25 protein-coding genes and 1 pseudogene are annotated in these 41,746 nt (G+C 40.5%); 9 read left to right on the top strand and 17 right to left on the bottom strand.

Annotation, left to right across the window (positions count from 1 at the left end):
• From SANK73390_RS21010 to SANK73390_RS21025, 4 genes and pseudogenes are all read right to left on the bottom strand, one after another.
• On the bottom strand, positions 1–2,760 hold a 2,760-nt coding region (locus SANK73390_RS21010), incomplete at its 3' end, for an RHS repeat domain-containing protein (RefSeq protein WP_462768270.1).
• Positions 2,744–9,994, bottom strand: a complete 7,251-nt coding sequence (locus SANK73390_RS21015; protein ID WP_462768271.1) for a SpvB/TcaC N-terminal domain-containing protein — start codon at positions 9,992–9,994, stop codon at positions 2,744–2,746. The genes SANK73390_RS21015 and SANK73390_RS21010, both read right to left, overlap by 17 nt.
• A gap of 700 nt (positions 9,995–10,694) precedes the next feature.
• A pseudogene (locus tag SANK73390_RS21020) lies at positions 10,695–11,115 on the bottom strand (transposase); the annotation flags it as partial.
• Positions 11,102–11,224, bottom strand: a complete 123-nt coding sequence (locus tag SANK73390_RS21025; protein WP_462768272.1) for a hypothetical protein — start codon at positions 11,222–11,224, stop codon at positions 11,102–11,104. The gene SANK73390_RS21025 and the pseudogene SANK73390_RS21020, both read right to left, overlap by 14 nt.
• 218 nt (positions 11,225–11,442) lie before the next feature.
• On the opposite strand from SANK73390_RS21025, the gene SANK73390_RS21030 reads away from it, so the two are divergent.
• A complete protein-coding gene (locus SANK73390_RS21030) occupies positions 11,443–11,907 on the top strand; it encodes a hypothetical protein (protein ID WP_261594994.1) in 465 nt (154 codons plus the stop codon).
• A 436-nt stretch (positions 11,908–12,343) separates the two neighbouring features.
• Here the strand turns inward: SANK73390_RS21030 and rluF are convergent, their stop codons facing one another.
• The 11 genes from rluF to SANK73390_RS21085 all read right to left on the bottom strand — a co-directional run bounded on the left by rluF (position 12,344) and on the right by SANK73390_RS21085 (position 29,120).
• Positions 12,344–13,228 carry a 23S rRNA pseudouridine(2604) synthase RluF gene (rluF, locus tag SANK73390_RS21035; protein ID WP_462768273.1) on the bottom strand — a complete coding sequence of 295 codons (885 nt, stop codon included), beginning with the start codon at positions 13,226–13,228 and terminating at the stop codon, positions 12,344–12,346.
• Between the two features lie 91 nt (positions 13,229–13,319).
• Complete coding sequence (locus tag SANK73390_RS21040; protein ID WP_462768274.1) at positions 13,320–14,423, bottom strand: DUF418 domain-containing protein; 1,104 nt, start codon at positions 14,421–14,423, stop codon at positions 13,320–13,322.
• Positions 14,423–15,640 carry an EAL and HDOD domain-containing protein gene (locus SANK73390_RS21045; protein ID WP_462768275.1) on the bottom strand — a complete coding sequence of 406 codons (1,218 nt, stop codon included), beginning with the start codon at positions 15,638–15,640 and terminating at the stop codon, positions 14,423–14,425. Before SANK73390_RS21045 ends, SANK73390_RS21040 begins: the two co-directional genes overlap by 1 nt.
• Positions 15,641–15,864: 224 nt before the next feature.
• Positions 15,865–17,397: a glycogen synthase gene (locus SANK73390_RS21050; protein ID WP_462768276.1), complete on the bottom strand. Its 1,533-nt coding sequence runs from the start codon at positions 17,395–17,397 to the stop codon at positions 15,865–15,867.
• Between the two features lie 12 nt (positions 17,398–17,409).
• Complete coding sequence (glgC, locus tag SANK73390_RS21055; protein WP_462768277.1) at positions 17,410–18,708, bottom strand: glucose-1-phosphate adenylyltransferase; 1,299 nt, start codon at positions 18,706–18,708, stop codon at positions 17,410–17,412.
• Positions 18,709–18,738: 30 nt separating this feature from the next.
• Positions 18,739–21,222 (bottom strand): glycogen/starch/alpha-glucan phosphorylase, encoded by a 2,484-nt coding sequence (locus tag SANK73390_RS21060; RefSeq protein WP_462768278.1) that lies wholly within the window; start codon positions 21,220–21,222, stop codon positions 18,739–18,741.
• A complete protein-coding gene (gene glgX / locus SANK73390_RS21065; protein WP_462768279.1) occupies positions 21,215–23,260 on the bottom strand; it encodes a glycogen debranching protein GlgX in 2,046 nt (681 codons plus the stop codon). Before glgX ends, SANK73390_RS21060 begins: the two co-directional genes overlap by 8 nt.
• 3 nt (positions 23,261–23,263) lie before the next feature.
• A complete protein-coding gene (glgB, locus tag SANK73390_RS21070) occupies positions 23,264–25,492 on the bottom strand; it encodes a 1,4-alpha-glucan branching protein GlgB (RefSeq protein ID WP_462768280.1) in 2,229 nt (742 codons plus the stop codon).
• On the bottom strand, positions 25,489–27,474 hold the full coding sequence (malQ, locus tag SANK73390_RS21075) for a 4-alpha-glucanotransferase (protein ID WP_462768281.1): 1,986 nt from the start codon (positions 27,472–27,474) through the stop codon (positions 25,489–25,491). Before malQ ends, glgB begins: the two co-directional genes overlap by 4 nt.
• Positions 27,475–27,482: 8 nt before the next feature.
• On the bottom strand, positions 27,483–27,785 hold the full coding sequence (locus SANK73390_RS21080; protein ID WP_462768282.1) for an isoamylase early set domain-containing protein: 303 nt from the start codon (positions 27,783–27,785) through the stop codon (positions 27,483–27,485).
• 906 nt (positions 27,786–28,691) lie between these two features.
• Entirely contained in the window at positions 28,692–29,120 is a 429-nt protein-coding gene (locus tag SANK73390_RS21085; RefSeq protein WP_462768283.1) for an Lrp/AsnC family transcriptional regulator, read from the bottom strand.
• A gap of 162 nt (positions 29,121–29,282) precedes the next feature.
• Between SANK73390_RS21085 and SANK73390_RS21090 the strand changes: the two genes are divergently transcribed.
• From SANK73390_RS21090 to SANK73390_RS21100, 3 genes are all read left to right on the top strand, one after another.
• Positions 29,283–30,488 carry an aspartate aminotransferase family protein gene (locus tag SANK73390_RS21090; RefSeq protein WP_462768284.1) on the top strand — a complete coding sequence of 402 codons (1,206 nt, stop codon included), beginning with the start codon at positions 29,283–29,285 and terminating at the stop codon, positions 30,486–30,488.
• Between the two features lie 40 nt (positions 30,489–30,528).
• A complete protein-coding gene (gene astA, locus SANK73390_RS21095) occupies positions 30,529–31,548 on the top strand; it encodes an arginine N-succinyltransferase (protein ID WP_462768285.1) in 1,020 nt (339 codons plus the stop codon).
• A 67-nt stretch (positions 31,549–31,615) separates the two neighbouring features.
• On the top strand, positions 31,616–32,419 hold the full coding sequence (locus tag SANK73390_RS21100; protein ID WP_462768286.1) for a 2-oxoadipate dioxygenase/decarboxylase family protein: 804 nt from the start codon (positions 31,616–31,618) through the stop codon (positions 32,417–32,419).
• A gap of 64 nt (positions 32,420–32,483) precedes the next feature.
• Here the strand turns inward: SANK73390_RS21100 and SANK73390_RS21105 are convergent, their stop codons facing one another.
• Positions 32,484–35,447: a TonB-dependent receptor domain-containing protein gene (locus SANK73390_RS21105; protein WP_462768287.1), complete on the bottom strand. Its 2,964-nt coding sequence runs from the start codon at positions 35,445–35,447 to the stop codon at positions 32,484–32,486.
• A gap of 600 nt (positions 35,448–36,047) precedes the next feature.
• Here SANK73390_RS21105 and SANK73390_RS21110 point away from each other — a divergent pair.
• Positions 36,048–37,373 (top strand): DUF2252 family protein, encoded by a 1,326-nt coding sequence (locus SANK73390_RS21110; protein WP_462768288.1) that lies wholly within the window; start codon positions 36,048–36,050, stop codon positions 37,371–37,373.
• A 286-nt stretch (positions 37,374–37,659) separates the two neighbouring features.
• Here SANK73390_RS21110 and SANK73390_RS21115 read toward each other — a convergent pair whose 3' ends face one another.
• Positions 37,660–37,869 (bottom strand): hypothetical protein, encoded by a 210-nt coding sequence (locus tag SANK73390_RS21115; protein WP_462768289.1) that lies wholly within the window; start codon positions 37,867–37,869, stop codon positions 37,660–37,662.
• 82 nt (positions 37,870–37,951) lie between these two features.
• Here SANK73390_RS21115 and SANK73390_RS21120 point away from each other — a divergent pair, with 82 nt between their 5' ends.
• The 4 genes from SANK73390_RS21120 to SANK73390_RS21135 all read left to right on the top strand — a co-directional run bounded on the left by SANK73390_RS21120 (position 37,952) and on the right by SANK73390_RS21135 (position 41,738).
• Positions 37,952–38,221, top strand: a complete 270-nt coding sequence (locus tag SANK73390_RS21120; protein WP_462768290.1) for a DUF3081 family protein — start codon at positions 37,952–37,954, stop codon at positions 38,219–38,221.
• 4 nt (positions 38,222–38,225) lie between these two features.
• Entirely contained in the window at positions 38,226–38,534 is a 309-nt protein-coding gene (locus SANK73390_RS21125; protein ID WP_462768291.1) for a hypothetical protein, read from the top strand.
• Positions 38,527–39,987, top strand: coding sequence for a cryptochrome/deoxyribodipyrimidine photo-lyase family protein (locus SANK73390_RS21130; RefSeq protein ID WP_462768292.1), 1,461 nt, complete (start codon positions 38,527–38,529; stop codon positions 39,985–39,987). The genes SANK73390_RS21125 and SANK73390_RS21130 overlap by 8 nt, the downstream gene beginning before the upstream one ends.
• A 158-nt stretch (positions 39,988–40,145) precedes the next feature.
• The gene (locus SANK73390_RS21135; protein ID WP_462768293.1) at positions 40,146–41,738 is read left to right on the top strand and encodes an AbgT family transporter; all 1,593 of its coding nucleotides are present in this window, start codon (positions 40,146–40,148) and stop codon (positions 41,736–41,738) included.
• Positions 41,739–41,746 lie beyond the last annotated feature (8 nt).

Consider the following 41,746-nt stretch of genomic DNA (forward strand, 5'->3'; position numbering starts at 1 on the left):
ATCATATTGGGTGTAGTTTAACGCCATTAGTTGTTGGCTGTTGTCTGTTTCGGTATAACTGCCCGTCATTTGCCCAGAGGTTAATGAGTAATATTGCTTTTGTATTAAGCCATTACCTAGTGCGCTTTGGGTAATATTGCCTAATATATCTTGGCTTTCAACCGTTTGATATACATAGTCATTGGCTGCATTTTTAACGCTGGTTTGATAGCCTTTATCGTTATAGGTGTATTCCAGCGTAAGGTTATTAGGGTAACGCACGCCTTTAACACGGCCATAGTTACCATCGTACAGTGTACTGGTGGTGTAGCTTTTACCACTGCCCGAGACGGTATGCGTGGTTGGGCGACCCAGTGTATCAAAGCCATAACTATGGGTTACGCCATTGCCACTGGCGACAGTCATTTGCCCGTAGCCATTATTGGCGTCGTAACTGTAGCTTAAATCATTTTCGCCTGTGGCTGTGCGAGTCACTACTCGACCTAATACATCGACATACAACTTAACGGTGGTGCTACCACGTGTTTCTTGTTGTAGCTCACCAAAGCCATTGTAGGTAAAGCCAGTGACCCCTTGGTTAGGGTCGTCTACTTTGGTTTTACGACCGAGCGCATTGTAAGTGGCTTTAATTTGGTTGCCCGCTGCATCTTCAATCACTGCGGGTAAACCAAGACTGTTATAGCCATAATAAGTAAAGTTACCAGCTGCGTCTTTGGTGCGCACCAGTTGCTTTAAGCTATTATAGGTACGCGACATTTGCCCAAGCGCTATGCCATGGCAGGTTTCACTCACATCTATGGTGGTGGTTAAACCACTATAACCGTAGTTCACTGTCATGGCCCCCGTGCCAGATAAACCACATTCTTGTGCAACGGTTTTGGTGGCTGGGCGGTTTAACGCATCAAAGTCAGAGTAGCTTGTACCTAGGCGATTGCCGTTCGCCTTATAAGGCATTGATTCAAATGTGGTGCGACCAAGGCTGTCAAAGCTCACATCTTGATACACCCAACTGCCGTCAAACGCTTGGCTGGCAGTGCGAATGGTTCTACCTAACTTATCTTTGTACACCCGTACTTCTGGGGTGCCTGCACTGACTTTTTTAACCATCATCACTGCATGACTGGGTTTATGGTCATCGTATAAAGTCGATTGCACGGCCGAGTATTGTATTGGCATACCCGCGGTTTTTTGACTAAATGGGCGATAGAAATCATCGTAACCATAGGTGGTTGTCACCCATTTATCGGCCGATACTTGGCGCTTTTGCTGCTTAGGTTGCCCCGTAGCTCGGTCGGTAATGGTTTTAACTTGATGGCCTTTGGCGTTAGTAATAACGAGTGGAAAATAGCCATCCGCTGCTTCATTTGTACCATCTTTGGAATAGGTCATCTTAGTGGTACGAGTGCTATCAACCCAATTGCCTGCATTATTAAATACTTTTGCCGTTTCACTCACCAATGTAGGTAGGCCATAGTCATTAAATACCGTTTTGGTGGTTTTACCTTTACCTGATGCACCTTCGACTATCTTGCCAGACACCTTGACCGTTTTGGGTTTACGGCTTATATGGTAGTCACTAAAAAGGGTGGTAATTGCATACGTGCTATCCAAATCGGCATTGTCTGCATTTAATGGGTCATCAGTATGACGTGTCTTAATCTTCGACTTAGTCACTGTTTTACTTTTGAGTTTATGTGGCCACCATATTTCACTGGTATCATTACTACAACTGGCAGTGTCATCTAAGCCTGTTTGTGTGGTGGTCGTGTAGTCACCCCATGTATCACTGCGTGTTTGTGTTGATTTGGTTACATTACCACACGCGTCAATCGTATCGACGGTGAGTGCATTGGTAAACATCTCGGTATGGCTATCATCAACGTCTCTTTGTATGGTGTTTTGGGCTGATAAATACACATAACTCCCTTGTTTAGCCCATGTATTATCGGTATGACTAATCGCGGTTGTTTCTGTTGTTGCACGTGCCAGTAACTCATTACTGCGCGCCGTGTAGTCAGTTGCTTTAAATTGTGCCTGACGTTTGAGCTTACCTTGATATGGGAATATCTGGTTAAAGTCAGAGCGGGTAACAACCCCTAGCGTGACATTTTTTTCAATCACCGACTTAAAGCCCATAAAGCCTCGGCCTTGAGCGTTGTACATGGCACCAAAGTAGCCATACTCTTTGGTGTTTGTGCCGCCAATACCATTGCTTTGAGTAAATTTATTGACCACATACATGCTTGACGCAAAGTTAAAATAACCTTGTTCGTTATCGGTATTAGTGGCCCCTGTTTTATAATCAGTGAGTGAACTTGATAGCGGACGCTGCGTCCATTCAGAGACCACCCCAACGCCATTTTCTACCTTTTGCAACATATCAATTGGTGCGTAGTCAGCGCCGGTTGCACCCGCACCAGCACCGTAGTTACGGTTGATGTAAACGCCTAGGGTGTCAGCGTACGTACTGAAATCTGTTTCAACCTGTTCATTACCTAGTGAATGGGTGCCCCCTAAATAGTGGTTAAACACAAAACTGCGCAGGCCTGTTCCATACACATCAATAAAGGCTGAGTCGTAGGCGCTACCGATTAAATCGGTTGCTACTTTTGTTATGGCAAACGTACCATCTGAATTTTTACTAAATTTAAGCGCGTCAAATTGATAAATGCTTTTGTCATTGCTCTGTGCATTTATCGGAGTCTGTGCTGCACCTTCCCCTCCTTTTCCAGGAAAGTAATTACTATATATTTTTTGCACCACAGCGCCTTTCTGCTCTACCCGCATTGGTTACTTTATGGCATGACTCGTAAACTCGGGTTCCCGGCATCAGTAACTCAGGTATACCATCGTAGTCAATATCTTCTATTTTAAAGGCTCCGTAGTATCGAGGCGCTTTTCGTGAATCATTCTCTATGTGTCGAAAAGGGAACTCGCGCGTCCTTATTAAATTGCTAACCGCATCGAACTCTACCTCAGACGCAAACGATACCCCACCACCTTGATTAAGTCGGTACTTTAATGTTGTGCTCTTGTTCCACCCCAACCAATCAGGTAAACCATCGCCATTAATGTCGATAAAATAACTTAAATTTGGCGTAAAAGGCGAGCTATCTGTTTGCACAAATGGCGATTCCACTTTTTTAGCATAGTTATCATCACCTAACCAAAATTCACGTGGCAAAGGCTGAATATAAGGCGCGTCCTTTGAAATCCCTGTGCTTGTTAGCATCACATCTAAAGTCCCATCCCCTGAAATATCACCCACTACGCTAAGTTCAGTCAACAGGCCAGTAGGGGCACTCTCTGGATAAGTTTTTAACTGCCAAGAGTGAGAAGCTGCACTCTTGTAGGGTGAATCAATATTTTTAGTGTGATAATGCAGGTCTACATTCGGTTGGTCATCAGAAATAAACACTAAAATATCTGGGAAACCATCTCCATTAAAATCACCAATTTGACGAATATGACTATATTGCTTTAACGCCGATATTTTCTTTTCTGGCATGTTAATGCCGGTATTGAATTGTTTGCCGCTGCTGCTCAGTTGAAGTACTAGCTCATTTGCTTCAATACGCCACTGGTCACTCTTACCATCTTGGTCAAAGTCGCCATCATGGCATTCGTGTTGCCTTGTAAAAATATTCTGTCTACAGGCGTTAAAGGCTATGCTATTTTCAGTTGCATTGCCTTCAGCATCCACGTAGTACCCTTGCCAATCACGTACCCCATCTGCGTTATGGTCACCTCGCGGTAACACCGACGACAACGTTTCAACGCCTTGATAAAGCATTGTACCGTTAGCATCACTCATTGGCTCAAATTCAAGTTTTTGTGTGTTGCTGTTTTGCCATGCAAATGTGGTGGCTGGTAAACACTTAGAACCCACGCACATTCTCACGGTTTTTAATAAATCGCGACCAGAGATATGACTGGTTTGATACCCTAATTTGTAAGTACGTACCTTGGTGCTGGTATTGGTGTAGGCGTTAATGGTTTTTAGTTTTTGGGTCGACTCATAATAGCCACCTGCAATATACCCTGAGCGCGGTTGGTTATTAGCCTCATAAGTGAATGATACCCTTTGCTGGCCCTGTGTTGTCACCCCAGAGCCCGTGTAATAGATATCACTGAGTAACCTTTCACCCGCGCCATACGCTTTATAGTCGTAATGAATATAGTTTTTACTAGTGGCATCGTGTTGATGGCTTATCAACCAAGAATAAGCGGCTGATTGACCACTATGTATCACTCTAGAGTCTACATCTCGACCAAAGTAGGCTGTGGTGCCATTAGCATATTCAACTGTGAATGATGTGCTGTTTGAATTAATTGCGCCTGATTGCGTCACCCGTACAAAGCTTTCTATCTCTGTTCGATATATCGCGCTGTCTTCACCATAATTACCTGAAACCGCAATTAACCTCTGCCCGTCTAAACATAAGCGGTCATTGCTGTTGTATTGTGGATTTTGGGTAAAACCATCTTGCGCATACGTGGCACTACAACGGCTAATTTGAGAGCCCGCCGACAAGCTCACCCCCATACCTGCAATACCATTACCTGAGCGTGAAGAGTAATTGAGCGACACACTAGGTTGTACGCCATTCCTACCCGGCGCAATTTGAATCGGTAAGTTATAACTGGCTGCACCGCCATTAACACCCGCTGAGCCGGGCAGCGTACCGACAACATCAGTTGTTGGGGCTGATATATCATTCAATGACACATCAGAAATTGAACCGCTGTGAATTGTTGCATAATCGGAGTTAATTATTGAGTTAACTGCATAATTCCAAGACGTACACTTGCTATCACTAAAGCACACCTTAATACGATATACCTTACCTTGTGAGTCGCTCAAGCCATAACTGGTTTCGCCATTAGTAAGCGTTTCTAGCGCATTCCAGTCAAGTGATGTCATATCACAAGTGTTTGCATCATCACAACTTTCAATCACCACACTGGTTGCGCCCGCTATACTTGACCAAGTTAACTTTGAGCCCGTGTTTTGTGGAACAAACTCAGTGTCTAACACCGTCACTTTAGTTTTAGTTGGCTCTAAATTACTACATGCTTTTGATACTTCGCCAACTAGTGCTGGAATTGGTATGAATAGACCATCCATAATAATGGGCATTATCTGTTCTTGTTTAACCAAAGCACAAGCCTGAACATAGAAGAAGACATCATCCGCAAACTCAAATGTATAGTCGAATGAACCCGCTTGATTATCTGAGCTATTGGCAAGTTCAAGCAACTGGTTAGTAGTTGGGTCTTGAACAAATAGGGTTAGTTCATACTGCTTTTCTGGTGCCTGTTCAAACTGCCATTTTATTTGCTCTTTTTTGCCTATAAATGAATGCGATGGCGCTTCAATCGTCAAGCCTTCAAGCTCTCCCAAGGAGTTCAGCATGTTGACTTCAACACGATTTGAGCTAAAACACTCATCTTGGGCATTACATGCTTCAACATAAAAAGTATGTATGCCTGGGTAATTTTGAATCAAGCGATCCAAATACGTCTCTGTTAAACCTCTCCAAGCTTCTAGTGCCGGTTGGTCAGGTTTTATTACCCATAAGTTAAAGTATGTTGTTTCTGCAGGTCGTGTCCATGAAAGCATCGTCCTATTGCCCAATACCATTGAGCTTCTTTCACTTTCTAATACAGGGTACTGCTCTGCACTGGCGGGCTTCATAGTAATATTTAAAAGATTTGAAGTAACACACACTCCATTTTCATGGCATGCTTCAACATAAAATGTATGTGTACCAGAGTAGTTTTGGATCCAGCGATTAAACCAAGTGTGTGTATATTTTTTTGTGATTAGAAAGGCTTCTTGCTCAGGTTTGATAACCCAAATATTAAAATAGCTTGCATTTTTTGGGTTCGTCCATGAAAGCGTGGTGGTACCACCTAAATACATGGTTTGCTTAGTAGCACTTAATACAGGTTTTGGCGCTTGCCCAATTGTTTTTCGCACCACATTACTACTGGTACAATTATCATCATTTTTATTACAGGCTAGTACTTCAATGTCGTACTCAGTGGCTTCTTTTGCGATAAATTCATAAGAATATTCCGCTTTTTTTGAACCTTCAATGTGATCAACTTTTTGATTACAAGCATCAGTACCGTCATCTTTCGTGCAGCTCACTTTGAAATAACTTCCCGACCAAATTAGTCCATCAGGGCGGTTCCAATTAATTTTCACAGTATCATTCACCGTCAGTGATTCAGGCGTCACACTCACAACTGGTGCACTGGGTTTAGCAAATGAAACGATTCGAATAGCCTTGCTTTTTTCACCACAGCGGTAGTTGCCAGAACTTGAGGTAACACATGCAGCAAGTTGTAGCGTATAGAACCCTGCATCTCGGACATTTACATTAACAGTTTTCTCATCTTTGCTTACAAAATCGACTCTCTGTGCAAGTGGCGAGGGCTGGCCTGGTTTATTTGGATCAGGCTCAGGGTGGTAGTACACCTCAAAACTATCGGCTCCCGGAATTGATTGGCTCAATGTCACAACCATATCGGTATTTGCAGGGTAATAAAAATCCCAATCTACGTTGTAGCTTGGGTCGCCATGCGGTGGCGACGTTGAAAATAGTTTGGTGTTACTTGTGGTGCAATTAGACGATGACTTATTACAGGCTTTAACACTTATTGCATAATCAGCAACGCTACTGGCCTTAAAAGTGTGGCTATATTCAGTGGTGTTAGTATCGCTTTGATGGCTAACTTTATGATCACAAATATCCTTATTTGAATTTGTGATACAGTCCAACTCAAAATATCCGCCAGCCCAAATTAAGTTATCGGGTCGGTTCCATTTCACCGTTACCTCTTCATTGAGTTTAGGTGTTGTCGGTGTAATCGATAAGGTCGGTGCACTGGGCTTAGCAAATGAAACGATTCGAATCGCTTTGCTTTTTTCACCACAGCGGTAGTTGCCAGAACTTGAAGTAACACATGCAGCAAGCTGTAGTGTGTAAAGCCCTGCATCTTGAACATTTACATTAACAGTTTTCTCATCTTTGCTTACAAAAGCGACTCTCTGTGCAAGTGGCGAGGGCTGGCCTGGTTTATTTGGATCAGGCTCAGGGTGGTAGTACACCTCAAAACTATCGGCTCCCGGAATTGATTGGCTCAATGTCACAACCATATCGGTATTTGCAGGGTAATAAAAATCCCAATCTACATTAAAACTCGGATCACCGTGTGTAGGGAGCTGTGTTAAAAGTTTAACAAGATTGCTTGAAGTACAGTTAACATCCGATTTATTACATGCTTTAACTTGAACGTCGTAGTCACCAGGCGTTGACGCTTTAAATGTATATGTATATTCAGACTTATTTGAACCGCCGATGTGATCAATTTTTTGATTACATACGTCTGTACCATTTACAACACAGCTCAATTTAAAGTAACCGTCAGCCCAAATTAAGTTATCGGGTCGGTTCCATTTCACCGTTACCTCTTCATTGAGTTTAGGTGTTGTCGATGTAATTGATAAGGTCGGTGCACTGGGCTTAGCAAATGAAACGATTCGAATCGCTTTGCTTTTTTCACCACAGCGGTAGTTGCCAGAACTTGAAGTAACACATGCAGCAAGCTGTAGTGTATAAAACCCTGCATCTTGAACATTTACATTAACAGTTTTCTCATCTTTGCTTACAAAAGCGACTCTCTGTGCAAGTGGCGAGGGCTGGCCTGGTTTATTTGGATCAGGCTCAGGGTGGTAGTACACCTCAAAACTATCGGCTCCCGGAATTGATTGGCTCAATGTCACAACCATATCGGTATTTGCAGGGTAATAAAAATCCCAATCTACATTAAAACTCGGATCACCGTGTGTAGGGAGCTGTGTTAAAAGTTTAACAAGATTGCTTGAAGTACAGTTAACATCCGATTTATTACATGCTTTAACTTGTACGTCGTAGTCACCAGGCGTTGACGCTTTAAATGTATATGTATATTCAGACTTATTTGAACCGCCGATATGATCAATTTTTTTATTACATACGTCTGTGCCATTTACAACACAGCTCAATTTAAAGTAACCACCAGACCAAATTAAGTTATCAGGTCGGTTCCAAGTAACTGTAACATCATTATCAAGTTCAGGTGTAACAGAAACAGTAGGCGCTACTGGTACGCCAAAAGACACAATTCTGCGTCCTTGGCTTTTACTACTACATTGATATCCGCCTGTTCTTGATGTTACACACGCGGCCAACTGAAGCTGATAAAAGCCGGCTGAACCCACGTTGATGCTAACCGATTGTTGAGACTTTGACACATGTGAGACTCTTTGCGCAGATGTACCTTCTTTATAGTAATACACGTCAAAGCTATCAGCACCCTCAATCGACTGAGGTAAGCTCACCGTCATTGTGCTGTTTTGCGGATAGTAAAAATTCCAATCTACATTATGAGCAGGGTCACCATGTACAGCAGGCGGCACATAAGCGGTGTTAACTGAACTGGCTGAGCAATACGCATCTGTTTTATTGCAAGATTGTACTTGAATATCATAAGCATCAACGCTATTGGCAGTAAAGCTATACGAATATTCTGACTTGTTTGAGCCACCAACATGGGGGATTTTTTGTCCACATACGTCAGTGCCTATATTATTTAAGCAGCTAAGCTTAAAATAGGCTCCGGACCAAATAAGACCACTTGGACGGTTCCAATCAACCGTAATATTACTCCCTTTATTTGTAACCGTCGGAGTCACTGAAACGGACGGCGCACTCGGCTGCTTAAAGGCAACAATTTTTTGCCCTTGGCTTTTACTACTACATTGATATCCGCCTGTTCTTGATGTAATACACGCGGCCAACTGAAGCTGATAAGAACCGGCTGCCCCCACATTAATACTGACCGATTGTTGAGACTTTGACACATGTGAGACTCTTTGCGCAGATGTACCTTCTTTATAGTAATACACGTCAAAGCTATCAGCACCTTCGATGGATTGTGGTAGCTTAACCGTCATCGTGGTATTTTGCGGATAGTAAAAATTCCAATCTACATTATGGCCTGGGTCACCGTGTACTGCAGGCGGCACATAAGCCGTGTTAACTGAACTGGCTGAGCAATACGCATCTGTTTTATTGCAAGATTGTACTTGAATATCATAAGCATCAACGTTATTGGCAGTAAAGCTATACGAATATTCTGACTTGTTTGAGCCACCAACATGGGGGATTTTTTGTCCACATACATCAGTGCCTGTATTATTTAAGCAACTGAGCTTAAAATAGGCTCCGGACCAAATAAGACCACTTGGACGGTTCCAATCAACCGTAATGCTGCTTCCCTTGCTTGTCACTGACGGACTAACCGAAACATTTGGCGCACTTGGGTTATTAAATATGACAACACGCCTCGGCGTGCTCTGTGAGCTACAGCCAGCACTATTACATGCTTGGATCCTAATATAGTTAGGACCACTGCCAACAGAAGAAATATATTCCCAAGTACTGCTATAAAAAGTTCGACTAACCGTTGTACTGGTTGTTGAAGTGCCGTTATAAACTTGGTAGTGATCAGCCCCTGAAACATTGGGTATTTTAACTAAAATAGACGCACCAACAGGATGATATAAGTCCCAATTTACATCAGGCTCCCCGGGCGTTGCAGGGATCGTTGGCCGCTCCTGCATGTATACACTGACACTGTTTGAGGTAGCACAGGCACCATTGCCATCACAAGCTTCAACATAAAAGGTATGGGTTCCGGGAAAGTTTTTGATCCAACGGCTAAATGAAGTGCCTGTATAATTGCGTCGAAATGCAAGCGGACTTTGGCCTGGCTTTACAACCCATAAATGAAAATAAGCTGTTCCACTGGGCTTTGACCAAATAAGTTCTGTTGTATCTCCCATATACATTGAGCTTTGAGAAGAGCTCATTGAAGGGCTTTGAATGGCAAATGCACTCAAACTGACCAACATAACAAGCGATAATAGTATTCTAAACATGCTTTGTTTCCCTGACTGTTACCTTAAAACTCAATCTGCTTATTTTGTTGAGTTTTAAGCACTCCTGCTTTATGCTGCTTAGCCATTGCATATTTAAATCTACCAAATTCGCCAAATTAAAAGCGCGCAAGTATACCTGCTAATGATACAAAAATTAACCAAACAACCCATCAAAAAGTAAATGTTCGTAAACAATGCTTATAATCAATTCTGAATATTCACGTTTTTTTGCTCAGGCTTTTTTTTGAACTATTTTCATTCAGACCGAGTGCAGCCCTTATCTTTTGTGTCAATTGTATTGCTGATCATTTTGACTCGTTGCTGTAAGAAGCTCATATAAAATCCAGACGTAAAAAGCCGTAGTTTAACTAAAAATTTACGAAGTGATGACCAACACTTACCAGCATTCTAATCAATCTACCTCCTTCCTTTTAAACGATTGTGACCCAAGTGCGTCTTAAGTGATTTTTCTGCTTTTTAGCTATTTTCTCATGCGCTTGAACTGTTTAACGTGGGTTAAAACTCAACTTTTAAACAAAAGTAAACAAGACAACCATGATTAAATTAGAGTCAATGGCTTTTCTTCACTACTCTTTCTAGCTTTATCAGAGGGTTTAAGTTGTAATTACAAAGTGTTAAGCACAACATCGCCTACTTTATCAGCATGATTGTGGTTAAGTTCTTTGGATTATAGAGTAAATTAGGCGAGCAACTTTTCACATTGGCTGATGCTTGTTCGCCGTTGTGCGTAGTAGCCATCAAGCTTATTGGGCCGCCCTACAGCCCCTTTGAACACTTTGATAAATTGTGTGGTGAGTTCTAAAGTATTCTGGTGCTATGTTTAATCGCTCTAAGATGGGAAGTGTGTGTTGCTCTATGTGTACGCGTTTATCTTCTAGTATACAACGGCCTGTGAGTTCAACTAGCTCTAAGTACGACTTTAACTCAAAGGATAGCCCTTTGGGCATGTGTTTTCTGGGGTTGCCTGCAAAGCGAGCAAGTTGTTTAGGTTGCTTAGCCTCTTTCGCGGCTTTAATTCGCTTTTGAACGCTGGTGTGCTCAGAGTCTTCGGAGGCTTTCGCCATTTTCGCTCTGATGGGGTTTAAATCAACATACGCCATTGCCACTGGCGACAGTCATTTGCCCGTAGCCATTATTGGCGTCGTAACTGTAGCTTAAATCACTTTCACCTGTGGCTGTGCGAGTCACTACTCGACCTAATACACCCATATATGTCTTGTTTATTTCCCCAATGAAGTTTGGGCCATTTACTTCCCCGCGATACTTTATATCGATGAGTAAAATTCGTCGAATATTTAGCCTGATAGTCAGCTGTCATCTAGCACACTATCACTATACTATGTGAAAGATTGCTTTGTATTCTTCAAGTTATCGTTTATGTGAAAATGATAACCATAACCAATGCTGATAAATCAATAGGAGTTTATATGACTGTTTCAAAACAGAAAGTATCTCACGTTGTCAAAAGAACATTTTCTCTCATTTTTGTCTTAATTTTCTTATTTTTAGCATTTGCAATCGTGATTTCTTTAATGAGTGATATTTTTAACGCTTTTGTTGCTGGAAAGCATGGTATGCAAATATTTCTAAGTTCGATAAATACCGGTATTATTGCTTTGGCAGTCTTTGAGCTCGCAACAATCATCAATACAGAATACGCTGAGTCCAAACACTCTGAATCTGAGCAAATTTCAGGAATCCAACGAGCACTTCCTAAATTTATTGGAATGGTATGTGTGGCACTTTCTTTAGAAGGTCTAATCATGGTAATTAAATACAGTCAATTAGATTTAGCAGGGAATTTGTACTATCCTGTTGCAATTATCACTAGTACTGCATTACTGCTTGCGGCTCTTGGCTTATTTGTTTATTTAACAAGAAAGTCACAGTAGAGCAGAGTTGCCCAAATTTCAGAGAATCTGAACGTATTACTGATGATGATAAAAAAGCAACCTTGCAAATACCTGTTGGTGATGTTCCTATAATAACAAAGTGCTCATCACCTAGGTTTTAGCCAGTTTCTCGATAAAAGCGTAAATAAGGAAATTCACCAGTTCGATCATTTTTCCAATCAGAAGAGTTTTGTAGATCAAATCATAGATATCAAGACATTAGTGGGACTATTTTTTACTACTTTTTACTTCTATATACGTGCCGGCATAGTAATTAGTGATATTACCCATGACTTGCTTAAAGCGTATATGGTCTGCCCTATAAATAAACCTGAAATTAATTACTTCTCCTAAACCTTATGTTGTTCATAGTCGTATAAAAAAGTTTAGTTTAAAGCTAAAGGTAGTTTTTAGTCACAGCCTTTATGCTTGTATATCAACGTTTTTTAATAGATAGAGTGCCCGGTTTACGTTTAGATTCTGAATTAGGCTTTTTTAAATCAAAGCGCGGCTTAGAGTTTGTATCACTGAAGCGTTTCTTGTTAGTCGCGGGTTTGTGTGTGGGGGTTTTAGCTTCTTTTTTATTAGGATCAACAGAGCCTTCTTCCGTTTTAGCTGAGCCGGCAATTGAGTCGTTAATTTGTTTCATTTCTGCATCGGTTAAATGACGCCACTGGCCGGAGCGAAGACCATTTAAGTTTACATTCATAATGCGAACACGTTTAAGCTTAGTCACTTCATAACCCAAATATTCACACATACGGCGTATTTGTCGATTTAAGCCTTGAGTTAATATGATGGTAAAAGTGTTATTGCTTGTTTGCTTTACAAAGCACTTTTTAGTAACTGTATCTAGGATGGGTATGCCACCAGCCATACGTTCAATAAAGCGTTTGTTTATAGGCCTATCTACGGTAACGAGGTACTCTTTTTCATGGTTATTGCCTGCACGTAGAATTTTATTAACAATGTCGCCTTCGTTGGTTAAAAATATCAACCCTTCAGAGGGCCTATCTAATCGGCCAATGGGGAATATACGCTCAGGATAGTTTATAGCACTTACAATGTTACTTTGAATTTTTCGCTCAGTAGTACATGTAACACCCACGGGTTTGTTATATGCAATGTAAACTCTTTTGGGCTTGGCTTTTAACGGGGTATTATCAATTTGAATCTCATCTTGATCACTGACCTTAACACCCATTTCAGGTAAATTACCATTAACTTTAACGCGACCTGCCTCAATGAGTTTGTCAGCTTCTCGACGTGAGCAAAACCCTGTTTCACTGATATATTTATTTAGTCGTGTTAATTGCGTCACCGAGCACCCATTTAGAATTACTTAAAAAGCGCATTTTAAACGATTAGCGTACAAAATACTTGGGTTTATTATTCAATGTTGCAGAAAAACGTTAAATAGAATTGTTTTTAGCCAGCTGTAATGTAAGAAGCTTAAGTAGTCGCTCAAATGGCCCTTGTGTAAAGTACTTCAAATATAAAGGGGCGATCACCAATTGTACGCCGATGCCAAATAACGCTAACAGCACATAGTCAATACGATTAAAGGTTAAGCGTGCCTCTGGGGCGAACCAAACAAAAAAAGTGATCATCACAATAGATTGTAATAAATAACAAGTTAACGCGAGTTTACCAACCGCTTGTAACGCCTTAACCAACTTGTTGGTTGCTGATACTTTTGCATTTATGTGTGCTATTAAAAGCGCACCAAATAAGGCATTTAACCATGTGATTGATTCATTAATCGCTGCGAACTTATTGCTATCAATATATTCAAGTGAACTACTGATGGTACTGAGCAACACAATTATACTTAGGGTAATACTGACGGTTCGTGTTGAAAGTCCAGTTAAAAAAACATGTTGGCGATAGCAATATATACCTATTAACATGATGCCTAATGCATTCCAAAGTGTGAGTATGGGCAACATTAGTAACATAACCACAAACATGGTGATGTTATGTATCAGCAGGCTAAATAAATCAACGGGTGCATGAGTGAGCATTTCTTCAAATTTAGCGCTATTGCGATAATAAACATCACTACTATCAACTAACGAGAGTATTAATAATAAGATACAACTTGCTACAAATATTGCACTACCATGATATAACACTCGCTGGTCGCTTTGTTGCAGGTAAGTTAATGCCAAAAAGCCCGCAATTCCATAGCTGAGTATAATGTCGCCTGGCCAAATTAAAATACCATGTAATGCGCCAAAAATAGTTAATGCAATCAACCGAGGCTTCAATGCATCTTCATTTAGGCACTTGCTATATTGTAGTGCTAAAGCAGCTCCAAATAACATACAAAATATAGAACGAAAGCGGCTATCTAGCAGTAATATATTAGCGTACTGAATTATCGTATCGCTAAAGGGAGGGTTAACAGACGGGATATAACCTGACTCAAACAATGCTAAATAATATACATTAAGTAGTAACAGGCCCAAAGTTGCCAAGCCCCTTAAACTATCTAATTGAGAGACTCTATTCATTAAAAAATGGTATCGTTGTACATGTCGGCCCAGCGTATTGCATCAGCATGAAACTCAGGCAAGTGGTCATCCTTAATATTTAATAGACTACACGCTTCTTGTAACTGCCACCAGCTTCCGCTTTCATAGGCTTTTACAACATTCAAAATATAATATAGTAAATTGTGCTTACCCATTAATGCATCATGTAGTTCTTCAGGAAAAGGCAACCTTGAAACAACTTGTTCCATTGGCCTGTCTAAAATAGCATCTAATAAAGAGAATAAGCCAGTTAAAAAGCTCATGCTTTTAATACTTGGGTTTATAGACTTTGCTATTAACTCACAAAACCTTGAACGCACGATACTTAATCGTGTCAATTCAGTGGGTTTTCCTTCAGCTACATGTGCGGTCATTATTAAGCCTACAAACTTTTTAATGCGCTCATCACCAAGATACACCAAAGCTTGTTTTAAAGATTCAATACGACTTTTAAGCGGAAATACACCCGAGTTAATTAAGCGTAACAATTTATATGCCAAAGCGGTATCTTGCGCAAATAAACGGGCAATTTTGTCTATGCTCATATGCTTTTTTAAAACTTCTGAATATATCAACATCACAATTGCATGGTTTGTTTCAATATCGTTTTGCTGGATGACTCTTGGCTTTGCAAAAAAGTAGCCTTGAAAAAAGTGAAATCCCATTTTTCTAGCAAGTTCATATTCGGCTTCAGTTTCAACTTTTTCAGCAAGCAGCTTCATATTCTTTTTTTGCTTAAACTCTTCAACTAATTCTTTTATAGACTCTAATGAATTTTGTTGAATATCAAACTTAACTAGCCGGATGAGCTTTAAAAACGGCTCCCACTTTTTGGTATACTCAAAGTCATCGAGTGCAAGTCGGTAATCTTGATGAAATAGTTGCCTGACTTTTTCATAATTCTCTGTTGTTGGAGTTATACTTTCTAGTAATTCTAAAATAACATCCCTGGCAGGCAGAAAATGAGCAAGTTCTTGCTTTAAAGAATCAGGCCCGATGTTGATAAGTGCTTTTTTTCCTGACGTAAGATACCGCGTCCCCAAGTTTAATTGGTTATCCATTATGAGCTTAGCTGTGGCAACATCGTCTGCGATATCTGGAAAGCTGTTGCGTGTACCGTCTCGAAATAACAACTCGTAAGCCACCACCTGTTTTCGGCGGTTGAAAATTGCTTGTCTAGCAACAAAAACCTTCAAATATTGACTCCTCGGTATTTGCAACTGCAAATGCAGCACTTTATTCTTTAACAAAAATCAGATTCTAACCCTAAATAACTAAAATTAATATAGAACTAAGCTATTAATATTGGAGAAAAATAGCTTAATAACTATAGCATCTACAAATAAAAAAGCAGACCAATGGCCTGCTTATGGGTGGTGTTACAATAAAGCGGTCAATTTGTAATTTTATTGTATATTAATTATTCGTATAGATAATTAATATACGCCTGTGCTGAGGCTTGCCAAGTATAACGCGCATGTGCAGCATTATTTGCTATTTGTTGATATTGTTCAGGATTGGATTTGAAGATGTTTAATGCCAGATTAAAGGTGTCTATTAGCTGCGTTGCTTGATCATTTAGGTCTTCACCACGAAAAGAAAAGCCATTGTGTAAATGCGAAACAGTATCGACCAATCCACCTACTTGGTGGACTAAACAAGGCTGCCCTGCCCTCATTGCAAGCATTTGACTGATACCACATGGTTCAAAAGAGCTAGGCATTAAAAATAAGTCACCCAAATCGTACAGTAGATCTCCAATATGTTGCCCATAGCCATTTAAATAGAGCAAATTGCTATGTCTGGACATGACCTGCGTGAAGAGGTTTTCGAGCTCCACATCACCAGAACCCAAAATAATAATTCTGCCGTCAATTTTAGCAACTAGATTGGCAAGTTCATCAATGACACTCCCATTACTATACGGTTGCCTGAGTATAAGTGCTTTTTGATTTGTTAATCGACCTACGCTGGTTATTAAGGGGCCAGTAAAATGAGTTTGTTGCCATTGTTTTAGTCGTTGATGCGCAATATAGTGACAGGCTCTAAGCTGTGATTGTTTTGCCATCCATTGAATAAGTTCACAATCAACTAACGAAAAGTAGTCTGTGAGCAATATTTTTTCATCAGACTCTGCTGGGTATTCACAGCCGTTAAGTATGCCTACTAATTTACCTTGGCGTTTAGCAATTTGCATATCATGTTCTAAGCCTTCACCACCAAAGAATCCTCTATCAGGCTCACTGGTATGTAATACCTCATCACTATATGTTGCTGAAACAACATGCACTTTGTCTGCTAGCGCAATAGCACTGCGCATTGGATTAAAACAATGTGGATGTTGATGATCACACAGTAGTTGACCATCATAGCTTAATGTTGGAAACCATGCTTCCAGACTAGACTCATCATGATTAAATGGTCGTATTCCTTGCAATGCCAAGTTGTGTACAGTGTACACAGTCTTGAGCTGTTTTAAGTAGACGAACCTAGGACTAAACTTTTGTAATACAGTGATACAGGCTGCATGCCAATCGTGCAAATGCAATATATCCAAGTCATCAAACATCTTGTGTTCAATGGCTTCGCACACCGCAGCATTAAAAAAAGCAAATTTTGTCGCATCAGTTGCAAAAGGGCGATGTTCATCACTGCAGTAAATCGCACCTTGGTGCTCGCTAAATAATGAGTGAGAGATGACATATTGTATCACTCCATCACCTTGCTCAACTTGCCACAAGGTTGCTGTTTCTAAATGTTGTCGAAAAGGCACCGCAATATCACTAACAAAAGTTCTATTTAGTTGATATTGACCATAATCAGGCACTACAACTTTTACCATTATACCTTGTGCGTTTAAAGCGTAAGGGATGTCTCTAATGACATCCGCAACGCCGCCTACTTTACAATCTGGCAGCCGATCATTCTCGGCTGCAACCATTAATACCCGCATGCTTCGCCTTACTTATGCAGTTTGAAGTTTTTCTTTGTTTGATTGCTGCCTTTGGCTATAAGCAAGCAACATTTCTCTTGTAACCAACACTATACCTTTATTCGACACTCTAAAGCCATTGTCTTTATCCAATTCAGGGTCAAAGCCAATCTCCAAACCTTCGGGTAAATGACAGCCACGATCAATAATGGCATTGCGTACTTTACAATTTCGCTCAATAATTGCCCCCGGGAGCACAACTGACCCTTCAATATGGCAGTATGAGTGAACATGCACATTGGAAAACAATAGCGATTTTTTAACCGCTGAGCCTGAGATAATGCAACCACCAGAAACGGTAGAGTCAACAGCCATACCTCGTCGCTCATCATCATCAAATATAAATTTGGCTGGCGGAAGCTGTTCTTGATAAGTCCAAATTGGCCAAGTCGGGTCATACAAATCTAATTGTGGCTCCGGGGATACAAGTTCCATATTGGCTTCCCAAAATGAATCTAAGGTACCCACATCGCGCCAGTATGGCTGACCTTCATAACTCGGGTCTCGAAAAGGAAATGCAAATACATTGTGCTCTTCAATAATAGCTGGAATTATATCGTGTCCAAAATCACGTCCAGATCCTTCACGTTCAGCGTCTTGTTTTAATTGCTCAAACAAAAACTCTGTATTAAACACATAATTGCCCATTGACGCTAGGCAGGTGCCATCTTTACCCGGAATTGATGACGGTTGTGCTGGTTTTTCATCAAAACGACGTACGCGTTTGTCTCCATCAACGGTCATTACTCCAAAAGTATTCGCGGCCTCTTCGCAAGGTACTTCAATACAACAAACCGTCATATCAGCGCCAGTCTCAACGTGTTTTGCTAATAATGCCCCATAGTCCATGCGATAAACGTGATCACCAGATAAAATCATCACAAATTTAGGCAACTCATGGCGAATAATATCCATGTTTTGGAATACTGCATCTGCAGTGCCACAGTACCATTCGTCTGAATAACGTTGTGATGCTGGCAAAATTTCTACTGACTCACCTAGTTCCTTTTTGAAGTGCCCCCACGCGCGATTAACATGACGAATAAGTGAGTGCGATTTGTATTGCGTTGCAATACCAACTCTGCGAATGCCTGAGTTGATGCAGTTTGATAAGGGAAAATCGATGATCCTATGTTTACCACCAAAATAGACGGCTGGTTTAGCACGCCAATTGGTTAATTCATGTAAACGAGAGCCTCGACCACCAGCTAAAATTAAAGCATAGGTTTCTCTGGTTAAGCTACTTATGTAGCGGTTTGCATAACTGGGCATAACTTTCTCCAAATATCCTTGTGTCGTGGTCTATTGCATTGGCGACAAGCGCCAAATTTCGTCGCAATATTGCGAAATTGTTCGGTCACTGGAAAAACTTCCACTGGCCGCAGTATTTAAAATACTCATGCGTGTCCAAGTCGGCTGATCTAAGTAGGTATCAGATGCTTTTTGTTGTGCTTCTATGTAGCTTGCAAAATCGTAAGCAGTCAGCCATGGGTCTTGAGGGCTTGTAATCGCGTTGATAAGGTCGTCAAAAATACCCGGTTCAAGTAAGTTAAAATGACCGCTTTCTAGCAAACGCAGAACTGAACTTAATTGAGGGTCTTGTGAAATAATTTGTTGAGGATTGTAGTGTTTGCGTATTTCATCGGTTTGCTCGGCGTGAGCACCAAAAAGGAAAAAATTATCGGCGCCAACATTATCGCGAATTTCAATATTTGCACCATCTAGCGTGCCAATGGTTATCGCGCCATTCATCATAAACTTCATGTTCCCAGTGCCAGATGCCTCTTTACCAGCCGTGGATATTTGCTCTGATAAGTCTGTTGCCGGGCAAATAGTTTCCATGGCAGTCACATTGTAATTTGGAAAGAATGCGACTCGAAGATATTGACTTGCCTTCTCATCGCTATTAATGACGCTTGCAACATTATTAATAAGTTTAATTATTTTTTTTGCAATGTAATAACCTGGTGCAGCTTTACCACCAATTAAAACACATCGTGGTGCCATTGAACTTACATCGCCTTTTAAAATGCGATCGTATAAGTGGATAACATGTAATACGTTAAGTAATTGGCGTTTGTATTCGTGAATACGCTTTACTTGAACGTCAAACATCATGTTGACATCAAACTCAATGCCACAGCGCTTTTCAACTAGGTCACATAGCTTTTGCTTGTTGATATTTTTAACTGCTTGCCATTGTTTATGAAACTTTTCATCATCGTAATAACGGCGTAACTTTTCAATTTCGCTAAAGTTCGCAACCCAACCTGTGCCTATTTTCTCATTAATGAGGGTGCTTAGTTCTGGATTACAATGTGCAAGCCATCGTCTTGGTGTAACACCATTGGTTTTGTTGTTGAATTTTTCAGGCCAAAGCTCATAAAATGTTTTAAATAACCCAGACTTAAGTAATTCGGTATGTAGTGCTGCTACTCCATTAATAGAATAGCTACCAACGATAGCCAAGTACGCCATGCGAACCTGTGGTACGTCTCCTTCTTCTATTAGTGATAGCTCTCGTTGCTTATTAATATCACCAGGCCATTGTAACGAAACCTGCTTAAGAAAACGGGCGTTTATTTCGTAGATAATTTCTAGCAATCTAGGGAGTAACTTTTCAAACAATGGGACTGACCACTTTTCGAGTGCTTCAGGCAATAAGGTATGATTGGTATAAGCCATAGTTTGTGTGGTTATCTGCCAAGCTTGGTCCCAACTTAGCTCATAGGCGTCTACAAATAGGCGCATTAGCTCAGCAACAGCAATGCTAGGGTGGGTATCGTTTAATTGAAAAACATGATATTCGGCAAAGTCACTAAAATTTGCACCATATTGCTCAACCCACTGTACTAAAACGTCCTGCAAACTAGCACTGGATAAAAAATATTGCTGGCGTAAACGTAGTTCTTTACCATTTTCACTGCTGTCATTGGGGTACAGAACCATAGTAATTTGTTCTGCAAGATTTTTTCTAGCCACTGCTTCTGAATAACTACCTGCATTAAACTCAGATAAGTCAAATTCGTCCGTTGCGCCAGATTTCCATAACCGCAAGGTATTAACAACCCCATTTTGATAACCGGGAATTGGTACATCATAAGGTACAGCGAGCACATCTTGTGTATCTACCCAAGCTCTGTGCTCTTTACCACTTTTATCTTGAAATGTTTCAACATGACCAAAAAACTTAATGCGTTGCGATTGCTCTGGTGCAGCAAGCTCCCAAGGGTGTCCTTCACGAAGCCAATTATCGGGTTGCTCTACTTGGTGACCTTGTTCCAAGGTTTGATTAAACATGCCGTATTCATAACGAATACCATAACCAACTACCGGTAAAGCAAGGCTTGCACAGCTATCTAAAAAGCACGCAGCAAGGCGACCTAATCCCCCATTACCTAAGCCTGCATCATGCTCTGCATCACCTACATTTTCAAGGTTTGTGCAGTATTGCTGGAGTGCACTTGATACGCTAGATTGTAAGTCTAAATTTAACACTGCATTGCCCAGAGCCCGTCCCATCAAAAATTCTAGTGATAAGTAGGCCGCTTTGCGTGTTTTACGTTGTTTTAGAAACTGATTTGTTGCTCTACAGCGAGACACTAATCTGTCTCTAATAGTCATAGCCAATGCATGATAAAGGTACAATTGAGACTCACCTAACTTGTCTCGGCCTAATGTATAATAGAAATGACGCATTAAGTCATCATTGAATGTATCTTCATTAAGTTTTGGTGCTTCTTGCCAATGCTTTACTACGCACACGTCAGCATTTTTTTTAGCCATGTGTGATTCCTTCTTTTACGGATGTAAAAACCCAACTAGATTGGGGGGAAATAGAAATTGAATTTTCAATGTGCTCGACTGACTTGCAGCTTGTTAAGGCCAATTGCCACTGCTGGCTAAATACAGGTTCGGGAAATGTCATATCGACAGGTTCTAAACTAGCGTTAAACATGATAAGTAACGCCTTTTGCTGTTGATTATCGACAAGCATGTAAACAAGCCATTTGCGATTTTGTTCATGCCACTGTTGAGGTTGCATGGGTTGACCCTGTTCATTAAGCCAATGGACGCAAAACCGATTGTCGTTAGCATGAATGAAGAATGCGTGTGTAAATGCCGCAAACTGTTGGCGTAAAGCGACTAACTCTTTAATAAAAAAAGTTAAGGTATGATTAAATTGAGACGTTTTCCATGCTAACCAGTTACTACGATTATCTTGGCAATAGGCATTGTTATTGCCCCCTTGGGAATGATCGAACTCACTGCCTGCACAAAGCATTGGAACGCCTTTAGATAAAAATAATGTTAATAGGGCATTTTTTTGCATTTTTAAGCGCAGGGAGATGATTTTTGGGTTGGTAGAAAACCCTTCTTGACCACAGTTCATCGAGTGATTGGCACCGTGTCCATCTAAATTTTGCTCGCCATTGGCCTCATTATGTTTATTTTCATAACTTACCCAGTCAGCGAGAGTAAAGCCATCGTGGCTAGTAATAAAATTTATTGAACTTAGAGGTCCACGTAAATTATGCTCGAACAAATCATGAGAGCCATGTACGCGTTTTGCAAGCTCAGGTAATACGCCTTCATCGCCTCGCCAAAAGCGCCTAACAGTATCGCGATATTTATCATTCCACTCACGCCAAGGTGCAGGGAATGCGCCTAGTTGATAGCCTCCTGGTCCAATATCCCATGGCTCTGCTATTAACTTCACGTCTTGTAGAATGGGGTCTTGCATGATTGTTTGCAAAAAAGTGTGGTAGCGATTAAAACCATTTATATTTCTGGCTAAGATTGATGCTAGATCAAATCTAAAGCCATCGACACCCATTATTTCGACCCAATAACGTAAACTGTCTAATACTAAGGTTAACGCAAAAGGGTCATCTATATTGAGTGTGTTTCCGCAGCCAGTGTCATTGATATACACATCGGGCTGATTGAGAATACTTCGATAATAGCCCTGATTATTCAGGCCCTTAAGACTCAGTGTCGGCCCATCTACGCCTGCCTCAGCTGTGTGGTTGTAAACTACATCTAAAATCACCTCGATACCAGCTTGGTGAAGCGCCTTAATCGTTGCTTGAAACTCGCTAATATCATCGCTTGCTAAATACGCTTTATGTGGGGTAAAAAAGTTTAAGGTGTTATATCCCCAATAATTAGTAAGCCCTTTTGTAGTTAGGAACTGTTCACTTACAAACGCATGAACTGGCAAAAGCTCTAATGTTGTTACACCTAAACTTTTAAGATGCTTGATAAAGGCAGGTTCTGCCAGCGCTTTAAGTTTACCTCGAAGCGAACGGGGTATTTCAGGGTGTCGAGCTGTTGCCCCTTTTACATGACATTCATAAATGAAGGTTTTTGACCATGGCACATTAGGTTTTTTGCCATCGTATTTACGCAGTGCAACCACTTTAGATTTTGGCATATCAATGGCGTTATCAAGCTGACTCAATTTACCGACTGGCATATGACAAAAGTGTCGTTCACTCCAAGTAAACTCACCATGTAAATCTTTGCTATATGGGTCAAGAAGTAGCTTGTGTGCGTTAAATAATTTACCTTTTTGTGGAGCATAGTCACCATCGGCTCTATAGCCATAAAGACTACCAACGGGTAAGGGGTATATCAATAAGCTCCAAACTCCCCCTTCATTCATATACATTTCAATGCGTGCGACTTCTGTGTGACCGCTGCTATCAAACAGGCACAGACAAACCGATTTAGCTGCGGGGGCATAAACTGCAAAATTAACGCCCTCTTCAACAATCGTGCTGCCAAGTGGGCGACAGCTCCCCAGTCTTGAATTTAACATGGTTTAACCCGTTATCCAGTGTAAATAAAGGGTTGCTAAAGGTGGAATACTAATAACAATACTATGTTCAAAACCATGGGAGGGTGTTGGCTGTGTTTGTACCAGCTGTTGCTTAGAACCGACCACTTTTATACCCGAACCAAATAGCGGCTCATCGTCTGTATTGAGCACCACTTCATATACGCCAGCTTTTGGCACACCCATTCGATATTGATGATAAACTTGTGGTGTTAAGTGGCTAATTACGATTAATAACTCTTTACTCTCTTTACCAAAACGAGCGAAGCTAAATAAGCTTTGCGATGCATTATTACAATCTATCCACTGAAAACCAGCGGGCGTATGGTCACATTCGTACAAAGCAGGCGTCGAGGTATACAGTTTATTGAGTTTTTTTACAGTACATTGAATGCCATTGTGTGATGCATGCTCAAGTAGGTCCCAATCGAGTCCTTGATTGTGGTCCCACTCCTGTCGACTTGCTAATTCACTGCCCATAAATAACAGCTTTTTGCCCGGGTGCGCATACATAAATGCAAAATAGGCTCTCAAGTTGGCAAACTGCTGCCAGTCATCACCTGGCATTTTACTCAGCAGTGACCCTTTACCATGAACTACCTCATCATGACTTAAAGGCAATATATAGTTTTCTGAATAAGCATAAGCCATTGAAAAGGTCATTTCATGATGGTGGTGTTGACGATAAAGTGGGTCGCGGCTCATATAACTCAGACTATCGTTCATCCAGCCCATATTCCATTTAAAACCAAAGCCAAGTCCATTATTGTCAACACTGTTGGTGACGCCGGGCCATGCTGTTGACTCTTCAGCTACCATCATAATGCTTGCATCAGTTCCGTAGCACCTTTTATTCACTTGTTGTAAGCAGTCGATAGCACCTAAATTTTCACGTCCGCCATACTGATTGGCAATCCATTCACCATCCTTACGGCTATAATCTAAATACAGCATCGATGCGACAGCATCAACACGTAAACCATCAATTTTGAATTCTTTTAACCAATAAATTGCATTTGCGAGTAAAAAGCTTTTAACCTCTGGGCGGTCATAGTTATAAATATAGGTATTCCAATCAGGATGAAAGCCTTGTCGCATGTCGGCGTGTTCATATAAATGCGTACCATCAAACTTATGTAGCCCATGGGGGTCTGATGGGAAGTGTCCAGGCACCCAGTCAATGAGTAGGCCAAGATCTGCGTCATGACAGCGTTCGGTAAAGTACACAAAATCCTCAAAACTACCAAAGCGACTTGAAGGGGAGAATAAGCCCACGGGTTGATAGCCCCATGAGCCATCAAATGGGTATTCGCTAATAGGCATAAGCTGTAAATGAGTAAAGCCCATGTCTTTGACATAAGGAAGCAAGTCGTCAGCAAGCTCCCTGTAAGTCAAATAGCGATTACCCTGCTCAGCGCGGCGTTTCCATGAACCTAGATGGACTTCATAGATGCTAACAGGCGCACTCACATGGTTACGCTTCGCTCTAGCTGCTTGCTGTTGTTTTGTGAGTGGTTTGTGCTCTATTAGTGGTTGTAGTACGGATGCTGTACTTGGTGCCTGTTGCATTTTAAATGCAAATGGGTCGGCTTTGTCTTGCTTATTCCCATATGCATCCGTAATAGAATATTTATAACACTGATTGGCCGTAAGCTCTGGTATGAATAGCTCCCAAATACCACTTGCAGGATGAAACCTCATAAAGTGCTCACAGCTATTCCAGCAGTTAAAGTCGCCAATAACAGAGACGCTTTGAGCGTTTGGCGCCCAAACTGAAAACCGTACACCTTCAATACCTTCATGCGTTATAAAGTGCGCACCTAAATGATGATAGGCATGCTCTAACGTACCTTCATTAAATAAATACAGTGCTTGTTCGTCTAAATGGCAACCAAAACGGTATACATCATGTTTGATTTGCTTGCTTTTACTATAAATTATAGTGAACTTGTTTTGGTGAGTGAGGACACTTGCTGTAGTTGTTAACAAAAATAAATCACTATTTAGATACCGCTTGAGCGGTTGAGATGTGCCTGCAATTTCAACACTAACGGATTTAGCACCAGGCATGTACGCTCTAAGCTCATATTCTAGTGCATCTGTAAGGTGAAGGCCTAAAAACGAAAAGGGGTCTGAGAAACAGCCATTTTGGAGCGCATCAAGTTGTTTTGAGTAATCGCGAACGGGTTTGTCTGGTGATACTACGCTGTTCATAATCCTTTCCTGCTTTGAGTTAACGTTTTAATAAAATCGCTTCTGTTGATAAATATGTCACGAACACTTTGTGATAACCTGCGTCGCCAGTTTGGGTATTCAAGGTAAGTTCCTGGAATGTTAACGGGCAAGGCTTGTTCATCTAAGTCGTCAAGTTGTAAACACAACATCGATACTGTTGATTTTGCTAGCACATAAAGTAAGTTTTCATACACTTCACGCGCTTCACTTTGTGCATGCAAATGAGTCACACCTGCATTTGTAAACCAGTGTAGTAGTTTTATTTTTTCTGCTGTTCGCTTAGCTCGTTCAGAGGCTAATGCATTATCAGCTAACAGCTTATATTGTACTTTTATGGATAAGTCTTGTGCCTGCCACCATGCCGCAAAAGGCGGCACATCATGATTTGCTACCATGAGTAAAGCTTGGTGCCTTAACTGTGTTGGGGGAATAAATTCGCCGTGTTGATCTTTTTCAAAATAAAAGAGAATATTACCAAGCATATTAGCGTCTTGCATTGCGGTTTTAATTTCAGGCGGCACAACACCAAGATCTTCACCAATTATCATGTTTTTTTGTAACTGAGACTCTATCTTGAGTAATGCAATGAGGTGTTCAAATGGATAATAGACGTAACAACCTTGGGCTTTATTGTTGATATTAAAGCACCACCACAAACGCCTAATGGCCATAACATGATCAATCCTTAATCCACCAACTGAGGCCATGTTACTACGCAGCAATTGCTTAAAAAATGCATATTTATTTTTGCTTAGTTGCATCGGATTAAGTGCGGGGAGCCCCCAGTCTTGACCCGACTCAGCCCAGGGGTCAGGTGGCGCACCAATATGCGCATCTGCGGCATAAAGATCTTGGTTTACTTTATATTCGAGGCTATCTTGTGAGCAGCCAACTGCCAAGTCATTGATTAGGCCAATAGCCATTCCCTTTTTTATACACAGTTGTTGGCAATTATTGAGTTGTTGGTGTGCTAAATATTGCCAGTAGATAGCGCACTCATCATTATTGAATACTTTAAGCTGAGCAGCGAATTGTTGTGTAAACGCAATGAACTTATCATGATGTTGCTGGGTTTTATTGTGCTTAAAGTGAGTATACACAGCTGTTAAAAGGTCATACTTGTATTCACTAATTAATTTATAATCAATAAAAGGCTGTTGTTTTTGTGCTTGCAGTGACACTAAGCACTGCTGATAATCGTTCTGTAATTGTTCACTCATTGCATATTCTTGCGTACGGTCAATTGCAATGTACAGTGGATTTAATAAACACCGATGATTTGGACTGTATGGACTCACCTTATGCTGCTGATTTGTAAACAACAAGTGTAAGGGATTTAATAGTATATAATCACAGTCACTTTGCGCGCTATGTATGATTAGCTCATCAAGGTCAGCAAAATCGCCAATGCCTAGGTTTCTATCGCTATATAAAGTATATAGTTGCACTGAAATACCCGTAGTAGGGTGTGTTGTTTGCTTGTAGCATTCGTTGGGAACCGACCAAATTTGGGTATTATACTGCCCTTCAGGTAGATTAATTTTTGCGTCAAAATAGCCTGCTGGCATCCCCATTATTTGATAAGCAACTTCGACATAGCGAGTATCTTCATGAATAAACTCGCCAACAATCATTCCTTTGCTCAAGTCAAATTGATATTCATAGTTAAGATTTTTAATATGAATACTCGCAATACCATGACATTGATAATCTGGCATGCGAACTTTAAACAAAGTGTCCTTTTGTTCAACAATACTAACGTCACCTACAGCAACTAACCAAGGCGCAATATCCAGTTCAAAATTGAGTTTATTAATCTGTTTTTGATTTGCTGTGTCAATCCCACAACAACGCAGTGCTTGTGAACGAGTTTGCTCATCAAACACAACGTGTTCGCCTGTATACTTTATAAAATCGTAGCCAATGCCGTGCAAATAATATAGCTGAGATAACCCCTGCATAAGCGGAACTACGCTAAACGCTGAGTATTTACGATGCTATTTTCTGTACCAAAATTATTTGGTACATAGGCGTCTGCTTGATTGTCGTTGTCCCAAAGTTTACCATCAATAAGGTATTTAAAATGGTATTGTTTATCGATAGGAAGCCGTTTTTTAAGCTTAAATACTTTGTCTTTTTTGACAAATTTCATTGCCATAGGTTTCCAATCAGTAAACTCAGCGACAAGTTCAACTTTTTGGGCGTTTGGGTGTACAAATTCAAAAGTGACTTCAGCTTCTTCTTTCGTTTTAAAAAAGCGTTTGGTTAACATAGCAGGCTCCAAATAAACCATAGTGATGGTAAATTAATCCTTGCCACAGTGCCGTGCCTTTAACTGCTTAACAATCGGAAACAGTGGTAATCATATCAACAGTAAATCAAACTTGTGTTTACGCAATATGACAGTGCATTTTTAATTAAAATTGCACCATAACAGTGCAGTTTTAATTAAGATCAGGCTGTGCTAAGGGTTCTCATCGTAGTAGAGCAAAACACAGACCAACTATTTAGAGCACTAAGCTAATACCAAGCCTTACTGCTGTAAAGTGAATAAAATTAATATAACACTCAATAAGTTAGAGTAACTTTACTTGCGTGGGGGAAAACTATTGCATTATTATGAGTAACTAGTGCTTTGTAAGATAATAAAAATATGTATACAGATATAAATGGGTATTTGTGATGGTAAACTTAGCTAGATGTGACTAAAAAGCAAACTGCTAATAATGATAGCTATTTGTATTCGTCAGTAACATATTAAAGATAAATTTTTAGTGTTTAGAGTGCTTTTAAGTAGTCAAAACGGATGTGGTAATTACTTACAATAAAGCAATAGTTAATCTGGAAATGTAAATCAAAATAAAAAACTTTTGCGTGGTAGTAATTACACACGTTACTAAGTTCTAGCAAAAAATAACTGTGGATAGAAAGTAATTGCTGATTTCTATTAGTAACATAGGCCATAAACGGTGATTTTGATTAAGGTATTGTTTATATTTACTATATTTTAGGTGGCATTATAGTCAGTTAGACAAAAGTACTAGAATGCTAATTGAGTTGCATCAACTCGATATTAAATGGCGTTGCAGTTAGCGTTTAAATTTAGTCTCTAAAATAACCGATGAATTCGTTCGTTCTACCCCTTCTAAATTGCCAATGTTATCAAGAATTGTGCTCGTTAGCGTTTAAATTTAGTCTCTAAAATAACCGATGAATTCGTTCGTTCTACCCCTTCTAAATTGCCAATGTTATCAAGAATTGTGCTCAGTTGTTGTAAATTCTGAGCTTCAACTACAGCTATCATGTCGTATTCACCGCTGATTGCATACAGCGCACTAATATTATTTAAATGCTTTAATGCGATGTTGGTTTTAGTGGTCAACTTTTGTTTAACTTTAATTGATACATGGGCTTCAACGAGTTCTGATAAATACTCTTTACCAAACTCAACGCTGTAGCCTTGGATAACACCCGATTGTTCGAGTTTTTGCAGCCTACTTTGTACAGTAGAGCGCGATAAGTCTAAGCTTCTTGCTAATTCTGAAATACTTGCACGGGCGTTTGAGCGTAATAGAGCAATTAGCTTTTCATCGTGTGAATTTATCATTTTGAATAAAAGAATCGTTAATTTACTTCTTATTTTAATCAATTTGAGTAAAATTGCACTGCAAATTTACTTTGAACAACGTAATAATGAAGATAATTAGGCATCTTTAAAATTGTATAAAAAAGGTGCGTTCAAATTGAAGTAAAATAAGAGGACGTCGTCATGCAAACAAACCGCGAATTATTTGATCAGGTTATGGTACCAAATTATAACCCATCAGAAGTGATCCCTGTAAAAGGCAAAGGGTCACGAGTATGGGATCAAAAGGGCGACGAATACATTGATTTTGCAGGCGGTATTGCTGTTAACTGTCTTGGTCATTGTCACCCTGCACTAGTAAATGCATTAACTGAGCAAGGTCAAAAGTTATGGCATTTATCAAATGTAATGACTAATGAGCCAGCCTTACGTTTGGCAAAAAAAATAACCGATGCCACATTTGCAGATAAAGTTTATTTTGCAAACTCTGGTGCTGAAGCAAACGAAGCTGCACTTAAACTCGCACGCCGTTTTGCATTAGATAAGCATGGTGAAGATAAAACACAAATTATTGCATTCAATAAAGGTTTCCACGGGCGTACATTTTTTACTGTGACTGTAGGTGGGCAAGCAGCTTACTCTGATGGCTTTGGCCCAAAACCTGCTGATGTAGTTCATTGTGATTACAATGACCTAGCTGCATTTGAAGCATTAATTAGTGATAAAACATGTGCTGTTATGATGGAGCCCTTGCAAGGTGAAGGCGGTATCATCAGTCCAACTAAAGAGTTTGTAAAAGGTGTTCGCGCTTTGTGTAACAAGCACAACGCACTATTGATTTTTGATGAAGTACAGTCGGGTGTTGGCCGCACTGGTGAGCTTTATGCTTATCAAGGTTTAGACGTAACACCAGATATATTAACGACAGCAAAAGCCCTTGGTGGAGGTTTCCCTATCGGTGCGATGATCACAACGACTGATATTGCCAAGCACCTAAAAGTAGGTACTCATGGGTCTACTTACGGTGGTAACCCGCTTGCCTGTGCGGTAGCAGAAGCTGCATTTGATACAGTGAATAACTCAGAGGTGTTAGCCCAAGTTAAGCATAAAGAGCAGCTATTTCGTGATGGCTTAAATGCCATTAATGAAAAATACAATGTATTTGCTGAGGTTCGCGGTAAAGGTTTGTTATTAGGAGCTGTATTAAATGACAGCTTTAAAGACCGCGCTCGTGACTTTTTAGTGGCTAGCACCAAGCATGGTCTTATGACTCTAGTAGCCGGTACAAATGTTATTCGTTTTACCCCATCACTGGTTATACCTGATGAAGACATTACTGCGGGCTTGGCGCGTTTTGAGATGGCAGTCTCTGACGTGGTAAACGGCTAATAGGTATGAGAGGTGGTAACACCTCTCATTGATTGCAATTATGCAGATACTTAGACCAATAAACAGCAATGATTTTGCTGCTTTTAAACAGATAGCCATAGAATCTGGTCATGGCTTTACTTCATTGCCAGTGGATGATGATTTATTACAAGAGAAAATCTCTCGCTCAGAACGTAGCTTCGCTAAACAATTAAATAAACCCTTTGATGAGGGGTATGTTTTTGTGCTTGAAGACAGTGAAACGGGTGAAATCATGGGCACTACCGCCATCGAGGCGGCAGTGGGTATGCAAATTCCTTTGTATCACTACCACTTAGGCAAAACAGTACATCACTCGCGTACGCTTGGTGTATACAATACCGTCGATATTTTAAGCATGTGTAATGATTACACCGGTTGCTCAGAGATATGTACACTATTTTTACGTGAACCATTTCGTAAAGGTCTAGCGGGTCGGTTTTTAAGTCGTTCGCGTTTTGTATTTATGGCTGATCACGAAACACGTTTCGCACAAACTGTTATAGCTGAAATGCGTGGTGTGAGTGATAATAATGGCCGCTCACCATTTTGGCAGTGGTTGCAAGAGCACTTTTTCAGCATTGAGTTTCCTCAAGCGGATCATTTGGTTGGCTTAGGCGATAAGGTGTTTATAAGTGAGCTGATGCCAAAATACCCTATCTATGCCAATTTACTAAGTGAGCAAGCACAAGCTGTTATCGGCCAAGTTCATGAAAAAACCAAACCAGCACTAAAACTATTAGAAAAGGAAGGGTTTGAGCACCGAGGGTATATTGACTTGTTCGATGCAGGTCCTACTGTTGAAGCTAAGCTTAGCAATATCCGAACCGTACAGCACTCTGTAGTGGCTAAGGTGAGCATTCATAGCAATATCAGTGGCCAAGCTCGTGCTATTTCAAACCAAGGTTTAACCAGCTTTAAAGCGACTTTTACTGATAAATGTTCATATGATAGCACCACTAAAACATTGAGTATCGAACCCTGCGTAGCCCAAGCTTTGGGGCTTGAAGCGGGTGATTCTGTTAGAACATTTACTTTATAAACTTGCTGCGTCGCGCTTAATCGCACCAAGTTAACGCGGTGATAGCCGCACAATTAAGGAACCCATTATGCACAACAATGTTGATCAACTATTTGACAAACTTTGGAGCAACTACCTGTCAGTTACGCCTTCAGCAGTGAAGGTACATGAGCTGTTAGGGTCAACACAAAAAGATGATGTGATTAATGATCACATCGCACTTCGTACCTTTAACCATGAGAAGGTTGGGCTAGAAAAATTAGCGGCCCACTTTATAGCAGTTGGTTATAAAGAGTGTGGCGAATACCACTTTGAAGCAAAGAAGTTATACGCTAAGCACTATGAGCATTCAGACCCAACAAAGCCAAAAGTATTTATTTCAGAGTTATTAGTAGAGCAATGCTCACCAGAGCTGCAAGCTATTATCAATGACATGGTTGAGCAGATTGATGAAAGTGCAGTGACCGCTGAGGACTTCTTATATTCTGGTACGCATTGGCAAGTGAGCCATGAAATATATCAACAGCTTTTACAAGAAAGTGAATATGCGGCTTGGATGTCTGCATGGGGATATCGTGCTAATCACTTTACTGTGAGTATTAATTATTTATCTGGGTTTAATACGATTGAAGCGGTTAACCAAGCACTTAAAGATGCAGGTTTTGCGCTTAATACATCTGGTGGCGAAATTAAGGGCTCTGCTGAAGTTTTGTTAGAACAGTCTTCGACTTTGGCTGACCACCACAGCGTTACATTCAGCGATGGTGAGTTTAAGATCCCAAGCTGTTTTTATGAATTTGCATTGCGTTATGAGCAACCAAACGGTGAAGTTTACACAGGGTTTGTAGCAGCCTCTGCTGACAAAATCTTTGAAAGCACCAATGCCCGATAATACGAGCAATTCATAAAAAAGCAGAGCATCAGCTCTGCTTTTTTACATATAAGTTTTGATTTATTTAGAAACTATATTTTACGCCGGCACGGTATGTACGACCAATTGCGTCGTAATACATGTTACCTTGGTTTAGTAATGGAAGCTTTGGTGGTTTTTTGTTAGCAAAATTATTTATGCCAAGATAGACGACTATTTCATCAGATGCTTGATAATTTACGCGCAAATTGTGAGTGGTATAACTTGCTACTTGATTACCAAACTCTGATGGGTAATATTCGTCAGATCGGGTTTTATTAAAGGTAGAGCTCCCTACATAGTTACTATTTATACTCGCCGTAAGGTCTTCATATTGATAGGTTGTACTGATATTTGCTCTAACGCGAGGGTACTCTCGGTTACCCGCTTGATTTTCAATAGGTTGCCCACTTTTAGGGTTTTGTTCCGAAATACGTTCATCAAGATATGAGGCATTCACTCTAAAACTTAAGCGACCCAATGCTAAATCAAAGCCTAGCATCCCTTCTACGTCGACACCACTTGCCGAAAACCTAGCAGCATTAATGCTATTTACGCCGACATATAAAATATTACCGTTGTCTGCACGCTTTACCTTGTCACAGAAGTTGCTATCTAATTGTGAGCCATCTACGCAGTTTTCAAGCACATCAGTGCCGTCTATCTCTGTTATCGCGTCAGTTATTTCAATATCCCAATAATCAATTGCTAGGTTAAAATCAGCACTTGGTGTATAGGTTAAACCAACTGTTAAAGTATCCGCTGTTTCTGGCTTGAGCTGCTCATTACCGCTGGTTTGTTGTAATACAGTACCAAAAGAAGCATTCGATACAAATTCTTCACTTAGACCTAAAGCTGCACAGTTTGCCTTACGGTTAGCTGTTGCTGCAGCATTAGCGGTTAGGTTTGTATTATGGCATGGGTCTGTAAAGTTATTTGCACCTGCTGAACTAGGTGCAAATAATTCTTGTACATTGGGTGCCCTGACCGCTCTAGAAAAGCTAACCCTACTACCAATGTCATACCCTATTTGCCAATTAAAACCTGTTTTGTAAGTAAAGTCGCCTCCAGTTATGCTGTTGTCTGCATATCGTCCAGCAACTTCAAAATCAAGACTTTCAATAAGCGGCAAGTCTGATAGTAGCGGAACGCTTACCTCCGCAAATAACTCTTTAACATCATAGCTACCTTCAACAGGGCTTAAAAATATGTTGGTTTCTGCACTTTGCCCAGTGGTCAGCCCAACTAACCCAAGGCCAATACCGTTTTCATCTCGGCCATAAGTAAGGGGGTCAGGTAAATTTGATGATTGCTCTTTGCGGTATTCTAACCCAGCAGCAAATGCAATAGGACCAAGACTTGTTGACCCTAAATCACCATTTACCACAAAACTTGCGAGCGTTTGTTTCATCTTTTGTTGGCGGTGAAGTATTACGCCAGCGTACGCTAAAGCTTCTGCGGAAGCTTGCTTGAAAATCGGATTGTATGCGACACATGATGAATCTGATGTATCACGACATACGGCTTCTCCAGCCTCATTGGTCGTTGCATCTAGTGCGCGATAATAACGCTCGTTATAAGTAGTTTGCTCGTAAATATCACCGTCTACTTGTCCATGTTGAATGTAAAATTCATAGTCATAATCACTAAACTGCCCTTCGCCACCAAAGGTAAACTGTTTCGTTTCACGTGTGTTATCGGCGCTTGAAGGTAAGCCGACAACGGCTAGGCCTACTTCTGTTAAACCTCGCTCTTGCATCAATGGGCGCAAACCTTCAGGTAAAAACGGGTTATCAAGTTTTAGTGATACTAAAGGGCCAAAGTTGTCATCGTGAAAGATACTTGCTTGGCCTGTAGCAAAAGACTCAACCTTAGCGTATTTAGCATTAGCAAAAATAGTTAAGTCATCTGCAATGTCATAGCGGGTGCCAAAATCAAATAAAAATCGATCGCTTGGGGCAACAAGGTAGATTGTTTCAGGAGTCCTAAATCCATCACCTCCATCACACGTTACAGGTCCACTACAAAATGCGCCATTTTCAAAAGGCCTAAAGCGCCCATCAGCTCTGTCGATTGTGAATGTGTCATACCCTACTTTACCAAAAGGAAACTCAATTGGGTCATTTGCAAATGTTGGCACAGGTGCTTGTGTAATTGGCATATCACCAAAGAAGTAATTGTCGTTAGGTACATAAATTAACCCTTCAGCGCTGAGTGCTTGAAACCGTAAATCATTGACAAATAAAGTATCGGGAATTCCGTCATTAGGCCCTGTATTATCTGGATTTGACAAAAATGAATGATTTAAGTTGGCATAGTTTCGGCTGGTTGCTTTTACTTCATCTTTTTTAGAATAGGTTGCATGTACTGTAAAGTTACCTTTTCCATTGGCAAAGTCTTGGCCAAAAGTAATTGACAGGTCGTTGCTTTTGGCATCACCCTCAGCGCTTTCGCCGTAAGAGGCGTCAATATCAAAACCAACAAAGTCCTTTTTCATGATGAAGTTAACAACACCGGTTACTGCATCTGCGCCATAAATTGCAGACGCCCCACCGGTTATAATCTCTACTCGTTCAACCAGTGCTGTTGGGATCATTGATAAGTCGACTGCTGAGTTACCTGCATCCCCAGGCACATGGCGACGCCCATTAACCAATACTAAACTTCGTTCAGTGCCTAAGCCACGTAAGTTGACTAATTCTTGTCCCGCTGTTGAGAGTCCGGAACCATTTTGATCGCGTGCTGTAACACCACCTACGCCGTCAATCATAGCAGGTAGCTTATGCATTAAATCGCCAATATTTTTTACACCCGACATTTCGATGGCTTTTGCATCTAAAACGGTGGTTGGTGTTGTCATTTGCGCACTAGAACGGGCTATGCGAGAGCCTGTGATCTGAATCTTTTCTACTTCTTCTGCGCCTGTTTGTTCGGCTGCATAGCCAGTTGTGCCTCCAGCTAAAAATACTGCCACACTTAGGGCTATTTTACTGTGGTTAAAATTACGCATACTACATCCTATCGGTTTGTTTATTATTATATGTGAGCGTTTGACTATCTGGTCAAAGCACAACAACTGCCAAATCAAGTATTGAGTGAAGTTGATTTCGCATACCTATAGGTAATGAAAAAAATGCTACGTAGTCAATTTGAAGACAGATTTAATTGCATCATTTTGTGTATTGAAATTCTTACGAAACGATTAAAAAGTAATCTGTGAGATACAGTGAGATAATCTCAGATATACCGTGAATTCATCTTGTATATTGACGAATGTGCAATGCCGAGCTACTGTTTAAGGTTGAATTGGCTTTGCCAGTAGGGTTTTCTGACTTAACTTCCCCCCAGTTACTCAAAATTATAACCAAAGTGCCTTCTGATCCGTTTCTTAGATTAAATAAGAAATTAATTTGTTTCTTGCAACAACTTGTTTTAATAATTTTCAAAACTTAAAACTAAGCAAGTCTAAGTCATATTATTGCAACTAAATTGTCACATCCTTTAGCTAGCGTGTGGTAAAGTATTTAGAAGTTTTTACCTCTACTTGATGGTTTATAGTTCACTCTAAACCATTAATAGGAAACTTATCTGTTAATGTGAAGGAGTTAATATGAACAGGCAGACTCAAATAGAAGTAATATTGACCAACATTGATTGTGTCCGGCCAGTTGGAACACTACAAAAACACATAAAAATGGCCAGTAGCCCATTTCTATTTTTAAGGGGCAGCGCAGCGTTGATGTATCATGACTTTGCTAACGGTAATATTGCATTGCCCGCTGTGCTTTTTGAGATGCCTTTAACAAGTATTCTTGGCGATTGCCATACAGGAAACTTTGGGTTTATTAGTGAAGAAGGCTCTCATGGCGACACCATCATTTTTACGGCCAATGATTTTGATGATGCATGTATTGGTCATGCTGTTTGGGATCTATTTCGTTTTGTGACAAGTCTATTTTTGGCTCGACATCATGCAAGCGACCAACAAATGACATCTAGTGATATAAAGGTTAGACAAAAACCTTTGGTTTCTAAAGAGCAAGTTTTTGCAGGCGCTCAAGCTTTTGTTGACTCGTATCTCGAAGCATGCCAGCTGTCTGTCGACAATAAACTAACAACGCAATCAGCTGTATCTGAGTTTGATAATGAACATATTCTGTATAAGCGTTGGCAAAAAGCGCTACAAAGAAAAGCAGGTGGCGCGGCGTTCAAGACAAATAGTACTTTAGCTAAAGAGCTAGACTTTAATACTTTACCTTTAGCATTTAAGCATGATGAACACCGTTTTAAACGTTTGCCTGAGCAAACTTATAATGACATAGTCGACACATTTTTACCTTATGTTGATGATTACATATTAGATGTTGTTGAGCGTTTAAGCGCAGGAACCGGTTCGCATAACCTAACGCGATATTACGTGTTAGTTGGGCCTGAATCTGCAAAAATGTGTGCTGAAGATTTCCACTTGTGTCATATCGTAGAGATAAAACAGCAGCGCCTTGCTGCCCCCTTAAATTACTTTACTAAACTGAGTCCAATAAACCGGCTTAATGCAGCTCATTTGACTGTAAACTGCCAACGTAAAATGCAGCGTCGCCCAGATATTGTGCTGGATGATGTTTATTGGCAGGCAAAGCATTGGCTAGTTCGCTCTAGGCACCATGCAAGGGTTGGGTGTGAACCGGAAGATTTTATGCTTGGTAAACGAGCGGCACAAAAAAATGGTTTTGAACAATATGCAGCCAGTTGTGGCCACACGCTCGCACTAGCCCACATGCGTGGTGATAGGCGTTCTACCTTGTTTCAACAAGCATGTATAGAGAAGATAACGCCGCAAATAGACAGCTTAATATATGCAGCGCAGCAGTATGCGATTATCGTCCAGTCAGATCAAGAGTTACTTCAGGCTTTGCTTCGAAATGGTCAAGCAAAGTAAGTCTTGCGCAAAATGTAATTCTCCCTGGTAATGTTCTTTGGCTTCTTTTTTGAGTGGTTCTAGCATACCAGGGCCATGGTAGCGCACCCTAAAGTGGGTAAGCGGTATGCGTTTAATAGCATACTTGTTTGCAAATTCGGCAATTATACCCGAATGACTGCTGCAAAAACTCACAGCAAAGATCAACAGCCCCTAAAGCAGGTATGAATAAACTGAATAAGTTTATGAGGTGCAATTCATGTCACAGGAGCGACTCTTCCATGCAAAGACATACTCGATAGCAAACCTAGTAATCCATAACAGTGTTCACCATGGATATGAGAGATGCAAATAACTGCCAATTTTGCTGGTGAAAGCTTTGCCTTAAGTAACTGAGTGCCTCGCCACAATCTATGAGTAACCACTGTTTTGATGTTTCAAAGCTTATTGCAGTCGCTGACATGTGGCGATAATTACTTGGGATGCCTGAAGGTGGTCCTAAAAATTGAATTTGCATAAACTCAGTGCTGTTAAAGCTTGTATTTTATTGATCCTACACCAATTCTAATACGTAGAATAACTTACTAATAGGAGTTGCAATGAAAAATGAAATAGATAGCAGAACCATTTTGAGTGTTTATGAGTATATTCAAAAACATGGTGAAGTTACATCTGACGGCAAGCTATATGGTGGTATAACAGCCTTTTCTGATATTGATGGATATACAATCTACTTTAAAGGCAGTGGTGTACTTATGCGATATGGGTTCCATAATACTTATCACCTAGATTATGAGCATGATAAGCATAAAGAAGACTTCCTTGTAAAAATAGAGTCGTTAAAAAAACAGCTAGAGAGTGACAAATAGCTATATGGCTAAAACAACGCGTAAGCTGAGCAATAATAAACATCAAAGTCGTGACTTTGAGTTTGTTGTTGCCGCTTTAAATGAATTAAAGGTACACCCAGAAAAGTTAGAAATCATCAAAACAAATTGTGCTGAATTTAAGCAGCAACCATACTTAAAGCGAGGTTTACTGCTCGCAGTGGAGCGTTTTGAGTGGGTATTTGCAATAGACGATGACGTACAACGAATCGCCAAACAAGTACTTGCAGATGATTATATAGGAAATCGTTTAAGGCGTTATCCACTTTTGTTTAAAGGTGTTATCTGTGATTAATGTGGTTTGGTTAAAGCGTGATTTTAGGATAGAGGATCATGCACCACTGAAGTACAGTCAAAAAAACAACTTACCCACTTTGTTTTTGTATGTCATAGAACCAAAATACTGGCAACTTAATGACACCAGCGCCAGGCAGTTTTATTTCATCTCGCAAACCATTCGTTCTTATGCAGCTGAGCTTGAGAAGCTTGGTGGTTTTTTGTGTATTCGATTTGGTAACGTAGTTGATATTTTGTCAAAAATTAATACTTGCTACCCAATCAGTGCGTTATTTTGTCATCAAGAAACGGGAAATAATTGGACATACGAAAGAGATAAACAAGTTTTTAATTGGTGTAACCTACAACACATTGGTATACATGAGTATCGTCAACAAGCTGTATTTCGGGGTAATATTAAAAGAGCAAATTGGCAAAAAATGGCAGCTCAGTGGCTAGATAGCCCATTAATCAGTGCGCCGAGTCGTCTCAATTCTTTAATAAATTTTCACAGCGGGTTAGAGTTATTAGACATATATCCAGGAAACGATAACTTTGTCGCCCAAAATATGCAGTTGGGTGGTATTCCTCATGCAAATGCTACCTTAAACAGCTTTTTTAATACGCGTATTAATAAATATTTGTATGGCATATCTAGCCCAGTAAGTTCAGTTTCAAGTAGTTCTAGATTAAGCCCCTACTTATGTTATGGCAGCTTAAGCTTAAAAAAAATAATCAATGATTCTTATGCTCTTTGTGTAAATAAACGACAAAAAGCAGGGTTTATTGCTCGGCTATATTGGCACAGTCATTTTGTGCAAAAATTAGAATCTGAACCACGCTATGAATTAGAGGCCGTGCATCGCTCCTTAATTAAAATGCGCGAAGGCGGGTTTGACGAAATCAACTTTGAGCGTTGGAAAGCGGGTTATACAGGTGTGCCATTTGTTGATGCCTGCATGCGCATGTTGATACATACTGGTTGGATTAACTTCAGGATGAGAGCGATGCTGGTTGCCTATGCTAGTTATCATTTATGGTTAGATTGGCCTAAAACGGCAGCTTACTTAGCAAGTACTTTTATCGACTATGAGCCGGGTATTCATTATCCTCAAATACAAATGCAATCGGGTACGACTGGCATTAACCCACCCAGAATTTATAACCCAGTAGCACAAGGGCAAAAGCTTGACCCTCAAGGTGATTTTATACGTCGCTATTTACCAGAGCTGGCGCATGTACCGAATGCCTATTTGCATACCCCTTGGCTTTATAGCGGTTTAAAAACTGACTTGTACGATAAACCAGATATATTACCAAAAGATGCAGCAAGACAAGCGAAGGCTAAAATATCAAGTTACTATAAGCGGTGTATAGATAGCTCTGAAACTCGGCGTGTCGTACGTGAACATGCATCTAGATCAAGTCGAGCAAATAATAAATTAGGTACAAATAAGCAACACCGCAGTTAATTGTCGTTGTTTTGATGAGCTAAAGTTTTTGAGGCGGTGGTAATATGTTCAAAACAAATATTTTATCCTATCTGAGTGGTCGGTCGACGAATCTTTGTGATTATAAAAGTAAAAAATGTTAAATTATCGCGATTTTTTAGATTTAGAGATTGTAAGCTATGTCAAATGTTACAGAGACGCAAGCCAAAAGCCAGCAAAGCAAGGGTTGGTTTAACCGCTTTTTAGCGACTGTAGAGTTTTTAGGTAATATGTTGCCTCACCCTATTACTTTGTTCGCGATGTTTTGTGTCGCCATTGTTGTTTTTAGTGGTATTGCTGATTGGATGGGGTTAAGTGCAATTGACCCTCGCCCTGAAGGTGCTAAGGGCAGAGATCCTGATGGTATTATTGAAGTCGTTAGTCTTTTAAGTGCAGAAGGTTTACAAAAAATTGTCACCGGTCTTGTTACGAACTTTACCGGTTTTGCTCCGCTTGGAACCGTGCTAGTGGCGTTATTAGGTGTGAGTGTAGCTGAGCATTCAGGACTATTATCAGCGGCAATGCGTGGCATGGTGATGGGCGCTTCAAAGCGGTTGGTCACTTTTATGGTGGTATTTGCCGCGATATTATCTAACACAGCATCTGAATTGGGTTATGTTGTACTTATACCTTTGGCTGCGATGATTTTCCATAGTTTAGGTCGTCACCCTTTGGCTGGCTTAGCGGCTGCCTTTGCAGGGGTATCAGGTGGGTATAGTGCAAATTTATTACTTGGAACGATTGATCCACTGCTGGCTGGTATTACAACACCAGCGGCACAAATGATAGACCCCACTTATCAAGTAGGTCCTGAAGCAAATTGGTACTTCATGATGATATCGGTCTTTTTGATTGCTATCGTAGGTACTCTAGTAACAGAGAAAATTGTTGAACCGCGTCTTGGTAAATATAACCCTAATGATGCAAGTATTGACTTAGGTGAAAACAACATAGAGCATTTGTCGGCAATTGAAAAGTCGGGGCTTAAATGGGCTGGTTTTTCATTACTAATAGTATCAGCTTTACTTGCGCTAACAATAGTGCCACAAAGTGGTATTTTACGTCATCCTGAGACAGGCTTAGTTGCTGGTTCACCTTTTTTAAAAGGGATTGTGGTATTCATCTTTGTGACATTTGCAATTCCTGGTTTTGTGTATGGTCGTGTCGTTGGCACGATGAAAAATGACCGTGACGTTATTGATGCGATGAGCAAATCAATGGGCTCAATGGGCATGTATATCGTATTAGTGTTTTTTGCTGCCCAATTTGTTGCGTTTTTTAAGTGGACTAATTTAGGTACGATTTTGGCAATAAATGGAGCTGCATTACTTACCGCGCTCAACCTGACAGGCCCTGAAGTATTTGTATTATTTATATTTATGTGTGCGCTAGTTAACCTAAGCTTAGGATCGTCATCAGCACAATGGGCCGTGACCGCACCGATATTTGTACCTATGTTAATGCTTGTTGGCTACGCACCAGAAACGATTCAAGCAGCATATCGAATTGGTGATTCAGTGACTAACTTAATAACGCCCATGATGAGTTACTTTGGCCTTATTTTAGCCGTTGCGACGAAGTACAAAAAAGATATGGGAATTGGTACTTTGGTTGCGACCATGCTGCCATACAGTATGTTTTTCTTTGTAGGCTGGGTACTGCTGTTCTACATTTGGGTATTTGGTTTTGGGCTGCCTGTTGGGCCGAACTCACCGATTTATTACACCCCCTAAAATACAAT

It is taken from the genome of Pseudoalteromonas sp. SANK 73390 (assembly GCF_054966645.1).

Bases quoted from the DNA above. Each gene is read 5' to 3' on its own strand.
- astA (WP_462768285.1), top strand. From the start codon at position 30,529: ATGCAGATACTTAGACCAATAAACAGCAATGATTTTGCTGCTTTTAAA.
- glgX (WP_462768279.1), bottom strand. From the start codon at position 23,260: ATGTTAAATTCAAGACTGGGGAGCTGTCGCCCACTTGGCAGCACGATT.
- SANK73390_RS21040 (WP_462768274.1), bottom strand. From the start codon at position 14,423: ATGAATAGAGTCTCTCAATTAGATAGTTTAAGGGGCTTGGCAACTTTG.
- SANK73390_RS21135 (WP_462768293.1), top strand. From the start codon at position 40,146: ATGTCAAATGTTACAGAGACGCAAGCCAAAAGCCAGCAAAGCAAGGGT.
- malQ (WP_462768281.1), bottom strand. From the start codon at position 27,474: ATGCAGGGGTTATCTCAGCTATATTATTTGCACGGCATTGGCTACGAT.
- SANK73390_RS21085 (WP_462768283.1), bottom strand. From the start codon at position 29,120: ATGATAAATTCACACGATGAAAAGCTAATTGCTCTATTACGCTCAAAC.
- SANK73390_RS21105 (WP_462768287.1), bottom strand. From the start codon at position 35,447: ATGCGTAATTTTAACCACAGTAAAATAGCCCTAAGTGTGGCAGTATTT.
- SANK73390_RS21050 (WP_462768276.1), bottom strand. From the start codon at position 17,397: ATGCGGGTATTAATGGTTGCAGCCGAGAATGATCGGCTGCCAGATTGT.
- SANK73390_RS21060 (WP_462768278.1), bottom strand. From the start codon at position 21,222: ATGGCTAAAAAAAATGCTGACGTGTGCGTAGTAAAGCATTGGCAAGAA.
- SANK73390_RS21015 (WP_462768271.1), bottom strand. From the start codon at position 9,994: ATGTTTAGAATACTATTATCGCTTGTTATGTTGGTCAGTTTGAGTGCA.
- SANK73390_RS21120 (WP_462768290.1), top strand. From the start codon at position 37,952: ATGAAAAATGAAATAGATAGCAGAACCATTTTGAGTGTTTATGAGTAT.
- SANK73390_RS21100 (WP_462768286.1), top strand. From the start codon at position 31,616: ATGCACAACAATGTTGATCAACTATTTGACAAACTTTGGAGCAACTAC.
- SANK73390_RS21125 (WP_462768291.1), top strand. From the start codon at position 38,226: ATGGCTAAAACAACGCGTAAGCTGAGCAATAATAAACATCAAAGTCGT.
- SANK73390_RS21090 (WP_462768284.1), top strand. From the start codon at position 29,283: ATGCAAACAAACCGCGAATTATTTGATCAGGTTATGGTACCAAATTAT.
- SANK73390_RS21030 (WP_261594994.1), top strand. From the start codon at position 11,443: ATGACTGTTTCAAAACAGAAAGTATCTCACGTTGTCAAAAGAACATTT.
- SANK73390_RS21025 (WP_462768272.1), bottom strand. From the start codon at position 11,224: ATGGGTGTATTAGGTCGAGTAGTGACTCGCACAGCCACAGGTGAAAGT.
- SANK73390_RS21080 (WP_462768282.1), bottom strand. From the start codon at position 27,785: ATGTTAACCAAACGCTTTTTTAAAACGAAAGAAGAAGCTGAAGTCACT.
- SANK73390_RS21115 (WP_462768289.1), bottom strand. From the start codon at position 37,869: ATGCAAATTCAATTTTTAGGACCACCTTCAGGCATCCCAAGTAATTAT.
- SANK73390_RS21110 (WP_462768288.1), top strand. From the start codon at position 36,048: ATGAACAGGCAGACTCAAATAGAAGTAATATTGACCAACATTGATTGT.
- glgC (WP_462768277.1), bottom strand. From the start codon at position 18,708: ATGCCCAGTTATGCAAACCGCTACATAAGTAGCTTAACCAGAGAAACC.
- glgB (WP_462768280.1), bottom strand. From the start codon at position 25,492: ATGAACAGCGTAGTATCACCAGACAAACCCGTTCGCGATTACTCAAAA.